Genomic DNA, 57,671 nt, shown 5'->3' on the forward strand with positions numbered 1-57,671 from the left:
CACGCAGGCGATGTCTGCACGGACCATGGCAAGGGCGCCCTTCCGGCGGGGCGGATCGGGCTCCCGTCGGGGGCGCGACCGGTTGGTGGACGTCAACATGACGAACGACATGGCTGTCCCCTTGGTTCAGAGAGATCCGCCTGGATCTGGTCGAATAGGTGTACGAGCTGGGCCACCGGCACCGTCGCCTTGGTTGCGACCGCCAACCTGCGAACCTGTGCAAGCAGGATTTCCAGGATTTCCCGGTCGGCGTACCGCCCGCGCTGTTCAAGCACATGGGCAAGCGCTGCCGTACCGGAGTGTTTGCCGATGGCGATGCTGTGGTCGCGGCCGAATTCTGCCGGGTCCAGGCCCTGGTAGGTGAGGCGATTGCCTAGCAGACCGGCGACGTGAATGCCGGATTCGTGGGTGAACACATTGCAGCCGGTGATCGGTTTGGCTGGCGGCAAGGTTTGCCGCGCGCATTGCGCGACGAAGGCGGCAAGGCCCGGAAGGGCTGCCAGATCCAGCCCGGTGGGGACGCCGTGCATGATCTGCAATACGGCTGAGACTTCTTCCAGAGGTGCGTTGCCGGCCCGTTCACCGAGTCCCGACACCGTGACGGAAAGATGGCGGGCGCCCGCCCGGTAAGCGGCGACCGAATTGGCGGTGGCAAGGCCAAAATCGTTGTGGGCGTGGAATTCGAGCGGTATGGGCGCATGCCTGGCAAGCGGTTCGATCAGCGCCAAGGTTGAAAACGGATCGAGAATGCCGACCGTGTCGGCCAGTCGGACGCGCTCGGCGCCGGCGCTGGCGGCAATCTCGATGACGTCCGACAGATGGGCCGGATCGGCGCGCGAGGCATCCTCGCACCCGACCGCGACGGAAAGCCCGAGCCTTGCCGCCTTGCGTACCATGGTGTCCACGCGCGAAAGCGCCTCTGCCCGGCCGATCCCGAGCTTGGCCTGGAGCTGCAGATCGGAGGATGGCAGGGAGAGGTTGACCGCCGAGACGCCGCTACGAACCGCCGCGTCGAGATCCGGTTCGCTCATGCGGCACCAGGCCATCACGCGCATCGGCAGATTGAGCGACACGACGGCGCGGATTGCGGCAATTTCGTCTTCGCCCATGGCCGGGGTCCCGACCTCGATCTCAGGAACGCCCGCGGCGGCGAGCGCCTCGGCTATTCCGAGTTTCTCGGAAAGCGAGAAGGCGACGCCGGGAGCCTGTTCACCGTCGCGCATCGTCGTGTCGTTCAGGAGGACAGCTGGCCTCGGGGCCATGGGGGTGAACTTGCTCTCAGGCATGGACGGAATCGGATGTTTGATGGTGGGAAGGGCGGGAAGCCGGCTGTCGCAGCCTTTCGACGATCCGCGGCATGACGGCCAGCACCCGATCGATCTCGGCGTCGCCGGTGTCGCGCGACAGGGAAAAGCGCAGGGCGCCATACAGGAACCGGGGCGGCACCTGCATGGCGATCAGCACATGGCTCGGTTCCATCGTGCCCGAGGCGCAGGCCGAACCGGACGAACAGGCAATGCCCTCGCGTCCCAGAAGCGTCAGAAGCGCATCGCTTTCGACGTCCTCGAAGGCGATATTGCAGGTGTTTGCAATCCGCGCCATCGGAGGGCCGTTGATCCGGGTGCCGGCGATTGAGCGTTGCAGGCACTGTTCGAGGCGGTCGCGAAGCGCCGCGATGCGGGGTGTTTCTGACGCCAGAGCGTCCATCGCAAGCTGAGCAGCCTTTCCCAAACCAATAATGCCCGGAACGTTTTCCGTACCGGCGCGGCGGGCCCGCTCCTGGCGGCCGCCCTCAATCAGCGACACGAAGGGCGTGCCGTTTCGGACATAGAGCGCGCCGACACCTTTCGGGCCATGAAGTTTGTGGGCGGAGAGCGATAGCATGTCGATCGCCGTCGTCCTGAGATCGATCGGTAGCCTGCCGGCGGCCTGGACGGCATCCGTGTGGAAGAGCGCCCCGGCCGCCTTTGCCATCAGTGCCAGTTCGGCAACCGGCAGGACGGCGCCGGTCTCGTTGTTGGCCCAAAGGACCGAGACGATGGCCGTGTGCTCCGACAGCGCTGCCCGATAGGCGTCGATGTCCAGCCTGCCGCACCCGTCTACCGGGATGCGGTGGATCCTGGTACCACGGCTCGTCTCGAGGCGGCGACACAGCGTCAGGATCGCCGGGTGTTCGACGGCGGATACAACGACTTCGTCGCGGTGCGGAACCGCCTGCAGCGCCGACAGGATCGCGGTGTTGTCGCTTTCCGTGCCTCCCGAGGTGAAGACGATTTCGTTGTCATGGGCCGCCCCCACCAGGCTCCGCACCTGCTCGCGCGCCGTCCTGATGCCCTTTGCCACGTCGGTGCCGATCCCATGTGCGGAGGATGGATTGCCGAAGCACTCGCTGAAATAGGGCAGCATTGCTTCGACGACCGCCGGATCGGTTCGGGTCGTGGCATTGTTGTCGAGATAGACTGGCCACATCCCACGGCTCCTTCAGTTGACCGGGATGACGCGGAGCGGCATGCCGATGGCCTCGATCAGCTTCTGGCGGACGCCGTGGATGGTGACGGAGGCCAGCTGGCAGCCGACACAGGCGCCGGAGAGCCGTATGTAGACGGCATCGCCCTCCAACTTGACCAACTGGCAGTCGCCGCCGTCCCGCTGCAGGTTGGGACGGATGGCTTCGAGCGCCGCCTCGATCAGCGGCCGGCGGCGCGCCAGGAGCGCGGCCCGCATGCCCTGCGCGCCAGGGTCGGCCACCTCGGCAGCTGCCAGTGGCGACATCGGGTCCTCGCCGCCGATCACTTGTGGCTTCGTCGCCGGCCTGGCGGGGCGGGCCTTCAATCCGTCGAACAGCGTGACGCGGGCCGACTGGCTTTGATCCTGCATGATCGTCTCCCTCTCAGCCGAACGACTTGCCGCAGGCACATTTGTCCGCAGCGTTCGGATTGTCGAAGACGAAGCCCGACGACTCGAGGCCGGTCACGAAATCGACGGTCATGCCGGCCACATGGGGCTGGGAACGGGTGTCGACATAGACCTTGACACCGTCGGCATCGATGACGGCGTCGCCGTCTCGCGCCGTCGATTCGAGGCCCATCAAGTACTTGAAGCCGGCACAGCCGCCGGCCTCCACCATGATGCGCAGGCCCTCGGCCGGCTCGGCTGCCTTCGACAACGCGGATTTGACGGCGGAAACGGCATTCTCAGTCAGGATAATCATGGTGTGGTTCTCCATCCGGGTGGGAATACCCAGACCGCCATGCATCTGCCGTGCCAAGGGAGTTTCCTTTTAAAAAACAGAGAGGTAGTAAGAATCCCCTTTGTCGGTTTTGCGACAACGTCGTCAATCCGACAGTGACGGGAGGCATCCTACAAAAGCAGGCGCACCTGTCGTGTTTGTCATGTCTGCGACAGATCGATGTCGATGGCGGACCTGCTGCTGTTATTTCCTAATATATTGATTTTAAAAGGTTAAATCTTCCGGTTTGCCGAGTTTGGCAAACTGGCACGGCTTTTGAAACGGGATCTGCGGCGGCGGTCAAGCCTGCCGATCCGGTATCAGCTCGCGGCCTCGCCGCGGTTGCCTAAGCGAAGGAAGGAAAAGTCATGGCAGCTCTGCGTCAGATTGCATTTTACGGGAAAGGCGGCATCGGCAAGTCGACCACCTCCCAGAACACGCTGGCCGCGCTTGTCGATCTGGGTCAGAAGATCCTGATCGTCGGTTGCGACCCCAAGGCGGATTCCACCCGCCTCATTCTCAACTCCAAGGCCCAGGACACCGTCCTGTCGCTCGCAGCCCAGGAAGGCTCGGTCGAGGACCTCGAACTCGAGGACGTGCTGAAGATCGGCTACAAGGGCATCAAGTGCGTCGAATCCGGTGGTCCTGAGCCAGGCGTCGGCTGTGCTGGCCGCGGTGTCATCACTTCGATCAACTTTCTGGAAGAAAACGGTGCCTATGACGACGTGGACTATGTGTCCTACGACGTTCTCGGCGACGTCGTCTGCGGCGGCTTCGCCATGCCGATCCGCGAAAACAAGGCCCAGGAAATCTACATCGTCATGTCCGGCGAGATGATGGCGCTCTATGCCGCCAACAACATCGCCAAGGGCATCCTGAAATATGCCAATTCCGGCGGCGTGCGCCTGGGCGGCCTGATCTGCAACGAACGCCAGACCGACCGAGAGCTGGACCTCGCGGAAGCGCTTTCGGCACGGCTCAATTCCAAGCTGATCCACTTCGTGCCGCGCGACAACATCGTGCAGCATGCCGAGCTGCGCAAGCAGACGGTCATCGAATATGCGCCGAACTCCCAGCAGGCTGACGAATACCGTCAGCTGGCCCAGAAGATCCATAACAATTCCGGCAAGGGCACCATCCCGACCCCGATCACCATGGAAGAGCTGGAAGACATGCTGCTCGCCTTCGGCATCATGAAGACTGACGAGCAGATGCTGGCCGAACTGGCAGCCAAGGAGGCCGCCAAGCAGGCCGTCGCCGCAGTCTGACCGGCGCCAAGCGAAACCGGGCGCCGGCCTTGACCCGGCGCTCCATTTCAATCCGGCGGATGTGCCGCCATCCTGTTTAAGAAGGGGTCGAACGCCATGAGCCTCGATTATGAAAACGACAGCCAGCTCCACGAGAAACTGATAGAGGACGTGCTGTCGCACTATCCCGACAAGACGGCCAAGCGCCGCAAGAAACACCTGAACGTCGCCAAGACGGGCGACGAGGTCGATGCCGAAGACGGCAAGCCGCTTTCCGAATGCGACGTGAAGTCGAACATCAAGTCCATTCCGGGTGTCATGACCATCCGCGGCTGTGCCTATGCCGGTTCCAAGGGCGTGGTCTGGGGCCCCGTCAAGGACATGGTCCATATCTCCCACGGACCTGTCGGCTGCGGCCAGTATTCGTGGTCGCAGCGCCGCAACTACTACATCGGCACGACCGGCATCGACACCTTCGTCACCATGCAGTTCACCTCCGACTTCCAGGAGAAGGACATCGTCTTCGGTGGCGACAAGAAGCTCGAAAAGGTCATCGACGAGATCGAGGCGCTGTTTCCGCTCAACAATGGCGTTACGATCCAGTCCGAATGTCCAATCGGCCTGATCGGCGATGACATCGAAGCGGTGTCGCGCAAGAAGAAGAAGGAGATCAACAAGACCATCGTGCCCGTGCGTTGCGAAGGCTTCCGTGGCGTGTCGCAGTCGCTGGGCCACCACATCGCCAATGATGCGATCCGCGACTGGGTGTTCTCCGGCGAGGACAAGCACGCCGAATTCGAAACCGGCCCTTATGACGTCAACATCATCGGCGACTACAATATCGGCGGCGATGCCTGGGCTTCCCGCATCCTGCTCGAGGAAATGGGCCTGCGCGTGGTCGGCAACTGGTCGGGCGATGCGACGCTTGCCGAAATCGAGCGGGCGCCGAAGGCCAGGCTCAACCTCATCCATTGCTACCGTTCGATGAACTACATCTGCCGCCACATGGAAGAGAAATACGGTATCGCCTGGACGGAATACAACTTCTTCGGTCCCTCCCAGATCGAATCCAGCCTGCGCAAGATCGCCAAGCATTTTGGGCCGGAGATCGAGGCCAATGCCGAAGCCGTCATCGCCAAGTACCGGCCGCTGGTCGATGCCGTGATCGACCGCTTCCGCCCGCGCCTGCAAGGCAAGACGGTGATGCTCTATGTCGGCGGCCTGCGCCCGCGCCACGTCATCACGGCCTATGAAGACCTCGGCATGGAAATCGTCGGCACCGGCTACGAGTTCGGCCATAACGACGATTACCAGCGCACCAGCCACTACGTCAAAAGCGGCACGCTGATCTATGACGACGTCACCGGCTACGAGCTGGAAAAGTTCATCGAGGGCATCCGTCCCGATCTGGTCGGTTCCGGCATCAAGGAAAAGTACCCGGTCCAGAAGATGGGCATCCCGTTCCGCCAGATGCATTCGTGGGACTATTCCGGCCCCTATCACGGTTATGACGGCTTCGCGATCTTTGCCCGCGACATGGATCTGGCCATCAACAACCCGGTCTGGGGTCTCTACGACGCACCGTGGAAGAAGAAGGCGCCGGCACCGATGGCGATTGCCGCCGAATGAACTGCCATTCCCGCTTCGCCTGCGAAACGGGGATGCCGACATCCGGTCGGTGAGACCGGCGGAATGAACCAGCGCCGGTGGGCCAGCGCCCGTCCGGTTCCTTTAAATGTCTCATATGTCCCAGTGCCGCCGTATGGCGCGGCCTGCAAGGATGGAGGTGACCCGTCATGCCACAGTCGGCTGAAAAAATACTCGACCACGCCCCGCTCTTCCGCGAGCCCGAATATGTCGAGATGTTGAAGAACAAGAAGGAAAATTTCGAATGCCCGCATCCGGGCAAATGGGTCGATGACCAGCGCGAATTGACCAAGACCTGGGAATATCGTGAGAAGAATCTCGCCCGCGAGGCCCTTGTCGTCAATCCCGCCAAGGCCTGTCAGCCGCTCGGCGCGGTTTTTGCCGCCGCCGGGTTTGAGAAGACCATGTCCTTCGTGCATGGTTCGCAAGGCTGCGTCGCCTATTACCGCTCGCACCTGTCGCGCCACTTCAAGGAGCCGTCGTCCGCCGTCTCCTCGTCGATGACGGAAGATGCCGCCGTCTTCGGCGGCCTGAAGAACATGATCGACGGGCTTGCCAACACCTACACGCTTTACGAGCCGAAGATGATCGCGGTCTCGACCACCTGTATGGCGGAAGTCATCGGCGACGACCTGCGCAGCTTCATCGAGAACGCCAAGAACGAGGGTTCCGTACCGGTCGACTACGACGTGCCGTTCGCCCACACGCCGGCCTTCGTCGGCAGCCATGTCGACGGCTACGACAACATGGTGCGCGGCGTGTTCGAGCATTTCTGGAAGGGCCAGCCGCGCACCGAGATCAAGGGCCGCTTCAACCTGATCCCCGGCTTCGACGGCTTCTGCGTCGGCAATAACCGCGAGATCAAGCGCATGCTGGCGATGATGGATGTCGACTACGCCTTCATCCAGGACGCCTCCGACCAGTACGACACGCCGTCGGATGGCGAGTATCGCATGTATGACGGCGGCACGAAGATCGACGACGTGAAGGCGGCGCTGAATGCTGAATGGACGCTGTCGCTGCAGCACTACAACACCCGCAAGACCGAGGATTATTGCAGGGAGGTCGGCCAGAAGGTCGCGTCGCTCCATTATCCGATGGGCGTTGGCGGCACCGACGACCTGTTGATGAAGGTCTCGGAGATGACGGGGAAGGAAATCCCGGAAGAACTGCGCATGGAGCGCGGTCGCCTGGTCGATGCCATGGCCGACAGCCAAGCCTATCTGCATGGCAAGAAATACGCGATCTACGGCGATCCGGATTTCGTGTACGGCATGGCCCGCTTCATCCTGGAAACGGGCGGCGAGCCGACCCATTGCCTGGCCACCAATGGTTCAGCTGCGTGGGGAGCCGAGATGAAGGAACTCTTCGCCTCCACGCCCTTCGGCAAGGATTGCCAGGTCTGGCCGGGCAAGGATCTGTGGGCCATGCGCTCGCTGCTCTTCACCGAGCCGGTCGATCTCCTGATCGGCAGTTCCTATGGCAAATATCTGGAGCGGGATACCGGCACGCCGCTCTTGCGCCTGACCTTTCCGATCTTCGACCGCCATCACCATCACCGCTTCCCGGTCATGGGCTACCAGGGCGGCCTGCGGGTTCTGACGACGATCCTCGACAAGTTCTTCGACGTCTACGACCAGCAGACGATCGTACCGTCGAAGACCGACTATTCCTTCGACCTGACGCGCTGACCTTATCCGGCCCCCGCGCGCCGGGGGCCGGTTCCCAACGGTTTCAACTTCACGGTGGAGACAGATGCGATGTCCGAATTGAAGGCAAAAATCGAGGACGTGTTCAACGAGCCCGGTTGCGACAAGAACCAGGGCAAGGACGCCAAGTCCCGTAAGAAGGGTTGTTCCAAGCCGCTGACGCCGGGGGCTGCTGCCGGTGGCTGCGCCTTCGACGGCGCCAAGATCGTGCTGCAGCCCGTGACCGACGTGGCCCATCTGATCCATGCGCCGCTCGCCTGCGAGGGCAATAGTTGGGACAACCGAGGTGCCGCCTCTTCGGGTCCGAGCCTCTGGCGCACCAGTTTCACCACCGACCTTACCGAACTCGACATCGTCATGGGGCAGGGCGAGCGCAAGCTGTTCAGGGCGATCCGTGAGATTGCCGAGCGATATGGGCCGCCGGCGATCTTCGTCTATTCCACCTGCGTGACCGCGCTGATCGGCGACGATATCGAAGCCGTCTGCCGTCGCGCGGCGGAAAAGTTCGGGCTTCCCGTGGTCCCGGTCAACGCGCCGGGCTTCGTCGGGTCAAAAAACCTCGGCAACAAGCTCGCCGGCGAGGCGCTGCTCGACCATGTGATCGGCACCGAGGAGCCGGACGACGTCACGCCCTATGACGTCAACATTCTCGGTGAGTTCAACCTGTCCGGCGAATTCTGGATGGTGAAGCCGCTGCTCGAAAAGCTCGGCATGCGCATTCGCGCCTGCATCCCCGGCGACGCGCGATACCATGATGTCGCCACCGCCCACCGCGCCCGGGCGACGATGATGGTCTGTTCCACAGCCCTCATCAATCTGGCCCGCAAGATGGAGGAACGCTTCGGCATCCCCTATTTCGAAGGCTCGTTCTACGGGATCTGGGATACCTCCGAGGCGCTCCGGGAACTTGCCCGCCTGCTCGTACAACAAGGAGCGCCCCCTGAGCTCCTTGAGCGGACGGATTCCCTAATCGAGGAGGAGGAGGCCACCGCCTGGGCCGCGCTCGAGGGATTCCGTCCGCGTCTTGAAGGCAAGCGCGTGTTGCTCAACACCGGCGGCGTGAAGTCGTGGTCGGTGGTCCATGCACTGCAGGAAATCGGCATCGAGATCGTCGGCACCTCGGTCAAGAAATCGACGCCCGAGGACAAGGAGCGCATCAAGCAGATCCTCAAAGACGAGAACCACATGTTCGACTCGATGGCGCCGCGCGACCTCTACGCCATGCTGGCCGAGCACAAGGCCGATATCATGCTGTCGGGTGGCCGCACCCAGTTCATCGCGCTGAAAGCCAAGATGCCCTGGCTCGATATCAACCAGGAACGCCACCATCCCTATGCCGGCTATGACGGCATGGTGGAACTCGTCCGACAGATCGACATCGCCATCCACAATCCGGTCTGGCAGACGGTGCGCCAACCCTGTCCCTGGGACAGAGACGGCAATCCGGCCGCAATCGCCGCGGTTGTGTCTCCGCCTACCGATGAGGTCGCGCTGCCGGCACCAAACCATGCCTTCCGAAAATTCACCTCCACCACCGCCGACGACATGGGAGAATGCTGATGGCCCGCGTATTGCACCAGACCAAATCCGCGGCGGTCAATCCGCTCAAATCCTCGCAGCCGCTGGGCGCCGCCTTCGCCTATCTCGGCGTCGATGGCGCCATGCCGCTGTTTCACGGCAGCCAGGGCTGCACCTCCTTTGCGCTGGTGCTGTTCGTGCGCCATTTCAAGGAAACCATCCCCCTGCAGACCACCGCCATGGACGAGGTGGCGACCATTCTCGGCGGCGCCGACCACCTGGAAGAGGCGATCCTCAACCTGAAGACCCGCACCAAGCCGTCGCTGATCGGCATCTGCACCACCGCGCTGGTGGAAACGCGCGGCGAGGACTTCGCCGGCGATGTCGCCGCGATCAAGATGCGCCGCGCCGAAGACCTGGCCGGCACCGAAGTCGTGCTGTCGACCACGCCGGATTTCGATGGCGCGATCGAGGAGGGCTGGGCCAAGGCCGTCACCTCGATGATCGATGGCGTGACGATCGCGGGCGAACGGGCGCGTGATCCGAAAAAGGTGGCGATCCTGCCCGGCTGGCACCTGACGGTGGCCGATATCGAGCATATTCGCGAAACGGTGGAAAGTTTCGGCCTGACACCGGTCATCCTGCCGGATGTCTCCGGTTCGCTCGACGGCACCGTACCGGAGCGCTGGATCCCGACCACCTATGGCGGGACGAAGGTCGAGGACATCCGCGATCTCGGAACCTGCTTCCAGGCAATCGCCATCGGCGAGCACATGCGCGGACCGGCGGAGGCCTTGCAGGCGAGAACCGGCGTGCCCTATGCGCTGTTCCAGCAGCTCTCGGGCATGAAGGCGATCGATCGCTTCATCACCATGCTGGCGATGATTTCCGGCAATCCGGTGCCGGCCAAGGTCCGCCGCCGACGGGTCCAGTTGCAGGATGCGCTGCTGGACGGCCATTTTCACTTCGGTGGCAAGCGGATCGCTGTTGCCGCCGAGCCGGACCATCTCTATCAGCTCTCGACCTTCTTCACCGGTCTCGGCGCCGAGATCACGGCGGCGGTCACCACCACCGGCACCAGCCGCATCCTGTCGAAGGTCCAGTCCGAGGTGGTTCAGGTCGGCGACCTCGCCGATCTGGAGGCCATGGCAAAAAGCGCCGATCTCATCGTCACCCATTCGCATGGCCGGCAGGCCGCCGAACGCCTCGGCGTGCCGCTGATGCGCGTCGGCTTCCCGATCTTCGACCGGCTCGGCAGCCAGCACAGACTGACCGTTCTCTACGAAGGAGCCCGCGCCCTGATCTTCGAGGCGGCCAATATATTCCAGGCCAACCAGCACCAACCGACGCCTGAAGGGCTCAATCCTTTCCGCAACAGGGAGACCGACAATGACAGCTGTCCGACGTCTTTCACTCGTCACTGACGAGGGTCAGGCACCTGCGCCCGAACGCCCCAAGGGGGCATTGCGCATCGCGATTGCGACGCAGGACATGAAGGGGCTGAATGCCCATTTCGGGTCGGCAAAGCTGTTTGCGGTCTATGACGTGACGCCCGAAAGCTGGAATTTCGTCGAGGCGGTCGGCTTCGGCGATGTGTCCGACGAGAGCGGCAAGCACAAGACCGAGGGCGACGATCGGATCACGCCGAAGGTCGAGGCGCTCAAGGGGTGCCACCTGTTGTTCTGCCTGGCGATCGGCGGCCCGTCCGCCGCCAAGGTCGTCTCGGCGAAGATCCACCCGATCAAGGTGCCCCAGCCCTCTTCGATCGACGAAGTGCTGGGCCGCACCCAGACCATGCTCAAGACGGCGCCGCCGCCCTGGCTGCGCAAGGTGCTGGCCGAGGCCGGCGTTTCCGCCACCAAGCCGTCCTTCGACGACGAAGATTGAAAAAGGAGACTGCCCATGACCCCGACTGCCGTTCTCGAAAAGACCGTCGTCTCCGACGACGACGCCATGGCGACGCCGTTCATGAAATGCCTGGTCAGGCTGATGCGCGCGCAGGATACCTATGACGCCTGGGAGGGGCGCTCGGATGCCTCCATCCTCACCGACTTCATCGTGACGAAGGAGCAGCGCCGGGAGATTCCGATCATCGGCGATCCCGACCCGGATGTGCTGTGGCGGCTGGAGATATTCTATTCAGCGGTCGGCCTCGCGATCGAGCAGGAGACCGGAATCATGGCCTCGCCGATGATGAAGATGAGCCATGAGGGATTTGGCCGCGTGCTGCTGACGACCGGCCGCCTCGTCGTCGTGCTGAAGACCCTGCGCGACGTGCACCGCTTCGGTTTCGAAAACCTCTCCAAGCTTGCCGAGGCCGGCAACAAGTTGGTGCAGGACGCGGTCGAAATGGTCGGGAAATTCCCGGACGTGGCGAAATACTGAAGGCGGGAGGTGGCGATGTCGGAACTCGAAGAGCTGCAGAAGAAGGTCCGCAAGCTCAACTCTCGCGCCGGAAACGCGAAGATGGAACTGCACGATCTGGCCGAGGACCTGCCGATCAACTGGGCGGAAATCATCACGGTCGCCGAAAAGACCTATGTCGTCTTTGCCGAACTCGAGGCGGCGAAGGCCGAGCTCGCGGCGATGGAGGGCGCCTGATGTCCGGCCCCTTTGCCAGCCGTGATGGTTCGAGCTGGATGCCGGACTATCTGACGGCCATTGATGGCAAGACCTGCATCGGCTGCGGCCGGTGCTTCAAGGTCTGCTCGCGCGGCGTCATGCATCTCTATGGCGTCGATGACGAGGGCGAGATCCTCGGCCTTTGCGCCGAGGGTGAAGACGATGATTTCGACGGCGAGCTGAACCGCATGATCATGGTCGTCGACCAGGCCGGCGCCTGTATCGGCTGCGGCGCCTGCGCTCGTGTGTGTCCGAAGAATTGCCAGACCCATGTGGCGGCGAGCCAGCTTGTCGCCGCGTAACGTGGGCCTCGGATCAGCCGCCTGAAAGGAGGTCACGCCATGTTCGCCGAACACTATGCCAGCCTGATCGCCGGCCAATGGCCCGCGATCGACCCGGAAACCGCCTTCGACCAGCATGTGCTGGCCTGCGTCTTGTCTCTCGCGCGCGATGAAGTGCTTGCCGGCCGCTACACATTGACCGAAGCCACCGGCCTTGAACCTCGGAGCCTCCTGCGGTTGACCGCGATCAGCTTTCCCGTCGCATCGTTCGATCATTTCGATCTTGACCCGGCAGGCAAGGAGCCCGAGCGGACGCAGGAGGAAGAGCTACTTTATGCCTTGTTGCTGCAGCATGCAGATCGCGGTCTCGACAAGAGCGCCTATTTCGCCCGTATTCTCGCAAGGCGTGCCATGCGGGACGATCACCTCTGGCAGGATCTCGGGCTCTTCGAAAGGGCCGAGTTGACGCGCCTCTTGAGCCGTCATTTCCCGGCCCTTGCCCAAGGCAATACCGAAAACATGAAGTGGAAGAAGTATTTCTATCGCAAGCTCTGCGAGGCCGAAGGGTTTTCGCTCTGCACTGCGCCAAGCTGTCGAGACTGCACAGACTTCACGTCCTGTTTCGGGGAGGAGACGGGCGAGAGCCGACTGGCACTGCTGAAGAATGGGGTCGTCGCTGCGGGCTAAGCTCCCGCCACCGGTCGCATGGCATTCACCAAGGCAAAACCGACGTTTGACCAACCAGTGCCTCCCTGCAAGTAGTCCTTGCATTGTCTTTCGGCAGGTTGTTCTCACATCAATCCGGAACTGTGGGAGTTGTGGTCCGGATCGTCAAGATTGCAGTAGTTACGGAGTTGATCAACTTTGGAGGCAAGATCTGACCCTACATCGCTCTCGTCACATCACGTTTGATTCATCAATCATCGGATCTGCTCTAGCGGCCGAGCGGAATCGCATCCTCCATGTTCTTGATGAAAGTGCTGCTGCGGTGCAGTTGGATCGCCTCAGTCAAAATATTGCCCGGCTCGACGCCATTGACCTGGATGCCGTAGGACGAGAATTCCAACGCAGCCGACCGGATAAATCCGTTGATACCGGCCTTGCTGGCATCGTAGTGGCCATGGCCACGACGATGCCTGACGATCTTCGGTTCCGCAATAGAACAGCTTAGTAGGGGGACGCGTCTTAACAAGGCAGCGGTTGAGATTCGTAAGTTCCATAATTAAGCCTATCTCTCAATATTGCTTTGGAGAGGTTCGAAAGCTTCGCGTTAGTACAAGTCTCTGTGGGCTCAGGGCCCCGCAACCAGTTCAAACATAAAAGTCTAACCGCTCCCATCCAGGGGGCGGTTTTTGCGTTTCTGGCCTTCGCTTTCCCTGCCTCTGCCCAGGTCGACGTCTCGATCCTCAGGACCTCGCAGGATCGTCGGACGCACAACAAGGGCGCCGGCTGCGCCGGCGCCCTTATGGGCTTTACGACAGGTGGTGAGGTTTGGTCAGTCCGTAGACAGGTGTGTCAATGCCAACCTGGCGGGCTTTCAGCTGAAGCGACAGATACTGCGAATAGTGGCGCGACTGGTGCAGGTTGCCGCCGTGGAACCACAGGGCTTCCTGTTGCGTCGGTTTCCACATGTTGCGCTGTTCGCCCTCCCAGGGGCCCGGGTCCTTGGTCGTGTTGGAGCCGAGACCCCAGCATTTTCCGACCTTGTCGGCCACTTCTCGCGAGATGAGATCGGCCGCCCAGCCGTTCATCGAGCCGTAGCCGGTGGCGTAGACCACGAGATCGGCGGGCAGTTCCGTGCCGTCCTTCAGCACCACGGCGTTTTCCGTCAAATGCGAGACGTCGACGCCGGATTTCAGCTTGATCGAACCGTCGATGACCAGGTCGCAGGCCCCGACATCGATGTAATAACCCGAACCGCGGCGCAGATATTTCATGAAGAGACCGGAATCGTCGTCGCCGAAATCCAGCATGAAGCCGGCCTTTTCGAGCGCTGAATAGAAGTCCGCGTCCTTTTCACGGATCTTGTCGTAAATCGGGATCTGAAACTCGTGCATGATCCGGTAGGGCAGGGAGGCGAAGATCAGATCGGCCTTGCGCGTCGTCATGCCGCCCTGGACTGCCCGCTCGGAATAGAGATCGCCGAGGCCGATCTCCATCAGCGAATCCGACTTGACGATATGGGTGGAGGAGCGCTGCAGCATGGTGACGTCGGCGCCGGCCTCCCAGAGTGCCGCGCAGATATCGTGGGCGGAGTTGTTGGAGCCGATCACCACGACCTTTTTGCCGGCATAGGCATCCGGGCCGGGATGCTGCGAGGAATGCTGCTGCTCGCCCTTGAAGACATCCTGGCCTGCGAATTTCGGCACATTGGCCTTGCCGGACATGCCGGTCGCCAGCACCAGTTGCTTCGGCCGCAGCACCACCTCCTTGCCGGCATGCTCGACGGTGACCGTCCATTCGCCGGTCGTCTCGTCATACTGCGCCGACTTGGCCGTGGTGGAGCCCCAATAGTTCAGCTCCATGACCTTGGTGTACATTTCCAGCCAGTCGCCGACCTTGTCCTTCGGGGTGAAGACGGGCCAGTTTTCCGGGAAGGGAATGTAGGGCAGGTGGTCGTACCAGATGGGGTCGTGCAGGCAGAGCGACTTGTAGCGCTTGCGCCAGCTGTCGCCGGGGCGCTCGTTCTTCTCGATGATGATCGTCGGCACGCCGAGCTGGCGAAGGCGCGCGCCGAGCGCGATGCCGCCCTGGCCGCCGCCGATGATGACGACTTCGGGCTGGACCGAATAGCCCAGTTCTGCGGCCTCGATCTCGCGCTTTTCCTTCCAGGTCTTGCGATCCCGGTCATGGCCGTGTTCGGCCCCCATCGGACGGCGAAATCCCTTGGGCTCCTCGTGGCCCTTCAGCTCCGTCATGGTGGTGAGCAGCGTCCAGATCAGGCCGTCCTTCAGGCGGATATGGCCATAGCCGCGCGCGACCCCCGTCTCGAATTCGAACCAGCCGTCGGTGACGCCGCCGGCCTCCGAGGCGGCCTCCTTCGTGTCCTGCACAAAGTTCGAGGGCCTTGCGGCGGCAAGCTGGCTGGTGAGCATGTCGCGGATCTGCTCATGGCCTTCGAGCGTCTTCAGGTTCCAGGTGAAAGTCACCAGGTCGCGCCAGTGGCAATCGGCCTGAAACAGGTTGACGGCGGCGTCGATGTCGCCGCTCGCAAGCGCTTGGCCGAGCTTTGAAAGCATCGTGTCGATCTTGGTTCCGGGGCTGATATCAAGCATTTCTTCTCCTCCATGGATGCTTGGGGGTGGTCATGGAACGCCCGTATGGGGCGTTCCGCAAAGCGTCAAAGCCTCCGCCGGCCGGGCTCCTCTCCCGGGACAGGCGTTGGCCAGGATGCTTATTTCGAAAGATCGATCAGGATCTTCAGATGGGTGCCGGCCGGATCGAGCAGGGCGTCGAAGCCCTCCTTCACCGCCGTGTCGAGCGTGATGCGCTTGGTGACGATCTTGGTCGCCGGCAGCAGGCCCGAGGCGATCAGACGGATGACGCGCGGCCAGTAATGCGTTGGATAGGCCCAGGAGCCCTTGACCTCGAGGTCGCGGAACGTCACCTGGAACCAATCGATCGGATTTTCGTGCGGGTGCAGCCCGGTCTGGACGACCACGCCCTGTTTGCGCACGGCATCGACGCAGGCCTTCAGCGCATGTTCGTTGCCCACGCATTCGATCGCCACGTCGCAGCCGACCTGTCCCTCCGTCTGCGAGCGGACGACATCGCCGACATTGTCGCGCTTCGGGTTGATCGTGATGACGTCGGGCAGCACGCTTCTGGCAAGCTCGAGCCGGGCATCATTGAGATCGGAGACGAAGAGCTGGGCGGCGCCGGCCGCGCGGGCGGCGAGCAGGGTCAGCATGCCGATCGGCCCGGCGCCCGTCACCAGAACGCTGTTGCCGGCGGTGACGCCGCCGCGATCGCAGGCATAGACGGCAACGGCCGTCGGTTCGACGAGTGCGGCCTCCTCGTCGGTCATCTCGTCCGGGATTTTCTGGACATTGTATTCGTTGACAAGAGCGGCTTCCGCCATGCCGCCGCCATCCCAGCTTAGTCCGACAAGGGCCAGCTGCGTGCTCAGATGGAAAAGGCCGCGATCGGCGAAGTAGTCGCCCGATCGCGGCATGACGAGCGGCTGGATCGAGACGCGATCGCCGACAGCAACAGACGTCACGCCCTCGCCAACGGCCTCGACGACGCCGCCGAATTCATGGCCGAGGACCTGCGGGCCATGCGCGCCGGTGAAGGGATGCGGCTCCTTGGGGATGAAGATCGGGCCGTAGCTGTATTCGTGAAGATCGGTTCCGCAGATGCCGACGAAGCGGTTGCGCACAAGAACCTGCCCCGGCCCCGGCTGCTTCGGCTCGGGGATGTCGTCGAGCCGCAGGTCCTTGGCTGCGTGAAATCTGAGTGCGCGCATGTTTCCTCCATTGGCTGCTGTTGCTGCCAAGAGAGCAGCAACGCGCATGCCAGCGGGGCGCGCCGCCGCGAAAGGTTGAAATCACTCAGCTTTCAGTGATGACGCCGGCGTGATACGCCACAGCTGTGGCGCAACAGGTGTGGCAGATGCCGCAGTGTGGCGCTCAATGAGGACGGTCCAGGCGAAACCGTCTCATGCGGCGATGCAAGGTCGTGCGATCGATGCCGAGCCGGCGAGCAGCCTCAGAGACATTGCCCTTGCAGGCGACAAGCACTGCCCTGAGGTCGGCTTCGGGGCTGTCGTCGCTGAGGATAGACGACATGCCCGACAGTTGGTCCGGCAGGTCCGCCACCTCGACCAGGCCGTCGTCACAGAGCGCTGCGGCAAAGGCGATGGCATTGTCCAGCTCGCGGATATTGCCCGGCCAGGCATAGTTGAGAACCAGCCGTCTTGCGGCGCTTGAAAGCCTGAGCGGTCGGGCCGCCGTTCCATGCTTTTCGAGTAGCCGTTCGAGCAGCCAGGGCAGGTCCTCGCGCTGGCAAAGCGGCGGCAGGGAAAGCACGGCGGCGTTCAGCCGGTAATAGAGGTCTTGGCGGAACGCGCCGGCCGCGACCATGTCGACCAGCGACCGATGCGACGCCGAAATGATACGGAAATCAACCCTGCGCGGGACCGTGCCGCCTACGGGCAGGACCTCGCCTTCGGCCAAAACCCTGAGCAAGCGACTTTGCGCAGAATAGGGCATGTCGCCGATTTCGTCGAGGAACAGCGTTCCGCCCTGCGCTTCCTCGACCAGCCCTTTCCGCCCCTTGGCGAGCGCGCCGGTAAAGGCTCCCGGCGCATGGCCGAACAATTCGCTCTCGATGAGCTGTTCGGGGATGGCCGCGCAATTGACCGCAACGAAGCGGCCGGAAAGCCCACTCACCTCGTGAACGATGCGAGCCAGATATTCCTTGCCGGTTCCGGTCTCACCCTGAAGCAGGATCGGCAGTCCGCTCGGCGCAAGCTTTGTCACCTTGCGCCTGAGGTTGTCGACTGCCGGAACGTTACCGCCCAGCCTGTTCATGGCCGGCGGTTGCCGGGACGGGCGTGCAAGCGGCACGCCGACCGTGCGCTGCTGCGGCTCGATGGCATGGGCAAAGAGCATCGACCCGTCGCGCACGGCAATCCGCCGGTCTTGCGGCAGGCTGGCGCGGGTGAGGGAGGCGAGTTCGTCGAGGCCTGCTTCGAAAAAGTCGGTGACCAGTTGGCCGATCAGAAGTTCGGGCCTGCGCCAGTCGAGCCCGCGCGAGGCGGCAAGAAGCCGCGCGCCGCCATGGGTCATGCCGGTAATGTGGCCCCCGCCGTCGGCGGAAATCGCCGCTTCCGGGTCGACGTCGAGGAACTCCGGGGCGCCGGCAAAGCGCAGCACCAGATCGTGGCGGCTGTTCGCCATGAGGTTGGCGAGCTCGATGCGCCGCACGGTGGAAGAGACGAGATGGCGCGCCATGTTCTGGCTCGCCTTCAGGATCGGCGAGCTCAGGAGCGAGATGTCGAGGACGGCCGCCAAGGCTCCTTGCGTGTCGTAGATCGGCGCGGCGGTGCAGGAGAGCGGCGTATGGGTGATGTCGAAGTGATCGGTTTGATGGATGGTCAGCGCCTCGCCGGTGGCGATGCAGGCGCCAACGGCGCAGGTGCCGGCGCGGGGCTCGGCCCATTCGGAGCCGAGATAGAGGCCTGCCTTGCGCAGGTTGTTGTTGAAGGAGGGATCGCCCAGGAATTCGACGGTGACGCCCTGACGGTCGGAGAGCAGGAGAACGTAGTTCTGCTCGGCAACCTGGCGGTAGAGCCGCTCCAGACCTGAGCGGGCGATGTGCACGAGGTCTTCCGCCTGCTGGCGATGTTCGCGCAGCCGCGTTTGCGAGACGATGACCGCCTCGCGCGCCTTTGCCGGATCGAGCTGATAGGTCTCCAGGCATCGCCGCCAGGATTCCACGACAATGGCGTCGCGTCCCGTATTGCTTCCCCGTCCGACGCGCTCGATTTCCTTAACGTGATCCGCAAAACCCATCAAATCACCGGCTCTTGAGGGCCGCCTCCCGTGATCGTCCAAGCGATCATAGCCGCAATTGCCCGGGGTGCCTAATCCTTCGGCGCATTTCGACCTTCATCCGTCACGCTTGTGAGATGCAGGCCGCCATTCGCGATGAAAAATGGGCCAGCTCGCGCGAGGGCTCTGTTGGACGAGCCCGGACCGGCCAGTATGGGAAGGCGATGGACGCTTTGATCCGCACCTGCGGCCCGCCGTCCTTCGTCATCGGTTCGCGTCCTTATCCCGGCGTACCGGACGAGAAAAGGCTCAAGGAAGCCATCGCGATGGCGCGGGGCTGAACGACCGCGCCGGGCGGACCAGCGGATCGACCTTTGGCGACAGCTAACGCGTCCGCGTGTCGATCAAATGCCGCTTCTGCCGGCTTGACTCTGTGTTTGTAATGATAAAAAACATTCGGGAGTGGAGGACGCCATGACAACCAGCCTGCCGATCACGCCCATCCTGCAATTCGGCACCAGCCGGTTCCTGCAGGCTCATGCCGACCTGTTCCTGTCCGAGGCGCTGGCGCAGGGCAGGGCGCTTGGCCCGGTCACGGTAGTGCAATCCTCGGGCGATGCCGGGCGGCGCGGGCGGTTGGCGGCGCTCGCGGCGCAGGACGGGTTCGCGGTGCGGGTGCAGGGACTGGAGGACGGGCAGACGGTGTCGTTCGAGACCCGCGTCACGTCGATCCGCCGGGCGCTGACAACGGCCGAGGATTGGTCCGAGATCTGCCGGATCGCGGCTGAAGAGGCCGAAATCGTCCTGTCGAACACCAGCGAGTCCGGCTGGACCGTGCAGCCCGCCGACAGCGGTCCGGAGTTTGACCAGGCCATGTCTTATCCTGCCAAGCTGACCCAGCTTCTGCGCGCGCGTTTCCGCGCCGGAGGGCGCCCCGTGCAAGTGATGCCGACCGAACTGATCGCCCGCAATGGCGAGACGCTGCGCGCCCGTGTGCTGGCGCTTGCCGCGCCACTGGACCCCGGCCTTGCCGACTGGATTGGCCGCGAGGTGCGTTTCGTCAATTCCCTGGTGGACCGCATCGTTTCGGCCCCACTGGAGCCGGCGGGTGCAGTGGCCGAACCCTATGCGCTGTGGGCGATCGAGGACTGCCCGGGGTTGGTGCTGCCCTGTCGTCACCCGGCGGTGCAGGTGGTGGCCGACCTTGACCGGATCGAGAAACTCAAACTGCATATCCTCAACCTCGGCCATACCTGGCTGGTGGCCGATTGGCAGGCGCGGGGCGGGGCGGAAACCTTCGTGCGCGAGCTGATGGCCGACCCTGCGATCCGCGCCCGGCTGCTGGCGCTCTACACGCATGAGGTCCTGCCCGGCTTTGCCGCCCGGGGCTTTGCCGAGGCGCCGGCCTATGTCGCGGCTACCCTCGACCGCTTTGCCAATCCCTTTCTCGACCACAGGCTGTCCGACATCGCCCAGAACCACGCCGAAAAGGTCAGCCGCCGGATCGGAGCTTTCCTGCGCTGGTCGGGAAGCGACTGCCCGCAACTGCAGGCACTGGCAGGGCACAGCCCCCAGCCTACCCCAGGTGATTGACCCGCAGCGAGGCGAGCAGGGTTTCCTTCGAGGTCGCCAGATGGGCCTGGACCGCTGCCTGCGCGGCGTCGGCATCGCGTGAGCGCATCGCTGCGATGATGCGGAGATGCTCGTTTACGGCGGCCTTGTTGCGGTCGCGCTCACGCTGTTTATCCCATTGATAGTGATAGTGAAAAATCAGCGAGATAACCTTTTGGAAGTCGGCCACGAAACGGTTTTTCACCACGGCGTTGATGGTGGCGTGGAACTTTTCGTCCAGGCGTGAGAAGTCGCGGAAGTCCGTGTCGATGCGGTCCAGGAGCTGCAGGTGCTCGCTCTCCAGCGCGTCAAGGGCGGCCCAGACGGGGTGGGTTTCGGGTAAGGCGCTGACGGTGCGGGCGGCATTGACCTCAAGCAGGGTGCGGAACTCGGACAGTTCCACCGCATAGTCGCCGGTGAAGCCCAGAAGCCGCCAGCCGCCGCGCGGGCGCCGCTCGACCAGGCCGAAATGATCCAGGCTGGCGAGAAATTCCTGCAACAGATGGGGCGGAACCGAGAACTGCTTGGCCAATTGCGCCACGTTCAGCGGTGTGCCGGCGGGAACGTCAAAGCGCAGCACCCAGTCCAGAAACCGCCCCTCCAGCTCTCGCAACGAGATGTATTCCTCGCGCTCGGGGAGGCGGTCGGCCTCGGTCGTGGCCCGCAACAGCGATTTTTCGCGCCCGTCCAGCCCGATGATTCCTTCTTCGGCCAGCCGTTTCAGCACGCCGCGCACCACGGTTCGGCTGACCTTCAGCGCCTTGGCCAGCTTCAGCTCGGACGGCAGCGGCTCGCCGGGGGACTGACCGGCCAGTTGATCCACCGTCTGATTATAGGCAGCGCGAAATCGGACATCGGTGCGGGCCATGGCGTCCTGTTCTTTTGTTTTAATCTATTAAAAACAATTTACATGTCGCGCATCCGCCGTCTAGTGTTCTTTATGATAAAAGTCCAAAGGCGAGGGGAGGCGCTGGAATGGCCGAGATGATGCTCTGCGGCACCTGCATTACGCCGGGTCGCTTCGAACTGGTGGCGGCACCCGTGCCGCAGACGGCGCCTGACGGCTGGGTGCTGGTCGATATCGCGGCGGCGGGGCTTTGCGGCACCGACTACCATATCTTCACGGGCAAGCAGCCCTATCTGAGCTATCCCCGGGTCATCGGTCACGAGCTTTCGGGCCGCGTGGCCGTCGCGGCCGCCGGTTGGGACCGTGGCGTGCCCGTGGTGATCAACCCCTATATCTCGTGCGGTCATTGCCGGGCCTGCCTGCGCGGCAAACCCAATTGCTGCACCCGGATCGAGGTGCTGGGCGTGCATCGCGACGGCGGCATGTGCGCCCGTATCGCGGTTCCGGCCTCCAATCTCTATCCAGCGGGCGACCTGCCGCTCGAAGCGGCGGCGATGGTCGAGTTTCTGGCCATCGGCGCGCACGCGGTGCGACGCGGCGAGGTCATGGCGGGCGACCGGGTCCTGGTGACCGGGGCGGGGCCGATCGGTCTTGGCGCGGCGCTTTTCGCCCGAATGCGCGGTGCCGAGGTGCATCTGCTGGACACCACGCCCGCCCGTCTGGAGCAGGCCGCGGCATTTGGCTTCGAGCATCTGCATTCGGCCCTTGGCCCCGACCATGCCGAAGGCTTCGACGTCGTCTTCGACGCGACCGGCCATGCCGGCGCGATGGAGGCTGGCTTTGCCCATGTCGCCCACGGCGGCTCCTATGTCCTCATTTCGGTCGTGCAGGATCGCATCACCTTTTCCGACCCCGAGTTTCACAAGCGCGAAGCGCGGCTGATCGGCTCGCGCAATGCCACGGCGGAAGACTTCGAAGTGGTGATGGCGGCGTTGCGCTCCGGCGCGGTGCGGGCCGATGCGCTGCTTTCGGAGCGGATTGCGCTGGCCGACGTGCCGGGACGACTGCCGGAGCTGGCGGCCGATCGGGGCCGCCTGATCAAGGCCATCGTCATCCTGGGCACCGGGCCATGACCGAAGTCATCCGCATGAGCGCCATCGAAAAGCGCTTCCCCGGGGTTCACGCCCTGCGCGCGGCGCGGTTCGATCTGATGGCCGGCGAGGTTCATGCCCTGATGGGGGAGAACGGGGCGGGCAAATCGACGCTGATGAAGATCCTGTCCGGCATCTATGCGCCCGACAGCGGCAGCATCAACGTCAACGGTGCAGAGGTGCGCATCGCCGGACCCCGCGCGGCGCAGGCGCAGGGCATCGGCATCATCCACCAGGAACTGGCGCTGATGCCCGACCTGACGGTTGCGCAGAACATCTTCATCGGCCGCGAACCGCGCAGCCGCTGGGGCGTGCTGGACGAGGCGCAACTGAACCGCGATGCCGAGGCGATCTTTGCCGCAATGAAGGTGCCGCTTGATCCGCGGGCCGAGGTGCGCAGCCTGACGATCGCCAAGCAGCAGATGGTGGAAATCGCCAAGGCGCTGTCGTTCCGCTCGCGCATCCTGATCATGGACGAACCCACCGCCGCCCTGAACGACGCGGAAACCGAGGAACTGTTCGCCATCATCCGGCAGCTGAAATCGGAAGGCGTGGCACTGGTCTACATCAGCCACAAGATGGACGAGATCCGCCGCATCTCGGACCGGGTGACGGTCATGCGTGACGGCGCCTATGTCGGCACCGTGGCGGCCGCTGAAACGCCGATCGAGACCATCATTTCCATGATGGTGGGCCGCGAACTCGATCAGTCCTCCGCCGAGATTCCCGACCTGTCCGCGGCGCCTGTGGCGCTCGCCGTCAACGGGCTGCGGCGCGGGCGGCTGGTGCGCGATGTCAGTTTCGATCTGCGCAAGGGCGAGATCCTCGGCTTTGCCGGGCTGATGGGCGCGGGCCGCACCGAGGTGGCCCGCGTCATCTTCGGCGCCGATCCGCGCGAGGCAGGCGAGATCGTGGTTCACGGTCGGCACTGCCCGATCCGCAGCCCCCGCGATGCGGTGGCGGCGGGCATTGGCTACCTGTCCGAGGACCGCAAGCATTTCGGGCTGGCGCTCGGCATCGACGTGCGCGGCAACATCGCGCTGACCTCGCTCGAGCGGTTCTCGGATAGCTTCCTTCGGGTGGACGAACCGGCGCTCGCCCGGGTGGCCGCCGACTATATCCAAAGCCTTGCCATCCGCACCCCGTCGGACCGGCAGGAGGTTCGGCTTTTGTCGGGCGGCAACCAGCAGAAGGTGGTCATCGCCAAATGGCTGCTGCGCGACTGTGACATCCTGATCTTCGACGAGCCGACGCGCGGCATCGATGTCGGGGCCAAGGCCGAGATCTACCGTCTGCTGCAAAGCCTGGCGGCAGCGGGCAAGGCCATCATCGTCATTTCCTCGGAACTGCCCGAGGTGCTGCGCCTGTCGCATCGCATCGCCGTGATGTGCGAGGGGCGGCTGACCGGCATCCTGCCCGGCGGCCCTGCCACCAGCCAGCAAGAAATCATGCGCCTGGCGACCCAGCGCGACACGATATCCGAAGGAGCATCCGCATGACCGCAACCCTCGCCGCCAAGCCTCGCCTGATGGGTTCGGGAGCGCAACAGAAGGTTCTGGCCTTCGCCAGCCTGATCGCGCTCCTGGTATTCTTCTCGCTGGCTTCGCCCAACTTCCTGCAGACCGCCAACATCCTGGCCATCCTGCAGGCCACCAGCGTCAACGGCGTGCTGGCCATTGCCGCGACGCTGGTCATCATCACCGGCGGTATCGACCTGTCTGTCGGCACGCTGATGACGTTCACCGCCGTGATCGCCGGGGTGGTCCTGACCATGTGGGGGCTCGCGATGCCGCTCGGCATCGTCGCCGCCATCGCTGCCGGGGCGGCCTGCGGCTTCATTTCGGGCTCGCTGATTGCTCGTATGAAGATCCCGCCCTTCATCGCCACGCTGGGCATGATGCTGATCCTCAAGGGCCTGTCGCTCGTAATTTCGGGGACCAAGCCGATCTATTTCAACGACACGCCGAGCTTTCCGCTGCTCTCGACCGGATCGCTGATCGGGGCCGTGGTGCCCGGTCTGCCGGTGCCTAACGGAGTGTTGGTGCTCTTCATCCTGGCGCTGGCGATTTCGTGGGTGCTGAACCGCACGACGCTCGGACGCTATTGCTTTGCGCTGGGGTCGAACGAGGAGGCGGTGCGGCTTTCGGGCGTGAATGCCGATGGCTGGAAGGTGGCGATCTATGCGCTGGCCGGCGGCATCTGCGGCATAGCCGGGCTGCTGATCGCCTCGCGGCTGAATTCGGCGCAGCCGGCTCTGGGGCTTGGCTATGAGCTGGACGCCATCGCCGCCGTGGTGATCGGGGGAACCTCGCTGGCCGGTGGGCGCGGCTCGATCCTCGGCACCATCATCGGCGCGCTGATCATGAGCGTGCTGCTCAACGGACTTCGTATCATGTCGGTGGCGCAGGAATGGCAGACCGTGGTTACGGGCGTCATCATCATCGCCGCCGTCTACGCGGACATGCTTCGCCGGCGGCGTGCCGGCTAACTGAAAGAGAACGGGCAACGTTCCGATATCCAACGTCAAAACCTCAAGGAGAACACTATGTTGAACAGAAGAGCGCTGATGGCTGCGCTTTGTGCAGGCAGCCTGATTGCATCCAGCGGCATGGCCCTGGCGCAGGACAAGCTTTACATTCCGCTGATCTCGAAAGGCTTCCAGCATCAGTTCTGGCAGGCCGTGAAGGCCGGTGCCGACAAGGCGGCGACCGAGTTCGGCGTGGAGGTCACGTTCGAGGGCCCCGATACCGAAGCTCAGGTCGACAAGCAGATGGACATGCTGGCTGCCGCCCTGGCCAAGAAGCCCGCCGCCATCGGCTTTGCCGCACTGGACAGCCAGGCGGCGACGCCGCTTCTGAAGCAGGCACAGGATGCGGGCATCCCGATCATCGCCTTCGACTCGGGCGTCGACAGCGATATTCCGGCCACCACCGTGACCACCAACAACCTCGCCGCTGCGGCGCTGGCCGCCGACAAGATGGCCGAGCTGATCGGCGGATCCGGCAAGGTGGCGCTCGTGGTGCATGACCAGACCTCGCGCACCGGCATCGACCGCCGCGATGGCTTCGTCAACCGCGTCAAGGAAGCCTATCCGAACATCGAAATCGTCGACATCCAGTACGGTGCCGGCGACCAATTGCAGTCGACCGAGATCACCAAGGCGATCCTGACCGCTCATTCCGACATCAAGGGCATTTTCGGTGCCAATGAGGGCTCGGCCATCGGTGTGCTGAACGCGGTGAAAGAGACCGGCAAGACCGGCGTCATCGTGATCGGCTATGACTCGGGCAAGCTGCAGAAGGATGCGATCCGTGCGGGCGAGATGGCCGGCGCGATCACCCAGAACCCTGTCGGCATCGGCTATGAAACCGTCAAGGCTGCAATCGCTGCGGTCAAGGGCGAGAAACTGGCCGGCACCGTCGATTCGGGCTTCGCCTGGTATGACAAGACCAACATCGACGCGCCGGAAATCGCAGCGGTCCTCTACGACTGAGGTCGGTCGAGGCCTGTCTGAAACCTGCCGGCCCCGCATGTCCGGGGCCGGTTCTTTTGACGAGGAAGAATAAGATGGAACTGGGTCTAAAGGGCAAGGTGGTGATTGTGACGGGTGGTGCCGCGGGCATCGGCGGTGCGATCTCCGAACTTCTGGCCGCCGAAGGGGCGGTGCCGGTGATCTTCGCCCGCCGCGCACCCGAGGCAGACTGGCTGGCGGGGCTCGGACCCGACGCCGGTTGGGTGCAGGTCGAGCTTTCCGACGACGACCAGTGTCTCGCTGCGGTCGACGAGGCCCGTGCACGGTTTGGCGCGATCTACGGACTCGTCAACAATGCGGGCGTCAATGACGGCGTGGGGATCGAGGCCGGACCGGCCGCCTTCCGCGCTTCGCTCGACCGCAACCTCATTCACTATTACACGCTGGTCCACCTCCTGGCCGAGGATCTGAAATCGCAGGCCGGGGCGATCGTCAACATCAGCTCGAAAACCGCCGTCACCGGCCAGGGCAACACCTCGGCCTATGTCGCGGCCAAGGCGGCGCAGCTTGGCCTGACGCGGGAATGGGCCGCTGCCTTCGCTCCCCATGGCGTGCGAGTCAACGCGGTGATCCCGGCCGAGGTTATGACACCGCTCTACGCCCGCTGGATCGAGACCTTCGAAGACCCTGCCGCAAAGCTTGCCGAGATCACGGCTCGCATTCCTCTGGGTCAGCGCATGACCGAGGCTGCGGAAATTGCCTCCATGGTGGTCTTTGCCCTGTCCGACCGGGCGCGGCATCTGACGGGCCAATGGCTGTTCGTCGATGGCGGTTATACCCATCTCGACCGGGCTCTCGCGGGAGTGGGCCAATGAAGCCGGATCACATCATCCTGTCCTCAGAAGACGACGTTGCGATTGCACTCGCCGACCTGCCGGCCGGGGCCGTCCTAGCGGGTGTCACGCTCACCTCGGCCGTGCCGCGCGGCCACAAGATCGCGCTTCGCGACCTTGCCGAAGGGACGGCGGTGCGCCGCTATGGCCAGATCATCGGCCAGGCCAGCCGCGCGATCGCCGCGGGCGAGCACGTGCATGTCCAGAACCTCGGCATGTCGCTGCACGCGCTGGATCACGACTTCGGCGCAGACCTGCGCTCCCTTCCGGTGCCGGCTGAAACCCGCACCTTCCAGGGCTATCGCCGTGCCGACGGGCGGGCCGGGACACGGAACTATCTGGGCGTTCTGACCTCGGTCAACTGCTCGGGCTCGGTGGCGCGCTTCATCGCGGAAGAGGCGGAAAAGACCGACTGGTTCCGCGCGCTGAAGAATGTCGACGGTATCGTGCCGATCGCACACAGTTCGGGCTGCGGCATGGCGGGTGACAACGAGGGCTACGAGACCCTGTTCCGCACCCTGCAGGGCTATGCGAAGAACCCCAATTTCGCCGGCATCCTGCTGGTCGGCCTGGGCTGCGAGGTGATGCAGATCCCCGCCCTTGTGGGCAAGGCCCGGCTGCGCGCCGACGGCCAGTTCAAGCACATGATCATCCAGGATCAGGGCGGTACCCGCCGGACGGTGGAACGCGGGGTCGAGGCGCTGCGTGAACTGGCCGAAGTGGCCGAAACCTGCCGTCGCGAACCGATACCCGTGTCCGAGCTGGTGATTGGCATGCAATGCGGCGGCTCGGACGGCTATTCCGGCATCACCGCCAATCCTGCGCTCGGCGTCGCATCGGATCTCCTGGTCGCCCATGGCGGTACGACGATCCTGTCGGAAACCTCGGAGATCTACGGCGCCGAACACCTGCTGACCCGCCGCGCCGTCAGCCGCGAGGTGGGTGAGAAACTGCTGGATCGCATCCGCTGGTGGGAGGATTACACCGCGCGCAACAAGGGCGAGATGAACAACAATCCCAGCCCCGGCAACAAGCGCGGCGGGTTGACGACGATCCTCGAGAAGAGCCTTGGGGCCGTGGCCAAGGGCGGCTCGGCGCCGCTGGCCGGCGTCTACCTGTTTGCCGAGCCGATCGATACCAAGGGCTTTGTGTTCATGGACAGCCCCGGCTACGACCCGTGCTCGGTTACCGGCCAGGTGGCGTCGGGTGCCAATCTGATCGTCTTCACCACCGGCCGCGGTTCGGTTTCGGGCTACAAGCCGGTGCCCTGCATCAAGGTTGCCACCAATTCCGAGATGTTCGTGCGCATGGAAGAGGATATGGACCTGAACACCGGCGACATCCTGGAAGGCGTCACGCTGGAGGAAAAGGGCCGGGAGATGTTCGAGATGTTCCTGCGCGTGGCGTCGGGCGAGATCACCAAATCCGAAAGCCTCGGATTTGGCGGGGCGGAGTTCGTGCCCTGGCAGATCGGCGCGGTGATGTGATCCCGTCCATGTCCAGACCCATGTCATCGCCCATGACATGGGGCTGGACAGACACGTCGAGAGCGAAAGCCGTTTCGTTGCAGATGATCAGTTTCGGCTCGGACGCCTGCCCTTGATGATGCTCTTCGCCTCCTTGAGCGCGTCGAAGATTTCGCCGTCGAGGAGTCCGTCTCCGCGCCTCGAGTTGAAGCTCTCGCAATAGCCGCTCTCCCAAGGCGCGCCCGGTATGATGGGGGCCGTCTTGGCGCCGACCATTGCGGTCCATTCCCTCAGCGGTAACTTTCGTCATGCCTGTCGAGCGGCGGCCTCCGCCATTGAATTGCCCTGCACATTCAGCACCTCAACCTGACGCAACGTCGTCTCTCTTTTCAGGGGGCGGAGCAGTTGGTGAAAGATGAACTGAATAGCCCCTTGGCAAGACCTGGTTAAGGTTTTCTTTCTATTAACAGGACTGGTGTGACAGCTTGTTTGATGGTCTGGCGTAACATGCAATTTCCCCCCTTTCGTATCCCCGTTTCCAATCCCGACAATGTCGCTCCCGATAGCGATCAGGCGCATGCGGCATCGCATCCCGGCAAGGCCGCGACTGATGATCGGCCGCCGAGCCATGCGGTCTCCGATGCCGTGATCCTCGATCCCGAGAAGCTTCCCGTCTGGCAGAGGGCCTTTATTCTGGGGCCGAACGTGCGCTTTGGCCGCACGCCCGGACCGTCCGTTCTCAAGGGCGAGATCGTCGATGCCGCACCCCAGCCAGGCGCAGAAAGTGCCAAAGCGCCGGCCGGTCCGGTCGCGCCTGCATTCGATGCCGGGGTCCAGGCAGCCTTGTCCGCCAACTATGTGATCGGGCGGAGCAATCCGGTCTTTGCGCCGCCGGCCAAGGTCGACGGCTCTCCGGTCGGGGATCTGCAGCGGCAGATCGCCGAGGCGCTCTCGCAAGGGGCTGACCCTATCGATCCGCGTCCTGCCGCATCCGCCGAGAGGCACGGCGCGCCGGGGTTTGTCCTGCCGCCCCGCACGGGCGCGCCGCTCAGGGTGCCGCCGCGTGCGGCCCGCGAGCCGCTGCGCGCCGAGGCGCCCCAACCGATCGCCAGGAACCCGGTCCGGTCGGCGGCCCTCACCCAGACCGCAACCGTCTCGTCGCCTGTTGCCGAGCATCCTGTTGCGGCCATGCGGCCGGCGGTGACTGCGGCTGCGACCCAGGCTCAGGCCGCGGTTGCCCCGGTTCAGGTGTCCGTCCGACCGACGAATTCTCAGACGTCCGCCGCATCGGTACGGCCCTTCACGGTGATCCCCGATCACCTGCTTTGGGAAATGATGAGCCTCGGCGCCTCGGAGGCGGCGGAGCCGCGGGCCGCTGCGCGCGCAGCAAGAACGCCGCCGCTCACCACGCCAGTACCGCAACCGGTGCCGGTCGCACCGACTGTCGCGCCCGTCATTGGGACGGTGGTGCGGATGGCGCCGCCTTCCGGCGTGGCCGCTATCAAGGCTCCCGCTCCTGCGCCGAAGTCTCGTGCATCCTCCGTCAACGCGCCAGCCGAGGACACGCCTTCGGCCGTGCACCTTTACCGGCATGTCGAGCTGCGTCGTCCGGCCCCCGTCTCGGTCTCGATCCCGGTCGCGACCACCGCGGCCGTCGATGTCGCTCCGGCGGAGCAGAGCATCGTGTCGAAAGCCGTCGTCCCGACAGACGCCCAGTTTGTCCGGTCGGCTGCTAGGCGCGCGCCCGGGCCGCTCTCCTTCATCCAGACCGAGGATTATCTTTTCCCCTCCGTCGAACTCCTGCAGGCCGCCGGTCCGCGCCAGGCCGGCATGATGAGCCAGGAGGCGCTCGAGCAGAGCGCGGGCCTACTGGAGAGCATTCTCGAGGATTTCGGGGTCAAGGGCGAGATCATCGACGTGCGCCCGGGTCCGGTCGTCACCCTCTATGAATTCGAGCCCGCGCCGGGGGTCAAGTCTTCGCGCGTCATCAATCTGTCGGACGATATCGCCCGCTCGATGTCGGCGCTTTCGGCGCGCGTCGCGGTCGTTCCCGGCCGCAACGTGATCGGCATCGAACTTCCCAATGCCGAGCGCGAAACGGTCTTCCTGCGCGAACTGATCGAGAGCAACAGCTATGTCGGCACAGACTTCCGGCTGCCACTCTGCCTCGGCAAGACGATCGGCGGCGAGCCGGTGATCGCGGAGCTGGCGAAGATGCCGCATCTGCTCGTCGCCGGCACGACGGGGTCGGGCAAATCGGTGGCCATCAACACCATGATCCTGTCGCTGATCTACAATCTGCGGCCCGAGGAATGCCGGCTGATCATGGTCGATCCGAAAATGCTGGAGCTTTCAGCCTATGACGGCATTCCGCATCTCCTGACCCCGGTCGTCACCGATCCGAAAAAGGCGGTGCTGGCGCTCAAATGGGCGGTCCGCGAGATGGAGGAGCGCTATCGCAAGATGTCGCGGCTCGGCGTGCGCAATATCGACGGCTTCAATGCCCGCATGGCGGAAGCCCGCGCCAAGGGCGAGACGATCATGTTGCCTGTCCCCGTCGGCTTCGACAAGGGCACGGGTGAGCCGGTCTTCGAAGACCAGGAACTCGATCTGTCGGCACTGCCCTATATCGTCGTCATCGTCGATGAGATGGCCGACCTGATGATGGTCGCCGGCAAGGAGATCGAAGGGGCGATCCAGCGGCTTGCCCAGATGGCGCGCGCGGCGGGTATCCACCTGATCATGGCGACGCAGCGCCCCTCGGTCGACGTCATTACCGGCACGATCAAGGCCAACTTCCCGACCCGCATCTCCTTCCAGGTGACCTCCAAGATCGACAGCCGCACCATTCTCGGCGAGCAGGGTGCCGAACATCTGCTCGGCCAGGGCGACATGCTGCACATGGTCGGCGGCGGACGCATTTCCCGCGTGCACGGGCCTTTCGTGTCCGATCATGAGGTGGAGAAGGTCGTCGCGCATCTGAAGACGCAGGGGCAGCCGGCCTATCTCGGCAGCGTCACCGAAGACACCGAAGAGGGCGTGTCCGAGGACGAGGATGACGCGGCGGTCTTCGACAGCACGGCTATGGGCGGCGAAGCCGATGCCGACGAACTCTACGAGCGGGCGGTGAAGGTGGTGCAGCGCGACAAGAAGTGCTCGACCTCCTACATCCAACGACGCCTGTCGATCGGCTACAACCGCGCCGCCTCGCTGGTCGAGCGCATGGAGCAGGAAGGGCTGGTCGGCGCGCCGAACCATGTCGGCAAGCGCGAGATTCTCGGCCAGCGGCCGCCGGCGGCCAAGGACAGCGAAGAGCAGGTGGGTTGACGGTTTCGCCGTGCGTCGGCGTCATCCGGGACGGAGCGCCGGGGACTGGTCGAGTGGAGGCCGGTCAGTCGGCCTTCCGTAGCCGTGCCGCCTGCTCCACCGCTTCGAGATCGCCGAGTGCTGCGGCCTGTTCGAACAGGGCAAGCGCTGCGGCCTTGTCGGCTGTCACGCCGTCGCCCTTCTCCAGGGTGATGGCGAGATTGACCATTGCATCGACATTGCCTCCCTTGACGGCCACCTCGTAGAGCTTGATCGCCTGCACCATATCGCGGTCGACGAGTGTGCCCTCATCATAGAGCACGGCGAGATTGTAAGCTGCGAAGCTGTCGCCCTGGTCTAGGGCCTTGCGGTAGAATTCGATGGCTTTGTCGGCATCGACCGGGCCGCCCATCCCGTTCTGATAGGCAACGCCCAGATTGTACTGGCCAAGGGCGCTGCCGAGCTCGGCCGACTTCCTGTACCAGTCGAGCGCCTGTTCCGGTTCGCTGTCCTCGATCATCGCGGCGAGATTGACCATGGCGACAGCGTGTCCCGCCTTCGAGGCCTCGAGATAGAGCGCCTTTGCTTTGGCCACGTCGCCCGCCTTGCGGAAAACCCGTGCAAGTTGGAAGACGATGCGTGGCGAAGGCGCGCCGCGTTCATAGGCTTCGGTGCAGGCGGGTATGGCCACGGCGGCGTCGATCTGTGCCTGTTCGACGCCCGCGAGCCCGGCGGGGCGGGAGGTGTCGAGGGGGCTGGATGCCAGCCTGTCGCACACGGAAGAAGCATCCTCCGCGCGGACAGGGTAAATGCCCAGAGAAAAGGTCGCGATCAGAAGTGTGACGACACATGTCTGGAAGCTTCCGCCGGTTATGCTCATGGTTCTCCCCGATGCCTGTTCTTGCGCGGTCGATATCTCTATCCCGAGCTGACGATATCGCGGCCAACTGTGTTCGGAGTTGCTCGGCGTCAGGCTGAAATCGAAGCTTGCACGGCGTCTTGTCAAACGCAATCCCCGCTAGGTGTGTCCGAAGAACTCACAGCAATTGCCCGAGAGGATATGTTTCGATGCCTGCCGATCCGATCAAGCGTTCACCATGGATAATTGCCTTACAGGAATATTTTATTCTTTTTGATTGATTTGCGCCGCGCTGGCTGCTACCCATGACTCCATCGAGAAATGGAGATGGCAGCCATGTGCGGCATTGTTGGTTTGTTCCTGAAGGACAAGGGTCTGGAGCCCCAGCTTGGGGCTCTGCTTTCGGACATGTTGATTACCATGACCGACCGGGGGCCGGATTCGGCGGGCATTGCCATCTATGGCGGCCCGGCCGCTGGCAAGGCGAAGGTGACCGTTCAGTCGGCCGACCCCCAGAGCGATTTTGACGGTCTCGAAACGGCGCTCCACAAGGCCGGCATTTCGGCCTCCGTGCTGGTCAAGAACACCCATGCGGTGATCGAGATCGATGCGGCGCAGCTTGCGGAAATCCGTGCCGTGCTCGCGGAGGTCCGCCCGAATGTGCGGGTGATGGGATCCGGCGAAAGCGTCGAGATCTTCAAGGAGATCGGTCTGCCCAAGGACGTCGTCGCGCGCTTCGATGTGCGCGCCATGGGCGGCACGCACGGCATCGGCCACACCCGCATGGCGACCGAAAGTGCGGTCACCACGCTCGGCGCCCACCCGTTCTCCACTGGCGCCGACCAGTGCCTCGTCCACAACGGTTCGCTGTCCAACCACAACAACCTGCGCCGCGAACTGATCCGCGAGGGCATGACCTTCGAGACGCAGAACGACAGTGAAGTCGCGGCCGCGTACCTCACCGCCGAAATGGCCAAGGGCAAGGATCTTGGCCAGGCGCTGACCGGTGCGCTGGACGATCTCGACGGCTTCTTCACCTTCGTCGTCGGCACCAAGTCCGGCTTCGGCGTGGTGCGCGACCCGATCGCCTGCAAGCCGGCGGTGATGGCCGAGACGGACCAGTATGTCGCCTTCGGCTCGGAATATCGCGCGCTGGTCAACCTGCCGGGCATCGAGAACGCCCGGGTCTGGGAGCCCGAACCCGCCACCGTCTATTTCTGGGATCACGAGAAGGCCGCCTGAGGCGTCCGTCCTTCACGAAGAAAGTCCGAACTCCATGCCTGTATTCGATCTCTCCCAAAACCCGCTCCGGGAACTCAACAGCGCCCTCCACAATCTCGGCTCCGGTGCCAACGACACCGCCTTCGAGGTCATCAATCCGCGCGGCAGCCATGCGGTCGCCGTCGGTATCGACAGCCCCGTCACCGTCGAGGTGCGCGGCTCCGTCGGTTATTACTGCGCCGGCATGAACGACGGCGGCACGATCACCGTGCACGGTTCGGCCGGGCCGGGGGTTGCCGAAAACATGATGTCCGGCACCGTCGTGATCGAAGGGGATGCCAGCCAGTATGCCGGCGCCACCGGACAGGGCGGTCTGCTGGTCATCAAGGGCAATGCGGCGTCGCGCTGCGGCATCTCGATGAAGGGCATCGACATCGTCGTGCACGGATCGATCGGCCACATGTCCGCCTTCATGGGCCAGTCCGGCCATCTCGTCGTGCTCGGCGATGCCGGCGAGGCGCTCGGCGACAGCCTCTACGAGGCCAAGCTCTTCGTGCGCGGCACGGTGAAGAGCCTCGGCGCCGACTGCATCGAAAAGGCGATGAAACCCAAGCATCTCGAAAAGCTCGCCGAGCTCCTGGAAAAGGCCGGTGTCACGGACGTCAGACCCGAGGAGTTCAAGCGCTACGGTTCGGCCCGCAAGCTCTACAATTTCAACATCGACAATGCAGAAGCCTATTGAGGCGAGGGGCCAGAAGATGAGCTACCACAATCCGAATACCCCGCCGCGCAAGTCCGCCACCTTCGACGACTATACGCTCGCCGAAATCCGCCGTGCTGCCGCCACCGGCATCTATGACATTCGCGGTGGCGGCACCAAGCGCAAGGTTCCGCATTTCGACGACCTGCTGTTCCTCGGCGCGTCGATCTCGCGCTATCCGCTCGAAGGCTATCGCGAGAAGTGCGACACCTCGGTCGTGCTCGGCACGCGCTTTGCCAAGAAGCCGATCGAGCTGAAGATCCCGATCACCATTGCCGGCATGAGCTTCGGCGCGCTTTCGGGCAATGCCAAGGAAGCGCTCGGCCGCGGCGCCACGCTTGCCGGCACGTCCACCACCACCGGCGACGGCGGCATGACCAACGAAGAGCGTGGCTATTCGGAGAAGCTGGTCTATCAGTATCTGCCGTCGCGATACGGCATGAACCCGAAGGACCTTCGGCGCGCCGATGCCATCGAAGTCGTGGTCGGCCAGGGCGCCAAGCCCGGCGGCGGCGGCATGTTGCTCGGCCAGAAGATCTCCGACCGCGTGGCGCAGATGCGCAATCTGCCGAAGGGCATCGACCAGCGTTCGGCCTGCCGCCATCCCGACTGGACCGGCCCGGACGACCTGGAAATCAAGATCCTCGAACTGCGCGAAATCACCGACTGGGAAAAGCCGATCTATGTGAAGGTCGGCGGTGCGCGCCCCTATTACGACACGGCGCTGGCCGTGAAGGCTGGCGCCGACGTCGTCGTGCTCGACGGCATGCAGGGCGGGACGGCCGCGACCCAGGACGTTTTCATCGAGAATGTCGGCATGCCGACGCTCGCCTGCATTCGCCCCGCCGTCCAGGCACTCCAGGACCTCGGCATGCACCGCAAGGTGCAGCTCATCGTCTCCGGCGGCATCCGCTCCGGCGCCGATGTCGCCAAGGCGCTGGCGCTTGGTGCCGATGTGGTTTCGATCGGCACGGCGGCGCTGGTCGCCATCGGCGACAATGACCCGCACTGGGAAGAGGAATACCAGAAGCTCGGCTCCACCGCCGGTGCCTATGACGACTGGCATGAGGGCAAGGACCCGGCCGGCATCACGACGCAGGACCCGGAGCTTGCCAAGCGGCTGGATCCGGTGCTCGCCGGTCGCCGTCTCGCCAACTACCTCAAGGTCATGACGCTGGAAGCCCAGACGATCGCGCGCGCCTGCGGCAAGAACAAGCTCCACAACCTGGAGCCGGAAGATCTCTGCGCGCTTACCATGGAAGCCGCGGCCATGGCCCAGGTGCCGCTCGCCGGCACCAGCTGGTATCCCGGCAAGGGAGGTTTCTAACGGCATGGCCGCCCCAGCTCCCAGGGGGCGGCCATTTTCCTTCAACATGTGTCTCTATCCAAAAAACTATAGGGGAACGACGTGACACAGGACCTATCGCAATTCGCCGCCGCGCGCGGCATCAAGTATTTCATGATCAGCTATACGGATCTGTTCGGTGCCCAGCGCGCCAAGCTGGTGCCCGCCGAAGCGATCGCCGACATGCAGAAGGACGGGGCGGGCTTTGCCGGTTTCGCCACCTGGCTGGATCTGACGCCGGCTCATCCCGACCTGTTCGCCGTGCCGGATCCGTCGTCCGTGATCCAGCTTCCGTGGAAGAAGGACGTCGCCTGGGTTGCGGCCGACTGCGTCATGGAGGACAAGCCGGTCGAACAGGCGCCGCGCGTGGTGCTGAAGAAGCTCGTCGCGGAAGCCGCAGAGATGGGACTTCGGGTGAAGACCGGCGTCGAGCCGGAGTTCTTTTTGATCTCCGCCGATGGCGAGAAGATTTCCGACGAGTTCGATAATGCCGAAAAGCCCTGCTACGACCAGCAGGCGCTGATGCGCCGCTATGACGTGATCGCCGAGATCTGCGACTACATGCTGGAACTCGGCTGGAAGCCCTACCAGAATGACCACGAGGACGCGAACGGCCAGTTCGAGATGAACTGGGAGTATGACGATGCGCTGAAGACCGCGGACAAGCATTCCTTCTTCAAGTTCATGGTGAAGTCGGTCGCCGAGAAGCACGGACTTCGCGCCACCTTCATGCCGAAGCCCTTCAAGGGGCTGACCGGCAATGGCTGCCATGCGCATATCTCGGTCTGGGACATCGACGGCAAGACCAATGCCTTTGCCGACAAGGCCATGCCGTTTGGCCTCTCGGCCAAGGGCAAGACCTTCCTCGGCGGCATCATGAAGCATGCCTCGGCGCTGGCCGCCGTCACCAACCCGACGGTCAATTCCTACAAGCGCATCAACGCGCCGCGCACGATCTCCGGCGCCACCTGGGCGCCGAACACGGTCACCTGGACCGGCAACAACCGCACGCACATGGTCCGCGTGCCGGGGCCCGGCCGTTTCGAGCTTCGCCTGCCCGACGGCGCGGTCAACCCCTACCTGCTGCAGGCGATCATCATCGCGGCGGGGCTGAGCGGGTTGAAGAGCGACGCCGATCCGGGGCCGCATCACGATATCGACATGTACCGCGATGGCCACATGGTGAAGGATGCACCGAAGCTGCCGCTCAACCTTCTCGACGCGCTGCGCGCCTATGAGGAGGACAAGGATCTGCAAGCCGCGCTCGGCACCGATTTCTCGGCGGCCTATCTGAAGCTCAAGCACGGCGAATGGAACACCTACTGCTCCCAGTTCACCGCCTGGGAACACCAGACCACGCTCGACATCTGAGCCGCTGTTTCTTTTTTTGACCGTTCGAACGGGCGGCAGGGCGCGCAAGCGTCTTGCCGCCGCGAGCGTGTGTTCCTGAATGCCCCCATACTCTCAAGGAGGATCTGTCGTGAAGAATTTCGTGCTCACCGTGAGCTGCAAGTCGACACGCGGCATCGTCGCCGCGCTGTCCGGCTATCTGGCGGAACAAGGTTGCAACATTGTCGACAGTTCCCAGTTCGACGACCTCGATACCGGCAGGTTCTTCATGCGCATCAGCTTCCTCTCCGAGGAAGGAATCGGTCTAGCCGCGCTGGAAGAAGGCCTGAAGCCGATTGTCGACACCTTCGAGATGACGACCGAAATCCACGACGGCAGCGAGCGCATGAAGGTGTTGCTGATGGTCTCGCGCTTCGGTCACTGCCTCAACGACCTGCTCTACCGCTGGAAGATCGGCGCCCTGCCGATCGAGATCGTCGGCGTGGTTTCGAACCACTTCGACTACCAGAAGGTGGTCGTCAACCACGACATTCCCTTCCACCATATTCCGGTGACCAAGGAGAACAAGGCACGGGCTGAGGCCCGCATCATGGACGTCGTGGAGCAGACGGGCACCGAACTGATCGTTCTTGCCCGCTACATGCAGGTTCTGTCCGACGTGATGTGCAGCAGGATGTCGGGCAGGATCATCAACATCCACCATTCGTTCCTGCCGAGCTTCAAGGGCGCCAATCCCTACAAGCAGGCCTACCAGCGCGGCGTGAAACTGATCGGCGCGACGGCCCACTATGTTACCGCCGATCTCGACGAAGGTCCGATCATCGAACAGGACATTGCGCGCGTCACCCATGCGCAGAGCGCCGAGGACTATGTTTCGATCGGCCGTGACGTCGAAAGCCAGGTCCTGGCGCGGGCGATCCATGCGCATATCCACCGCCGCGTCTTCCTCAACGGCAACCGCACGGTCGTCTTCCCGGCAAGCCCCGGCTCCTACGCTTCGGAACGCATGGGATAAGCGACGATGACCAGGATCGTGGATGGCAGGCAGGTTGCGGCTTCGGTCATCGAAGCGGTGAAGTCCGCAGCGGCCTCGCTTGAACGTTTGGCCGGCGTGAAGGCCGGCCTTGCCGTCATCATCGTCGGCGACGACCCGGCCAGCCATGCCTATGTCGGGGCCAAGAGCCGGATGGCCAGGGAATGCGGGTTCGCCTCGGTGCAGCACACTCTGCCCGCCGACACGACCCAGGAGCAGCTTGCGGCACTTGTCACCACGCTGAACGAGGATTCAGCCGTCCACGGCATTCTCGTGCAGCTGCCCTTGCCGAAACATTTCGACAGCGACGCCATCATCCAGTCTATCCGGCCGGAGAAAGATGTCGACGGATTGCATGTGGTCAATGCCGGAAAGCTCGCCACCGGCGATCTGCAGACGGGGCTGGTGTCCTGTACGCCCGCCGGGGCAATGGTGTTCGTGCGCGAAGCGCACGGCAGGGACCTGTCGGGTCTGAACGCGGTGGTGGTCGGCCGCTCGAACCTGTTCGGCAAGCCGATGGCGCAGCTTCTTCTTTCAGCCCATGCGACGGTTACCGTCGCTCATTCGCGCAGCCGCGACCTGCCGGCGATCTGCCGCAATGCCGATATTCTGGTCGCCGCGGTGGGACGCCCCGAAATCGTCAAGGCGGATTGGGTCAAGCCGGGAGCCACGGTCATCGACGTCGGCATCAATCGCATCGCCGCGCCTGAACGGGGAGAAGGGCGCACGCGGCTCGTGGGGGATGTGGCCTTCGAGGAGTGTTCAAGGGTCGCTGCCGTCATCACCCCGGTTCCGGGTGGCGTCGGCCCGATGACGATCGCCATGCTGATGGCCAACACCGCGATTGCGGCACATCGGCAAGCAGGCCTTCGGTCTCCGCCTTTCTGATCAAACGGGCGGGACAAGCCGTCGGATCGATAGCACCGAACCGACCGCAACGGATCGGCCGGGGGCGCCGCGAGGTGTTGCAGGGCTGCTTGTGGCGTATCTGCACCCTGGGGACGGGCGAAGAGCGATGACATTTTCCGTTCTTTTGCTGCGATTCTGCATCGCCTGAGCGCCCGCCGTTGCCGAACTCAATCTATCTTATTGTAAACCAATCGATAATTGACCTCATCTCCGGATGGCATGATGATTGCTTCGCTATTGCAAGCCGATCAAACGGGTCGGTGCCGTCAGAACCGTCGCTAGAAGCGGTCGAACGGACAGCGGAAACCGCTAAAACCAGAAAGGGAACACAATGACGAAATCTCACGGACGGGGCCGCGCCTGGCTTTCCCTGGTGTCGGCGGCAGTCGTCGCGGCACCGTCCTTTGCCAGTGCTGCCGAACTGAACATTCTGACCTGGGAGGGCTATGCCGATCAGTCCTTCATTCCGAAATTCGAAGAGGCCTCGGGCTGCAAGACCACTTCGACCTATGTCGGCTCGAACGACGACTTCGCCCCCAAGCTCGCTGCCGGCGGCGGCGTCTACGACATCATCGTCCCGTCCATCGACACCATTGGCCTGATGCGTCAGGCAGGCTTCGTCGAGCCGATCGACACCTCGAAGATCGAAGGCTGGGCCGATGTCTATCCCGAGTTCTCCGGCGCCAACGACGTGACCGCCGAGGGCGCGGTCTGGTCCGTTCCGCTCGTATGGGGTTCGATCTCGCTGATGTACCGTGCCGACAAGATCGATCCGAAGCCGGATTCGATCGGCGTTCTGTTCGACGAGAAGTACAAGGGCAAGGTCGCCATGTGGGATGACAAGTCGTCGCTCTACTGGACGGCGCGTCTTCTCGGCTTTGAAAACGTCTACGATCTGAGCGACGAGCAGCTCGAAGCCGTCAAGCAGAAGCTGATCGCGCAGAAGCCGTTGGTCCGCAAGTACTGGGCCACCGCCGGCGAACTGACGGAACTCTACGCCAACCAGGAAGTCTGGGTCTCCAATACCTGGACGGGCCTGCAGAGCAAGGATGTCAACGCGCTGAAGAAGGGCTTCGAAGTCGTCGAATTCACCCCGAAGGAAAAGGCCGAGGGCTGGATGGACTCCATGCAGCTGGTGAAGGATAGCCCGAACAGCGATTGCGCCTACAAGTTCTTCTCCTTCATGCTTTCGGCTGAGGGCCAGTGCGGCATCGTCGGCTCGACCGGCTACTTTCCGGTCAACCCGAAGGCCGTTTCCGGCTGCCTGACCGGCGCCGACGCGGAAGCCAAGAAGGTCAACAACATCGAGTTCGTCAAGAGCCTGGTGATGTGGCAGATGCCGACGCGCCTCGACAAGTATCTCGAAGTCTGGAACGCCGTGAAAGCGGCTCCCTGAGGACCGATCAGAGCGACCCCGATCACCGCCGGCCATGCCGGCGGTGATTTCCGCTGTTCATTTTCGACCCGACCAAGGACTTGCCTATGGCGCTGCAACCGATCGTAACCTTGGAAAACGTGATGAAATCCTATGGGACCTTCACCGCTCTCCACAATATCAACCTCGAAATCGGGACCGGCGAATTCGTCACCCTGCTCGGCCCCTCGGGCTGCGGCAAGACGACGACGCTCAGGCTGATCGGCGGCTTCGAGACCGCTGACAAGGGCCGGATCACGCTGGCCGGATCCGACGTCACCCAGGAGCCGCCTTATCGTCGGGACATCAATACGGTGTTTCAGGACTACGCCCTGTTTCCCCATATGACGGTCGCAGAAAACGTCGGTTACGGCCTGACCGTGCGCGCCAATCGCAAGCCCAAGGACGAGCGCGTCCGGCGCGTCGGCGAAGCACTGGCCCTGGTCGGCCTTTCCGACAAGGCGGAACGTATGCCGCAGCAGCTTTCCGGCGGCCAGCGCCAGCGCGTCGCGATGGCCCGGGCCCTGGTGCGCCAGCCGAAAGTCCTTCTGCTCGACGAACCGCTGTCTGCGCTGGACGTGAAGCTGCGCGAAGCCATGCAGGTCGAGCTGAAACATCTCCACCAGAAGCTCGGCATCACCTTCCTGATGGTCACCCACGACCAGGAGGAAGCGCTGGTGCTCTCCGACCGCATCGCCGTGATGCAGGGCGGCCGCATCGCCCAGATCGGTTCGCCGTCGGAACTCTACGACCGTCCGGCAAGCCCCTATGTCGCGGATTTCATCGGTGCCGCGAACCTGATCGCCTGCACCTTCGCCGGCCGCGAAGGCGGCCTCGCCAAGGTCAAGCTGCCCGACGGCACGCTGATGTCGGGCGTCGAGGTGCAGCCGGGGCAGGGCCTCAAGGACGGCGGCAAGGCCCTGATCGCCATCCGGCCGGAACGCATGCAGGCGGGTCCGACGCCCGCCGGCAATTCGGCGCTCTCGGCCACGGTGGTCAACCAGCTCTTCCATGGCGGGCGTTTCCAGATCGAGTTGCGGCTCGACGGCATCGAAGCGCCGATCTTCGTCGACATCGCCCGCAATACGGTCGCGGCCGACGGCAATGTGCCGCAGCCCGGGAACCGCATGAATTTCCACGTCGCGCCGCTGGACGTTCTGGTCTACCGAGCGGAGGACGGCGCATGAAAGCGAGCACCCGCAAGGCCGCCAGTTTCTGGCTGCTCTTTTCCCTGCCGCTGCTCTGGACCTTCGTCTTCCTGATCCTGCCCTATGGGGCGATGGGCATGATGAGTTTCTGGACACGCCAGTTTCCGCTGTTCGTCCCGGATTTCCAGTGGGGCAACTACGTCCTTCTGTTTTCCGACCCGCAATATCTGACCGTGATCCTCCGGACGCTGAAGATCGCCGCGCTCGTCACCTTCTATTCGGTCGTCCTTGGTTATCCGCTGGCCTATTTCCTCGTCTTCACGATCCGTTCCGAGAAGCTGCGCACGCTGCTCTACATGTGCGTCGTCGTGCCGCTCTGGGTGTCCTATCTCCTGCGTGCCTACACCTGGAAGATCATTCTCGGCACCGACGGGGCGCTGAACTCGGCGCTGCTCTGGCTCGGCCTGGTCAATGAACCGCTCGACATCTTCCTCTACAACCAGGCGGCCATGGTGATCACGCTCACCTATATCTTCATCCCCTTCATGGTGATGCCGATCTTCACGGCGCTCGAACGCATTCCGCCCGCCCTGATCGAGGCCTCCCAGGATCTGGGCGCCGGGCCGTTCGAGACCTTTGTGCGGGTCATCATGCCGCTGTCGACCGCCGGCGTCATCGCCGGCGCGACCATGACATTCTGCCTGTCCTTCGGCGATTTCGTCGCCCCGGTTCTCGTCGGCGGACCGAGCGGCACCATGGTCGCAACCGTGCTGCAGAGCCAGTTCGGCGCGGCCCTCAACTGGCCGCTCGGCTCGGCGCTTGCCGTGATCATTTTCACCCTGGTGCTCGTCGTGCTGCAGATTTCCAGCAGGCTCGATCGCGCCGGCCGCGTTTCCATGGGCTGAGGGAGAACATCATGCACAAACTCATCTGGTGGCAGAAGAGCCTGGTCGGCGTCGCGGTCGGAACCCTGCTCTTCCTCTATGTCCCCGTCGCGATCCTGATCCTGTTCTCCTTCAACGACAGCCCGGTCACCTCCTTCCCGCTCTCCGGTTTCACCTGGGGCTGGTATCAGAAGGTTTTTGCCAATCAGGACCTTCTCAAGGCCCTGAAGAACAGCCTGATCGTCGCCGTTTCGGCAACGGCGCTCACCATCGTGATCGGAGTACCGGCAGCGCTCGCGCTCGACCGTTATCCCTTCGTCGGCAAGCAGCTGTTCAAGAACACGATCCTGCTTCCGCTATCACTGCCGGGTATCGTCACCGGTATCGCCATGCTGAACTTCTACAAGCAGATCGGTCTTCCGCAGAGCCTCGGCGCGGTGGTGATCGGCCACGCCACTGCACTGGTCGGCATCGTCGTCGGGCAGGTCCTGGCGCGGCTGGAAAAGGTCAACCGCAACCTCTCAGAGGCAAGCTCCGATCTCGGTGCGACCGGCATCGAGACCTTCTTCTATGTGACCCTGCCGAACATCCGCTCTGCAATCATCGGCTCGGCCCTGCTGTGCTTCACGCTGTCCTTCGACGAAATCCCGGTCACCTACTTCCTGACCGGGCGCGACGTGACGCTGCCGATGTACATCTACTCGACGCTCAGGCGCGGCATTACGCCCGAGATCAATGCGATCGGCGCACTGATCGTCGTCGCATCGCTGGCGTTGATCCTGAGTTCGGTCAGCATGCTGCGGCAAAAACAGTAGGAAGGATCAGGGGCCCGGCGTCCGCGCCGGGCTTCTTCAATCGCTGGCGCGGTTTGTCTTGCGCACGATGGTGGCGATATCGACGCCAAGCTCCTTGGCCGCCGCCCGCTTCGATCCCAACCGGTCGAGGGCTTCGTTGATGATCCGCTCCTCGAAGGCGCGGGCCATGTCCTTCAGCGTCCGCCCACCCAGCTCGATCTCGGGCATCGTGCTTTCCGGCGTGGCGGCTGTCTGGGGCTGCTCGGTGATGGTATTCTGGACGCGCGAGAACGATGGCGGCAGATGCTCGGGCATCGCGACATCGGCCGCGACGATATCGACATAGTCGACCACGCTCTTCATTTCGCGCAGATTGCCGGGGAAGGGATGGCGCATCAGGATGGCCCGGCAGGCTGCCGACAGCTTGAGCGGCGCACCCCGCTCCTGGCTTGCCCGCTCGAGCATCATGTCTAGGATTTCCGCCTTGTCCGGGCGATTGCGCAGAAGCGGGATCTCCACCGGGAAGGTCGAAAGGCGATAGAGCAGGTCCCTGCGGAAGCCGCCCTGTCGCGTCATTTCGGTCAGGTCGCGGTTGGTGGCGGTGATCACCCGGGTCTCGATCTTCTTCGAAACCGACGAGCCGACCGGCTGGATGGTGCCATCTTCGAGGAATTTCAGCAGCTTCGGCTGCGAGGACAGCGGGATCTCGCCGATCTCGTCGAGAAACAGCGTGCCGCCGGCGGCACTTTCGATATAGCCGCGCTTGCCGGCCTGGAGCGCGCCGGTGAACGCGCCGCGCTCGTAACCGAACATTTCGGACTCGAACAGTGTCTCGGGGATCGATCCGCAATTGACGTGGACGAAGGGTCGTCCGCGTTCTCCGCCGGTCAGGTGGATATGCCGTGCGATGGCTGTCTTGCCGACGCCGGATTCGCCGAGCAGCAGGATGCGAAAATTGCGCGCATAGGCCCGGACGGCCTGATCGATCTGGGTCTTCAGGCCATCGGGGAAGAGCAGGCGCGCACTTTCCTTCTGGTCGCCAGCCGAAATGGAACGGCCGGCCACGCCCCGTTTGGCCCGGTCCTGGTTTTCCGGATCGCGCAGGAAATAAACGGTGAAGCCGCTGGCCGAGCCGGCCACCACCAGCACGCGGCGGCTGGCCTGGTAGACCTTGCCGGAGATCTTCGCCCGGACCAGGCCCTGCGCATGGCCCCGCTCGGCGGAAGCGAGGAAGTCATCCATGTCGAAGTCGGAAAAGCGCAGGAAGGTCGACAGCGCCTGGCTTTCGAAGGGCGACGCGAGCCGGGCGGAGCGCTCGGCCGCAGTGTTGAGAAAGACGACGACATCGTCGGGATCGACGATCATCAGTCCGTCGGGCAGCAGATTGGCAAAGGCCCGGAACTGCGCGCTTCGGAAGTTCTGCTCCCAGGCCTCGCGGCTCAGCGCCTCCGCCCCCCGGACGCCTAGATAGAACTGCGGTATGTCGCCCGGTGTCATCATCTCTTACGGCCGCTTTGGCTGTCGGGACGCCCTCTTGGGCGCGTGCGCTTCCCGCTCTCGAACAGTTATAACCGTCCAGGCCTTGTCGTCCATGCCGCGGATCTGGCGGATGTGAACGTCGAGCAGGACGGAAGGCCCGGGACCGCCGGGATTGGTGAAGAGCGACCAGCCGGAGGCCCGCTTTCGGGTGCGGACATAGGCCAGGAGCTGGCTCTCGACGGTCCGGCTGCCGGAAAAGGCGGCGGCAAAGGCCTTGTTGCGGTTGATCACCTTGCCTTCCGCGTCGAGCACGATCACCGGGTCGGGCATGCCGTCGAGCGCGCGGATCGCGAGCTTCAGCGCATTGGCCTTTTCGTCATCGGCATTGCGCTGTTCGGTGATGTCGCGGCAATTGCCCCAGAGGCGGAGCAGGAAGCCGTCGACGATATCGGCCCGGACCTCGTTGAGGATGTATTGCAGCGTGCCGTCATGGCGGCGGTCGACGCTCAGCGCATCGTTGATGGCGTAGTTGGACTTGATGATCTCGTCGACGAACTTTTCGTTGGCGGCGCTGCGCGGCCAGTAGAGGCGCACGTCCTGTTCGTTGAAGTCGACGGATTCAGGCAGCTGGTAGATCCGCGACATGGCCGGATTGCACATGCGCCAGACCGACTGGTTTTCGAACACCTGCCGGATGACCTCGCTCTTCGGCAGGGTGGTGTCGACCGGTTCGAGAAAGACGATCCCCCAATGCGCCTCGTTCGAGGTCTCCACCATCGACTGCAGGGTGCGGAAATCATCCTCCATCTGCCGATAGCGGTTACCGACCGGGCCGTAGTCCATCTTGGCGAGCCTCAACGCGATTTCGCCGTTGATACGAACGAAACGCGTCCGCGCCAGCGTGCGGATCGGCCGGCCGCCGCGTGCCAGCAGCGTCAGCTCCATGGTGGAACCGTGCTCCGAACGGCTGCGGTTGCGCAGGATCTGCTGGATCTGGACGAAGGACTCAGGGGTGTAGAACGCGGCGGCGTCATAGCCGGCAATTTCGCGGTCATAGGTTCCGAGCAGCTCGGCCTGGGCCTCGTTGAACCAGAGCACCCGTCCTTCATGCGAAATCACATCGACCAAGAGATCGGCTTCGAGCGACAGGCCTGCTTCCGCATGGGCCTGGTCCGGCAGCGTTCCCTCCATCATCGCCATGGTTCTGCGACCTCTCTAACTTCAGAGCCGGACCGTCATCGCTTGGCCGGCTGCCTTGAAAACACTCTCGGGCAATCCGGCGCGAACCGGAACCCCTTCTTCACTCAAAGGAGACCCGTTCCCACAATGAAATTGCCGATCATGCGTTCGCAACCGGGAATGAAACTGTAGCGGGCGGCCTGGGCCGGATCGATCTCGCTCCAGCAGGTCGCCATGCGGTCGCAGGTGGTTTCCGGATGAAACTGCACCGAAACCCAGTTGCCACCGTGATCGAGGGCGGCGGCCGGAAGCGTCGGGCGGGTCGCGAGCACCGTCGTGCCTTGCGGAATTTCGATCACACGGTCGAAATTGCCGAAGAAGAAGGGGGACGTCTCGTCGAAGCCGTCCAGCAGGTAGTGGTCGCGACCTTCCTTGGTAAAGGCCAGCGGCAGGCTGCCGACTTCGGGGCCGGCGGGGTTCTTCTCCACCTGCCCACCGAGTACCGTCGACATCAGCTGGTGGCCGCCGCAAATGCCCATCAAAGGCTTGCCGGTGGCGCGCCAGCGCGCCAGCCAGTCGGCAATCTCCAGCTGCCAGCGAAAATTGTCGGAGACGGAGGCAAAGCTGCCGCCGAGGATCACACCATCAATCGCATCGAGATCCGGCAGCGGCTCGCCCTCATGCGCCTTGATGCCGAGGTAGTCGATCTTTTCCAACATGCCGATCTGGTCGAGCAGTGCCTCGATGGCGACGGTCTCGTCATCGCCGCCGTGAATCCTTCGCCAGGTGGATTTGCTGTAGCTGCCGGGTTCGGCGAACTGCGAGATATAGGCAAGTGTCTTCCTGGGCATGATGAATTCCGTCGACTGAATGGCAACCATGGACCGGACCGCAAGGCCGGCGACGCAATACGGATTCAGCAAGATCCGTGCCATAAGAATAGATTAATATTTTCAATTGCTTGGCTTTTTCTTTCTCGTGAACTGATGCGCCAGTGCATAGGCATTCGTCATTTCTGCATCAGCAGGCTTGGTCTTCTGCTGGCGACGCCCGGCGGCCTCGCCCCGGCACCAGGAGATGACTGTGTTACCGCGACAATGGCGGACTTCGACACGGCCATATCGCATGTGCGAGGGCCGGAGGGGTAATGCTGCGGGTTTGCAGGAAAATTCTCCGGCAAAAACGCATCACGACGCTCCGAGCGTGGCGATCATTGCGTGTTCCGATTTTTTTATCGTTCAAAAACATATGCTTAGAAAACAGAAAACAGCTGGCACGGCTTTTGCTGCTGTCATGGGAAAGCGCAAAAGAGCGAGGGGAACCATGATCGCAGACGATTTGACCGATATCGGCACCTTACCTTTCCTCGATATGAGCGATCCGGATTTCTCGATCCGGTCGCAACAGGTTAACGATGCACGGGAGCGGAGCTGGTGCGCGCGGACCAATTACGGTCTTGCCGTGTTGCGTTACGACGAGGTGCACAAGCTGATGCGCGACGCCCGTCTTCGGCAGGGCAGCTACGCCTGGCCGAAGCTCAACGGCGTATCCGGCCACTTCGCCGGCTGGTGGGAGCGCATGCTGCTGAGCCAGGAAGGCCCCAACCACGCCCGCCTCCGGCGCCTTGCCAATCCGGCCTTTTCGCCCAAGCTGGTGATCGGCCTGCGGCCCGAATTCGCCAAGCTCGCCAATGAACTGATCGACAGGTTCATCGAGAAGGGTGACTGCGAGTTCATGGCCGATTTCGCCGAGCCCTATGCGACGCGCGTCATCTGCATGCTGCTCGGGCTGCCGCACGACAAGTGGCGTGAGCTTGCGGATCTCGCGGCGGACATGGGGCTGGCGCTTGGCGTAACCTTCAAGCAGGACCTTGAGACGGTGGACGCCGCGACGGTCAAATTGTTCGACTATGTGATGACACTGGTCGATGAGATGCGCCAGCAGGAACTCGGCGAGGATTTCCTCTCCATGCTGGTCAAGACCAACATGCAGAGCGACGAGGCCCTGTCCGAGCGGGAGCTTTACGACCTGATCATGCTCGCCATCTTCGGCGGCATCGACACCACCCGCAACCAGATCGGGCTGGCCATGGACGTGTTCATGCGCAATCCCGAACAGTGGCGGCTGCTGGGCGACAATCCGGAACTGGGAAAATCGGCCGTCGAGGAAGTGATGCGCGTCCGCCCGACAATCACCTGGGTGACGCGCGAAGCGGTCGAGGATTTCGTCTATCAGGGGCTCGAGATCAAGTGCGGCACGACGATCCACCTGTTCGGCCAATCGGCGGCATCCGATCCGCGGGCCTTTGCCGATCCGTCCTTCGACATAACGGCTGAACGCAAGCCGCATTTCGGCTTCGGCGGCGGCGCGCATTTCTGCCTTGGCCACTTTATCGCCCGCGGCGACATGACCGAGGCACTGGCAATACTGGCGCATCGGGTCCGTAATCCGCGCATCGAGGGCAATGCCCGCTTTCTGCCCGACAGCGGCAATACCGGGCCGATCACGCTGCCGATCGCCTTCGACAAGGGGGAGCGCAAGGCGTTCATCCCGCCGAGCGCCGAGGAACCGGCAAAGCCGGAGGTCGCCGCCGGTGCCGAGACGGGGCCCGCCGTGTCGCTGACCGTCCTTTACGGTACGCAGACCGGCAATGCGGAGCAGATGGCAAGCGATATTGCCGGCATTGCCCGCAGCCGCGGCTTTGCCCCCCGCGTCGCCCCCCTCGACAGCATCGAGATGGACGAGCTGGCCGGGCTGAAACGCCTGTTGATCGTCAGCTCGACCTATGGGCAGGGTGAAATGCCGGACACCGCGCGCGGCTTCTGGGAAGCACTCAGCGCCGCAGACGCGCCGGACCTCAACGGTCTTTCCTATTCGCTGATGGCGATGGGGGACTCCGGCTACGAGACCTTCTGCGCTGCCGGTCGCGACATGGACGAGCGGCTTCAAGCCCTCGGGGCGCAGGCGATCGAGCCGCGGGTCGATTGCGATACCAATTATGCGGCCACCGCCTTTGCCTGGGTCGATCGCGCGCTGGCTGCGGCCCGCGCCGTGGAAGGCGAGGATGCCGAAATGGAGCTTGGCGATCTGCCTGCTGCGGCGTCGACCCGCTCCCAATGGAACCGCCGCAATCCCTACCCGGCGTGCATGGCGGTCAATCGCCGGCTCTCCGGCGCGGGTTCGGCCAAGGACACGCGGCACATCGAGTTCGAACTCGGCGACAGCGGTCTCGCTTACGAGGCCGGCGACTGCATCGGCGTCATCCCGCAGAACGACAAGGGACTCGTCGATGCGCTGATGAACCAATTCGGCGCCTGTGCCCATGTCCCGGTCGCAGGCCACGACAAGCCACTCGGCGCGCTGCTGACCGAGGCCTTCGAGATCAGCACGCCTTCGCGTGAACTGATCGCCGAGGTCGCCCGCCTTTCGGGCGATGCCGAACTGAACCACGTGTTGGAGAACGGTGACCGCCAGTCGCTCGACTCCTGGCTGTGGGGCCGCGACATTCTCGATCTTCTCGGCATGATGCCGAAGGATGCGATGTCGCTCCCGGACTTCATCAGTCTGCTGAAGCCGCTCCAGCACCGCGCCTATTCGATCGCCTCGAGCCCGAAAGAGCATCCGGGCAGCATCCACCTGACGGTTGCCACCATCCGCTATCAGAGCCATGGCCGGGCGCGGCAGGGCGTCGCCTCCACCTTCCTGGCCGACCGCGTCGGGGAAGGCAATGCGGCGCCGATCTTCCTGTCGCCGAACCGGGCCTTCCGTGTCCCGGAAAATGACGCTGCGCCGATGATCATGATCGGTCCCGGCACCGGTGTGGCCCCCTTCCGCGCCTTCCTGCAGGAGCGCCGCGCTCGCGGCGCAAAGGGCCGCAACTGGCTGTTCTTCGGAGACCAGCATCGCGACCGCGACTTCCTCTACCAGGATGACTTCGCCGCCATGCAGGCCTCCGGCCTGCTGACGAGGCTCGATCTCGCCTTCTCCCGCGACCAGGCGGAGAAGGTCTATGTCCAGCACCGGATGCGCGAGAACGCGCGCGAGCTCTTCGCCTGGCTCGAGGACGGCGGTTACCTCTACGTCTGCGGCGACACCCATATGGCGACCGACGTCGAGCAGGCGCTGGTCGATATCATCGCCTCCGAGGGGGCGATGTCGGCGGACGATGCCGAGGCCTATCTCGACCGATTGCGCAAGGAAAAGCGCTACGCCCGCGACGTCTACTGACCGCTGTCCCGACCTTCATCCACCCTATCAGGGGCGGCTCCGGCCGCCTGTATCGGAGAGAGATTGCATGACAAAGCTCAATCAACTGGCAGCCCGGCTCGAACGGGATGGGATCGACATCCTGCATGTCGGCCTGTTCGACTATGCGAGCGTCTTTCGCGAACGTCGCCTGAAGCGCGAGCAGTTCCTTGCCTGGGCGCGGGACCCGCGCTTTTCCAACACGCTGCCGCACTGGGATTCGGCCGACAGCCTGTTCGGCGGCGGTCCTTATCTGACCGAAGCGCTGAGCCTCGATGTGGACTCGCTTCGCCCGTATGCGTTCGAGCCGAACGCTGCGGCCATCGTTGCAGACTATGCCGGAGAAAACCGCGAACTCATGCCGCGCGCCGTGCTGGCGCGCCAGATCGAGCGTGCGGCAAGCATGGGCTACGAGGTGCGCGCCGCCTTCGAATTCGAGGTGATCTTCCTCAAGGAAAATGCGGCAAGCCTGCGCGACAGCGGCTTTTCCGCCATGCACACCTTCATGCCGGAGAACAAATGCTGGTCGGGCCAGACGGCGGCCGATCAGGCCGAATTCGTTTCCGGCCTGGAGAAAGCCATCGTCGATCACGGTGTTTCGCTGTTTGCGGTCGCCGGTGAGCTGGGGCCAGGCTGCTTCGAAGCGACGCTTGCCGCCGAGATGCCGATGAAGGCCGCCGACGATGCCGCCTTTTTCCGCCAGGCGGCCCGCGCCTATGCCCGCCGGCAGGACATGACGGCGAGCTTCATGGCCTCCATGGGCGGCTCCTTTCCCGGCATCGGCGGACACGTCACCCTGTCGCTCCGGGACAAGGCGACCGGGCGCAACGTCTTTTCCGATCCGGCTGCCACGACCAATCAGGCGGCAAGGCACTTCATCGGCGGCATGGCCAGGCTCGTGCCTGAGGCTTTCGCGCTCTGCGCCCACACGGTCAATGCCTATCGCCGCTTCGCTCCCGGTTCCTGGGCGCCGAAATCGGTCAGCTGGGCGGAATACACGTTCACCACGGCGGTGCGATCCGTTCCGTCGGCGGAGGATAGCGCCCGCCTCGAATTCCGCCTGCCCGGCGCCGACTGCAACCCGCATTTGACGCTGGCGCTGGCGCTGGCCGGCGGTCTGGACGGTCTGGAAGAACAGATCGATCCGCCCGCCGCCACGCCCTTCGGAGGGCCGGACGACATTCCGCCGGGCGCCACCCGCCTGCCGCGCGATCTGAAGGACGCAGCCGACCGGCTGAGAGCGAGCGAACTCGCCGCCCGCCATTTCGGCGAGGCCTTCACCGCGCATTTCGCCAAGGCCTGCGAGATCGAGCATGCCGCCCTTGCCCGCGCCGTCAGTGCCTTCGAACTCGCCCGCTATCTCGAAGGCTGAACCCCCAACCCCGTCCCAACCCAAAAACAAAAGAGGAGAACGCCCTATGGCAAAGCACGAAAACTGCGACATGTTCCGCGAACTGAACGATCCGATGCGCAAGGAACGCGTCGCGCGGGTAAGCGAGAAGATCAAGGCTCTCGGCATCGAATACATCTACTACCAGTACATCTCGATCACCGGCCGCGTTCTCGGCAAGGCGGTTCCGGCCCGCCATTGGGAATACAATGCCCGCAAGGGCGTGCAGACATGGATGGGCGGCGTTACCAACGTCTCGACCGACATGAACGGAACTTTGTTCGGCTTTTCGGCCAATGATGGTGAGACGGTCGCGCTGCCCGATCCGGAAACCTTCTGCCAGCTGCCGTGGGACAAGCGCGTCGCCCGTGTCTTCTGCACGCTGTTCTACGGCCTCGAGGACGCGAAAAATCCGGGCGGGTACTTCGAATGCGATACCCGTGGCAACCTCAAGCGTTTCGACCGGGAATTCCGCGAGAAGCACAACGGGCTTCACCTGCGCGTCGGCATGGAGCCGGAAATGCTGTGGCTGAAGAAGAACCCGGACGGTTCGGCTACGCCCTATTCCGGCATTACCGAGCCCTATGCCTACCACATCGGCCAGTTCGAAAGCGCCCGTCACATCTGGACGCAGGTCTATGAATATTCCCACGCCATGGGTCTCGACATGATCCAGGGCGACGTCGAGGACGCGCCGGGCCTGCTCGAACTCAACTTCGCCTTCGACGATGCGCTGAAGACCTGCGATCGGCTCACCACCTATCGCCAGATCTGCAACGAGGTGGCCCGCCAGCACGGCCTGATTGCCTGCTTCATGGCAAAGCCGATGATGGGCGTGCCGGCCAATGGCTGCCACCACAATTGCTCGATCTGGACCGGCGGCTCGGCTGAGCTGCAGCAGCTGGTGCCGGGCGAACTGCCGGGCATGGAAGAACTCTTCACCTACACCAAGGGTGGCGTGAACGAGTTCGAGAACAAGGAGGAAGGCTGGTTGCCGACCGAGATCGGCCACCACGCCCTTGGCGGTGCGCTGAAGCATATCGGCGCGCTCACCGCGATCGGAGCCTCGACGGTCAACTCCTATCGCCGCTTCGCCGATGTCGGTCTCTGGGCACCGATCGGCGCCAACTGGGGTCTGCAGAACCGCTCCTGCACCATCCGCATCTCGGCACCCGACCGCTTCGAGTTCCGCGCCGTCGATGCCATGGTCAACCAGCACCTGTTCTGCGCGGCGCTGATCAAGGCGCTTGATGACGGCATTTCGAACAAGATTGACCCCGGCGCACCGGAAGATCGCAATGTCGTGGAAGTGATGAAGGCGGGCGGCCATGTCGACCTCATCCCGCTCAACCTCAACGAAGCGCTGGATGCCTTGCAGAAGGATGATCTGGTACTGGAAGCGATGCCCGGCAGGCTCTATGAATTGTACGACCTGATGAAGCGCGACGACTGGAAGCGCTTCCTCAAGGAAGTCACCAACTGGGATCTCGACCGCTACATGGACTACCTGCCCTGAGCGATACGAGCAGAATTTTACGGACGGCGCCCGGCGCCGTCCGCCTTGCCATTTCCGACCTCTGATTGGAGTTATCCATGTCTCACCATCTGCAATTCTTCATCGACGGCGCCTGGGTCGATCCGGCCGTGCCGGCAACCCTCGACGTCATCAATCCCGCGACCGAGGAGGCCTATACCCAGATTTCCGTCGGCTCGAAGGCCGATGTCGACAAGGCCGTCGCCGCGGCCAAGAAGGCTTTCGTCAGCTTTTCCAAGACTTCGGTCGCCGAGCGACTGGCGCTGTTGAAGAAGATCCTTGAAGTCTACAATGCCCGCTTCGAGGACGTCGCGGTTGCCGTGTCCAACGAAATGGGCGCACCGCTGTCCTTTGCCCGCGACGCCCAGGCCTGGGCCGGCCGCGCGCATATGGAATCCACCATCGAGGCGCTGGAGAACTACAAGTTCTCCGAGAAGCGCGGTTCGACCACCGTGGTCAAGGAACCGATCGGCGTCTGCGCGCTCATCACGCCGTGGAACTGGCCGCTCAACCAGATCGTCTGCAAGGTCGCGCCGGCGATTGCCGCCGGCTGCACCGTGGTGCTGAAGCCCTCGGAAATCGCCCCGATCTCCGGCATCGTCTGGGCCGAAATCATGGAAGAGGCCGGCGTGCCGAAGGGTGTGTTCAACCTCGTCAACGGCAACGGTCCCGATGTGGGTCAGGTCATGGCCGGCCATCCGGATGTCGACATGGTGTCCTTCACCGGCTCGACCCGCGCCGGCATCATCGTCGCCAAGACCGCAGCCGATACCGTCAAGCGCGTCGCCCAGGAACTCGGCGGGAAGTCGGCCAATATCGTCCTGCCCGACGCCGATCTCGAAACCGCCGTCACCAAGGGCGTCCAGGGCTGCTTCGGCAATTCGGGCCAGTCCTGCGATGCGCCGACCCGCATGCTGGTTCCGGCCGATCGCCATGACGAAGCATTGACCTTCGCCAAGGCAGCCGCCGAGGCTCACAAGGTCGGCAGCCCGACCGCCGAAGACACCGATCTCGGCCCGGTCGTTTCCCAGCTGCAGTTCGACAAGATCCAGCGCCTCATCGAGGCCGGCATCAAGGAAGGCGCGACCCTCGTCACCGGTGGCCTTGGCCGCCCCGAGGGACTGAACCGCGGCTACTATGTCCGCCCGACGATCTTCGGCAATGTCACCAACGACATGACCATTGCGCGCGAGGAGATCTTCGGACCCGTGCTGTCGATCCTGCCCTACAAGACCGAGGAAGAAGCGATCACGATCGCCAACGACACGGTTTATGGCCTGGCCGCCTATGTCCAGTCGGAGAACCTCGAGCACGCCCGTGCGGTCGCCCGCGAGATGCGCGCCGGCTCGGTCTATCTCAACTATCCCGACTGGGACACGCATGCCCCGTTCGGTGGCTACAAGCAGTCGGGTAACGGCCGCGAATATGCCGACTTCGGCATCCACGACTTCCTTGAGATCAAGGGCATCGTCGGCTACGGCGACTGAGTGTCCAACCGGCCGCGACCTGGTGCCTTCGGGCTGGTGGCGGCTGGAGGTGACACCGGCAGACAAACATCGCCCGCGGCAGTCTTCTGCCGCGGGCGATTGTCGGATGCGCTTCGGTTTGGCGGACCGAGCGAAGGGCTTAGTCTTCTTCTTGGAAGACTTCTTCGCGTTTCGCCTTCACCGAGGGCAGGAAGACGATGACGAGGACGGCCACGGCAAGCAGCAGGAGTACGGCGCTGATCGGCCGGGTGACGAAGGTCATCGGGTCGCCGCGCGACAGGATCATGGCGCGGCGCAGGTTTTCCTCGAGCAGGGGCCCAAGCACGAAGCCCAGCAGCAGCGGCGCCGGCTCGCAGCGCAGCTTGACCAGGACATAGCCGAGCAGGCCGAAGCCGGCGACGGCATAGAGGTCGTAGACGTTGGAATTGACGCTGTAGACCCCGATCGAGCAGAAGGCCATGATGATCGGGAAGAGCACATAATAGGGAATGGTGAGCAGTTTCACCCATAGCCCGATCAGCGGTAGGTTCAGCACCACCAGCATCAGGTTGCCGATCCACATGGAGGCGATGATGCCCCAGAACAGTGCCGGCTGTTCGGTGGCGACGTTCGGTCCGGGCACGATGCCCTGGATGATCATCGCGCCGACCATCAGCGCCATCACCGGATTGGCCGGGATGCCGAGGGTGAGCAGCGGGATGAAGGAGGTCTGGGCGCCGGCATTATTGGCCGATTCCGGACCCGCCACGCCTTCGATCGCCCCGTGGCCGAATTCCTCGGGATGGTCGGAAATGCGCTTCTCGACCGTGTAGGAGGCAAAGGCCGCGAGGATGGCGCCGCCGCCCGGCAGGATGCCAAGCGCCGAACCGATCGCCGTGCCGCGCAGCACGGGCGCCACCATGCGGCGGAAGTCGTCGCGCGTCGGCCAGAGGTTGGTTACCTTCGACATCAGCACGGTGCGGGTCTTTTCGCCCTCCAGGTTGCGCAGGATCTCGGCGATCCCGAAGACGCCGACGGCGACCGCGACGAAATTCAACCCATCGGCGTATTCGCGGATGCCGAGGGTGAAACGCGGCGTGCCGGAATAGATGTCGGTGCCGACGAGGCCGAGCAGCAGGCCGAGCGAGACCATGGCCAGCGCCTTGACGATCGAACCATGGGCAAGAGCGATCGACGAGACGAGACCGACCACCATCAGCGAGAAATACTCGGCGGCGCCGAACTTGAGCGCCACGGCGGTAAGCGGAATGGCAAGAACGGCAACCAGGAAGGTCGATACCGTGCCGGCGAAGAAGGAGCCGAGCGCGGCGATCGATAGCGCCGCCCCGGCGCGGCCCTTGCGTGCCATCTGGTAGCCGTCGATGGCAGTCACCGCGGACGAGGATTCGCCCGGCATGTTGATCAGGATCGCGGTGGTCGATCCGCCATACTGGGCGCCGTAGTAGATGCCGGCGAGCATGATCAGCGAAGAGACGGGCTCAAGCTGAAAGGTGATCGGCAGCAGCATGGCGATGGTCGCGGTGGCACCGATGCCGGGCAGCACGCCGATCAGCGTGCCGAGCAGAACGCCGATCAGGCAGAAGAGCAGGTTTTCCGGCGATGCCGCGGTGGAAAAGCCGAGGGCGAGATTGCTGAAGAAATCCATGGGTTCTTCCTAAAACCGGGTCCAGGGGCCGAACCGTTCGAAGGGCAGGCCGAGGGCGTAGCTGAAGACGATCACGGAGAAGACCGTGATGGCGGCGGCCAGAAGCAGCGCCATGACCGGACCCATGCGGTGCGAGGCAAAGGCAGCGATCAGCGCGGCGAAGAAGATCGACGGCACGAAGCCGAGGCCGCGCACGGTGAAGCCGAAGAAGATCGGCGCCGGCAGGATGAGCAGGATGCCCCTCAGGGCGATCGGGCCGAGCGGTTCGCCCTCGACCTTGCCGGACTGGAGAAGAATGACGGTGCCGAGCAGCATCAGGATGGCCGCGAGCATGAGCGGGAAGAGGCCCGGTCCCATGCGGAAGGCCGTGCCGAGCTCTAGCCCCAGGCTCTGAAGGGCGAAGAAGCCGCCAAGCGCGATGAACAGGGCGCCGCAAAGGGCGTCGGTCCGGTCGAATTTCATGGATTTCATGGTGTCCCCCTTGATGCGGCAACAGGGGCCGCGGCGTCGCGCTGAGCGCGGGAATGCCGCCCGCCACGAGGGCGGACGGCATTGTGCAGGGTCTATGCTCAGTCGGCGAACTGGCCGGCGGCTTCGATCACCGGCTTCCAGCGGGCGATCTCGCTTTCGAGCTTGGCCTTGAGGGCTGCCGGCGTGGCATCGGCTTCCGGCGAGGGCGCGGTGCCCAGTTCGGCGAAGCGGGCGACGATGTTCTCGTCCTTGAGGGCGACCTGAAGCGACTTCGACAGGCGCTCGACGGCTTCCGAAGGGGTGCCCTTCGGTGCGTAGATGCCGTGCCAGATGCCGACCTGGAAATCGGCGAGACCGCCTTCGGCTGCTGTCGGCACATCCGGCAGGACGTCGAGACGGGCGGGCGAGGTCACGGCATAGGCCTTGATGGTGCCGCCCTGGATCTGCTTCGTCGTGTTGGTGGTCTGGTCACACATGATGTCGACCTGGCCGCCGAGCAGGTCGGTCATGGCCGGGCCGGTGCCCTTGTAGGGCACTGTGACGAGGGGCGTGTCGATCGCGCTCATCAACAGCATGCCGCAGAGATGCGAGGCAGCACCGATGCCGGCATTGGCGACGGTGACGGTGTCCTTGTTGGCCTTCATGTAGTCGATCAGGCCCTTGAGGTCGGTCGGCTCGAGGTCCTTGCGGGCGACGATGGTCATCGGCACGTCGGTGACGAGGCCGACATATTCGAAGGCGTTCAGCGTGTCATAGGCAAGCTTGCGGTACAGCGTGGCGCTGGTCGACATGCCGATATGATGCAGCAGCACGGTATAGCCGTCTGCCGGCGCTGAGGCGACCCGACCGGCGCCAAGCGTGCCGCCCGCGCCGCCGACATTCTCGACGACGATCTGCTGGCCGAGATCCTTCGACATGGATTCGGCGACGAGGCGGGCCACCGTGTCGGTCGGGCCGCCGGCGGCGAAAGGCACGACCATGGTGATGGTGCGCTCCGGATAACCCGCGGCGAAGGCAGCGGCGGACGA

General features: G+C 63.6%; 48 protein-coding genes and 2 pseudogenes (2 of these 50 running past the window's edge). 32 read left to right on the top strand and 18 right to left on the bottom strand.

What is annotated here, in order from left to right:
- The 5 genes in view from cysE to L867_RS0118160 are tightly spaced (at most 13 nt apart) and all read right to left on the bottom strand, a layout consistent with a single transcriptional unit that may run on beyond the window.
- Nucleotides 1-111, bottom strand: partial view of a serine O-acetyltransferase gene (gene cysE / locus L867_RS25675; protein ID WP_104367959.1) — the 5' portion only. 696 nt of this gene lie to the left of the window's left edge; only the first 111 of its 807 coding nucleotides appear in the window; the start codon lies at nt 109-111; its stop codon lies beyond the left edge, outside the window.
- Entirely contained in the window at nt 93-1,286 is a 1,194-nt protein-coding gene (gene nifV / locus L867_RS0118145; protein ID WP_332308410.1) for a homocitrate synthase, read from the bottom strand. Before nifV ends, cysE begins: the two co-directional genes overlap by 19 nt.
- Entirely contained in the window at nt 1,279-2,469 is a 1,191-nt protein-coding gene (nifS, locus tag L867_RS0118150) for a cysteine desulfurase NifS (RefSeq protein WP_028738194.1), read from the bottom strand. Before nifS ends, nifV begins: the two co-directional genes overlap by 8 nt.
- Before the next feature lie 12 nt (nt 2,470-2,481).
- Nucleotides 2,482-2,877 carry a NifU family protein gene (locus L867_RS27055; RefSeq protein ID WP_084638619.1) on the bottom strand — a complete coding sequence of 132 codons (396 nt, stop codon included), beginning with the start codon at nt 2,875-2,877 and terminating at the stop codon, nt 2,482-2,484.
- A gap of 13 nt (nt 2,878-2,890) precedes the next feature.
- Nucleotides 2,891-3,211 carry an iron-sulfur cluster assembly accessory protein gene (locus L867_RS0118160; RefSeq protein WP_028738196.1) on the bottom strand — a complete coding sequence of 107 codons (321 nt, stop codon included), beginning with the start codon at nt 3,209-3,211 and terminating at the stop codon, nt 2,891-2,893.
- Between the two features lie 386 nt (nt 3,212-3,597).
- Between L867_RS0118160 and nifH the strand changes: the two genes are divergently transcribed.
- The 10 genes from nifH to L867_RS0118210 all read left to right on the top strand — a co-directional run bounded on the left by nifH (nt 3,598) and on the right by L867_RS0118210 (nt 12,940).
- Nucleotides 3,598-4,497, top strand: a complete 900-nt coding sequence (nifH, locus tag L867_RS0118165) for a nitrogenase iron protein (protein WP_028738197.1) — start codon at nt 3,598-3,600, stop codon at nt 4,495-4,497.
- 96 nt (nt 4,498-4,593) lie between these two features.
- Entirely contained in the window at nt 4,594-6,105 is a 1,512-nt protein-coding gene (gene nifD / locus L867_RS0118170; RefSeq protein ID WP_028738198.1) for a nitrogenase molybdenum-iron protein alpha chain, read from the top strand.
- Nucleotides 6,106-6,272: 167 nt separating this feature from the next.
- Complete coding sequence (nifK, locus tag L867_RS0118175; protein WP_028738199.1) at nt 6,273-7,814, top strand: nitrogenase molybdenum-iron protein subunit beta; 1,542 nt, start codon at nt 6,273-6,275, stop codon at nt 7,812-7,814.
- Between the two features lie 69 nt (nt 7,815-7,883).
- Entirely contained in the window at nt 7,884-9,392 is a 1,509-nt protein-coding gene (gene nifE / locus L867_RS25680; RefSeq protein WP_084638620.1) for a nitrogenase iron-molybdenum cofactor biosynthesis protein NifE, read from the top strand.
- Complete coding sequence (gene nifN, locus L867_RS0118185; protein WP_028738200.1) at nt 9,392-10,774, top strand: nitrogenase iron-molybdenum cofactor biosynthesis protein NifN; 1,383 nt, start codon at nt 9,392-9,394, stop codon at nt 10,772-10,774. The genes nifE and nifN overlap by 1 nt, the downstream gene beginning before the upstream one ends.
- The gene (gene nifX / locus L867_RS0118190) at nt 10,740-11,237 is read left to right on the top strand and encodes a nitrogen fixation protein NifX (protein ID WP_028738201.1); all 498 of its coding nucleotides are present in this window, start codon (nt 10,740-10,742) and stop codon (nt 11,235-11,237) included. Before nifN ends, nifX begins: the two co-directional genes overlap by 35 nt.
- Before the next feature lie 15 nt (nt 11,238-11,252).
- On the top strand, nt 11,253-11,735 hold the full coding sequence (locus L867_RS0118195) for a NifX-associated nitrogen fixation protein (protein ID WP_028738202.1): 483 nt from the start codon (nt 11,253-11,255) through the stop codon (nt 11,733-11,735).
- Nucleotides 11,736-11,750: 15 nt separating this feature from the next.
- The gene (locus L867_RS0118200; RefSeq protein ID WP_028738203.1) at nt 11,751-11,951 is read left to right on the top strand and encodes a CCE_0567 family metalloprotein; all 201 of its coding nucleotides are present in this window, start codon (nt 11,751-11,753) and stop codon (nt 11,949-11,951) included.
- Complete coding sequence (gene fdxB, locus L867_RS0118205) at nt 11,951-12,274, top strand: ferredoxin III, nif-specific (RefSeq protein WP_028738204.1); 324 nt, start codon at nt 11,951-11,953, stop codon at nt 12,272-12,274. Before L867_RS0118200 ends, fdxB begins: the two co-directional genes overlap by 1 nt.
- Before the next feature lie 39 nt (nt 12,275-12,313).
- Nucleotides 12,314-12,940, top strand: a complete 627-nt coding sequence (locus L867_RS0118210) for a nitrogen fixation protein NifQ (RefSeq protein ID WP_028738205.1) — start codon at nt 12,314-12,316, stop codon at nt 12,938-12,940.
- Nucleotides 12,941-13,190: 250 nt separating this feature from the next.
- On the opposite strand, the pseudogene L867_RS27060 reads toward L867_RS0118210, so the two are convergent.
- The 4 genes and pseudogenes from L867_RS27060 to L867_RS0118230 form a co-directional block, all read right to left on the bottom strand.
- Nucleotides 13,191-13,382, bottom strand: a pseudogene (locus L867_RS27060) (SDR family oxidoreductase); the annotation flags it as partial.
- 343 nt (nt 13,383-13,725) lie between these two features.
- Nucleotides 13,726-15,528, bottom strand: coding sequence for an NAD(P)/FAD-dependent oxidoreductase (locus L867_RS0118220; protein WP_028738206.1), 1,803 nt, complete (start codon nt 15,526-15,528; stop codon nt 13,726-13,728).
- 119 nt (nt 15,529-15,647) lie between these two features.
- On the bottom strand, nt 15,648-16,721 hold the full coding sequence (locus L867_RS0118225; protein ID WP_028738207.1) for a 2,3-butanediol dehydrogenase: 1,074 nt from the start codon (nt 16,719-16,721) through the stop codon (nt 15,648-15,650).
- Between the two features lie 163 nt (nt 16,722-16,884).
- Nucleotides 16,885-18,771, bottom strand: a complete 1,887-nt coding sequence (locus L867_RS0118230; protein ID WP_037173793.1) for a sigma-54-dependent Fis family transcriptional regulator — start codon at nt 18,769-18,771, stop codon at nt 16,885-16,887.
- Between the two features lie 453 nt (nt 18,772-19,224).
- On the opposite strand from L867_RS0118230, the gene L867_RS0118240 reads away from it, so the two are divergent.
- Complete coding sequence (locus L867_RS0118240; RefSeq protein ID WP_037173799.1) at nt 19,225-20,343, top strand: mannitol dehydrogenase family protein; 1,119 nt, start codon at nt 19,225-19,227, stop codon at nt 20,341-20,343.
- Here the strand turns inward: L867_RS0118240 and L867_RS0118245 are convergent.
- Nucleotides 20,327-21,229: a GntR family transcriptional regulator gene (locus L867_RS0118245; protein WP_028738210.1), complete on the bottom strand. Its 903-nt coding sequence runs from the start codon at nt 21,227-21,229 to the stop codon at nt 20,327-20,329. The genes L867_RS0118240 and L867_RS0118245 overlap by 17 nt on opposite strands.
- A gap of 107 nt (nt 21,230-21,336) precedes the next feature.
- Between L867_RS0118245 and L867_RS0118250 the strand changes: the two genes are divergently transcribed.
- The 6 genes from L867_RS0118250 (at nt 21,337) to L867_RS0118275 (ending at nt 28,211) form a co-directional block, all read left to right on the top strand.
- A complete protein-coding gene (locus L867_RS0118250; protein WP_104367960.1) occupies nt 21,337-22,341 on the top strand; it encodes a zinc-binding alcohol dehydrogenase family protein in 1,005 nt (334 codons plus the stop codon).
- Nucleotides 22,338-23,858 (top strand): sugar ABC transporter ATP-binding protein, encoded by a 1,521-nt coding sequence (locus L867_RS0118255; RefSeq protein WP_028738212.1) that lies wholly within the window; start codon nt 22,338-22,340, stop codon nt 23,856-23,858. Before L867_RS0118250 ends, L867_RS0118255 begins: the two co-directional genes overlap by 4 nt.
- Nucleotides 23,855-24,847 (top strand): ABC transporter permease, encoded by a 993-nt coding sequence (locus tag L867_RS0118260; protein WP_028738213.1) that lies wholly within the window; start codon nt 23,855-23,857, stop codon nt 24,845-24,847. The genes L867_RS0118255 and L867_RS0118260 overlap by 4 nt, the downstream gene beginning before the upstream one ends.
- Nucleotides 24,848-24,904: 57 nt before the next feature.
- The gene (locus tag L867_RS0118265) at nt 24,905-25,852 is read left to right on the top strand and encodes an ABC transporter substrate-binding protein (protein ID WP_028738214.1); all 948 of its coding nucleotides are present in this window, start codon (nt 24,905-24,907) and stop codon (nt 25,850-25,852) included.
- Nucleotides 25,853-25,926: 74 nt separating this feature from the next.
- Complete coding sequence (locus L867_RS0118270) at nt 25,927-26,706, top strand: L-fucose dehydrogenase (RefSeq protein ID WP_028738215.1); 780 nt, start codon at nt 25,927-25,929, stop codon at nt 26,704-26,706.
- Nucleotides 26,703-28,211, top strand: a complete 1,509-nt coding sequence (locus tag L867_RS0118275) for a UxaA family hydrolase (RefSeq protein WP_028738216.1) — start codon at nt 26,703-26,705, stop codon at nt 28,209-28,211. The genes L867_RS0118270 and L867_RS0118275 overlap by 4 nt, the downstream gene beginning before the upstream one ends.
- Before the next feature lie 102 nt (nt 28,212-28,313).
- On the opposite strand, the pseudogene L867_RS27510 reads toward L867_RS0118275, so the two are convergent.
- Nucleotides 28,314-28,484: pseudogene (locus tag L867_RS27510) on the bottom strand (integrase core domain-containing protein); the annotation flags it as partial.
- Between the two features lie 213 nt (nt 28,485-28,697).
- On the opposite strand from L867_RS27510, the gene L867_RS0118285 reads away from it, so the two are divergent.
- Complete coding sequence (locus tag L867_RS0118285; RefSeq protein WP_084638621.1) at nt 28,698-31,517, top strand: DNA translocase FtsK; 2,820 nt, start codon at nt 28,698-28,700, stop codon at nt 31,515-31,517.
- A 64-nt stretch (nt 31,518-31,581) separates the two neighbouring features.
- Here L867_RS0118285 and L867_RS25685 read toward each other — a convergent pair whose 3' ends face one another.
- Nucleotides 31,582-32,274 (bottom strand): tetratricopeptide repeat protein, encoded by a 693-nt coding sequence (locus L867_RS25685; RefSeq protein ID WP_169734097.1) that lies wholly within the window; start codon nt 32,272-32,274, stop codon nt 31,582-31,584.
- 417 nt (nt 32,275-32,691) lie between these two features.
- On the opposite strand from L867_RS25685, the gene L867_RS0118295 reads away from it, so the two are divergent.
- From L867_RS0118295 to L867_RS0118340, 10 genes are all read left to right on the top strand, one after another.
- Entirely contained in the window at nt 32,692-33,597 is a 906-nt protein-coding gene (locus L867_RS0118295) for a class II glutamine amidotransferase (protein WP_028738218.1), read from the top strand.
- Nucleotides 33,598-33,631: 34 nt separating this feature from the next.
- A complete protein-coding gene (locus L867_RS0118300; RefSeq protein ID WP_028738219.1) occupies nt 33,632-34,318 on the top strand; it encodes a GltB/FmdC/FwdC-like GXGXG domain-containing protein in 687 nt (228 codons plus the stop codon).
- Between the two features lie 16 nt (nt 34,319-34,334).
- Entirely contained in the window at nt 34,335-35,663 is a 1,329-nt protein-coding gene (locus tag L867_RS0118305; RefSeq protein WP_028738220.1) for an FMN-binding glutamate synthase family protein, read from the top strand.
- 81 nt (nt 35,664-35,744) lie between these two features.
- Nucleotides 35,745-37,052 (top strand): type III glutamate--ammonia ligase, encoded by a 1,308-nt coding sequence (glnT, locus tag L867_RS0118310; RefSeq protein ID WP_028738221.1) that lies wholly within the window; start codon nt 35,745-35,747, stop codon nt 37,050-37,052.
- A 109-nt stretch (nt 37,053-37,161) separates the two neighbouring features.
- Nucleotides 37,162-38,046 (top strand): formyltetrahydrofolate deformylase, encoded by an 885-nt coding sequence (purU, locus tag L867_RS0118315; protein WP_028738222.1) that lies wholly within the window; start codon nt 37,162-37,164, stop codon nt 38,044-38,046.
- A 6-nt stretch (nt 38,047-38,052) separates the two neighbouring features.
- Nucleotides 38,053-38,952, top strand: a complete 900-nt coding sequence (folD, locus tag L867_RS0118320; RefSeq protein WP_028738223.1) for a bifunctional methylenetetrahydrofolate dehydrogenase/methenyltetrahydrofolate cyclohydrolase FolD — start codon at nt 38,053-38,055, stop codon at nt 38,950-38,952.
- 352 nt (nt 38,953-39,304) lie between these two features.
- Complete coding sequence (locus L867_RS0118325; protein WP_051439079.1) at nt 39,305-40,369, top strand: ABC transporter substrate-binding protein; 1,065 nt, start codon at nt 39,305-39,307, stop codon at nt 40,367-40,369.
- A gap of 122 nt (nt 40,370-40,491) precedes the next feature.
- Nucleotides 40,492-41,574 carry an ABC transporter ATP-binding protein gene (locus L867_RS0118330; protein ID WP_232363967.1) on the top strand — a complete coding sequence of 361 codons (1,083 nt, stop codon included), beginning with the start codon at nt 40,492-40,494 and terminating at the stop codon, nt 41,572-41,574.
- Nucleotides 41,571-42,440: an ABC transporter permease gene (locus tag L867_RS0118335; RefSeq protein ID WP_037173803.1), complete on the top strand. Its 870-nt coding sequence runs from the start codon at nt 41,571-41,573 to the stop codon at nt 42,438-42,440. Before L867_RS0118330 ends, L867_RS0118335 begins: the two co-directional genes overlap by 4 nt.
- 11 nt (nt 42,441-42,451) lie before the next feature.
- A complete protein-coding gene (locus L867_RS0118340; RefSeq protein ID WP_028738227.1) occupies nt 42,452-43,234 on the top strand; it encodes an ABC transporter permease in 783 nt (260 codons plus the stop codon).
- A 36-nt stretch (nt 43,235-43,270) separates the two neighbouring features.
- Here L867_RS0118340 and L867_RS25690 read toward each other — a convergent pair whose 3' ends face one another.
- The 3 genes from L867_RS25690 to L867_RS26550 form a co-directional block, all read right to left on the bottom strand.
- Complete coding sequence (locus tag L867_RS25690; RefSeq protein ID WP_051439080.1) at nt 43,271-44,713, bottom strand: sigma 54-interacting transcriptional regulator; 1,443 nt, start codon at nt 44,711-44,713, stop codon at nt 43,271-43,273.
- Between the two features lie 3 nt (nt 44,714-44,716).
- Entirely contained in the window at nt 44,717-45,892 is a 1,176-nt protein-coding gene (locus L867_RS26545; protein ID WP_051439081.1) for a PAS domain-containing protein, read from the bottom strand.
- Between the two features lie 104 nt (nt 45,893-45,996).
- Complete coding sequence (locus tag L867_RS26550; RefSeq protein WP_146086548.1) at nt 45,997-46,722, bottom strand: type 1 glutamine amidotransferase; 726 nt, start codon at nt 46,720-46,722, stop codon at nt 45,997-45,999.
- Between the two features lie 472 nt (nt 46,723-47,194).
- On the opposite strand from L867_RS26550, the gene L867_RS26555 reads away from it, so the two are divergent.
- From L867_RS26555 to L867_RS0118375, 4 genes are all read left to right on the top strand, one after another.
- Nucleotides 47,195-50,098: a sulfite reductase subunit alpha gene (locus L867_RS26555; RefSeq protein ID WP_051439083.1), complete on the top strand. Its 2,904-nt coding sequence runs from the start codon at nt 47,195-47,197 to the stop codon at nt 50,096-50,098.
- A 67-nt stretch (nt 50,099-50,165) separates the two neighbouring features.
- Nucleotides 50,166-51,488 (top strand): type I glutamate--ammonia ligase, encoded by a 1,323-nt coding sequence (locus tag L867_RS0118365; protein ID WP_051439084.1) that lies wholly within the window; start codon nt 50,166-50,168, stop codon nt 51,486-51,488.
- Between the two features lie 46 nt (nt 51,489-51,534).
- Nucleotides 51,535-53,022, top strand: coding sequence for a glutamine synthetase family protein (locus L867_RS0118370; protein WP_028738229.1), 1,488 nt, complete (start codon nt 51,535-51,537; stop codon nt 53,020-53,022).
- A 77-nt stretch (nt 53,023-53,099) separates the two neighbouring features.
- Nucleotides 53,100-54,527: an aldehyde dehydrogenase family protein gene (locus L867_RS0118375; protein WP_028738230.1), complete on the top strand. Its 1,428-nt coding sequence runs from the start codon at nt 53,100-53,102 to the stop codon at nt 54,525-54,527.
- A 139-nt stretch (nt 54,528-54,666) separates the two neighbouring features.
- Here the strand turns inward: L867_RS0118375 and L867_RS0118380 are convergent, their stop codons facing one another.
- The 3 genes from L867_RS0118380 to L867_RS0118390 all read right to left on the bottom strand — a co-directional run.
- Nucleotides 54,667-56,172 (bottom strand): tripartite tricarboxylate transporter permease, encoded by a 1,506-nt coding sequence (locus L867_RS0118380; RefSeq protein WP_028738231.1) that lies wholly within the window; start codon nt 56,170-56,172, stop codon nt 54,667-54,669.
- A 9-nt stretch (nt 56,173-56,181) separates the two neighbouring features.
- Nucleotides 56,182-56,643: a tripartite tricarboxylate transporter TctB family protein gene (locus L867_RS0118385; protein WP_028738232.1), complete on the bottom strand. Its 462-nt coding sequence runs from the start codon at nt 56,641-56,643 to the stop codon at nt 56,182-56,184.
- A gap of 98 nt (nt 56,644-56,741) precedes the next feature.
- On the bottom strand, nt 56,742-57,671 hold the 3' portion of the coding sequence (locus L867_RS0118390; RefSeq protein ID WP_028738233.1) for a tripartite tricarboxylate transporter substrate-binding protein. 54 nt of this gene lie beyond the right edge of the window; only the last 930 of its 984 coding nucleotides appear in the window; its start codon lies off the right edge, out of view; the stop codon is at nt 56,742-56,744.

This window comes from Paenirhizobium selenitireducens ATCC BAA-1503, assembly GCF_000518785.1.
Lineage (GTDB): Bacteria > Pseudomonadota > Alphaproteobacteria > Rhizobiales > Rhizobiaceae > Allorhizobium > Allorhizobium selenitireducens.

Excerpts from the sequence above, each read along its gene's own strand:
- nifV (WP_332308410.1), bottom strand. The coding sequence starts at position 1,286 with ATGCCTGAGAGCAAGTTCACCCCCATGGCCCCGAGGCCAGCTGTCCTC.
- nifS (WP_028738194.1), bottom strand. The coding sequence starts at position 2,469 with ATGTGGCCAGTCTATCTCGACAACAATGCCACGACCCGAACCGATCCG.
- L867_RS27055 (WP_084638619.1), bottom strand. The coding sequence starts at position 2,877 with ATGCAGGATCAAAGCCAGTCGGCCCGCGTCACGCTGTTCGACGGATTG.
- L867_RS0118160 (WP_028738196.1), bottom strand. The coding sequence starts at position 3,211 with ATGATTATCCTGACTGAGAATGCCGTTTCCGCCGTCAAATCCGCGTTG.
- nifH (WP_028738197.1), top strand. The coding sequence starts at position 3,598 with ATGGCAGCTCTGCGTCAGATTGCATTTTACGGGAAAGGCGGCATCGGC.
- nifD (WP_028738198.1), top strand. The coding sequence starts at position 4,594 with ATGAGCCTCGATTATGAAAACGACAGCCAGCTCCACGAGAAACTGATA.
- nifK (WP_028738199.1), top strand. The coding sequence starts at position 6,273 with ATGCCACAGTCGGCTGAAAAAATACTCGACCACGCCCCGCTCTTCCGC.
- nifE (WP_084638620.1), top strand. The coding sequence starts at position 7,884 with ATGTCCGAATTGAAGGCAAAAATCGAGGACGTGTTCAACGAGCCCGGT.
- nifN (WP_028738200.1), top strand. The coding sequence starts at position 9,392 with ATGGCCCGCGTATTGCACCAGACCAAATCCGCGGCGGTCAATCCGCTC.
- nifX (WP_028738201.1), top strand. The coding sequence starts at position 10,740 with ATGACAGCTGTCCGACGTCTTTCACTCGTCACTGACGAGGGTCAGGCA.
- L867_RS0118195 (WP_028738202.1), top strand. The coding sequence starts at position 11,253 with ATGACCCCGACTGCCGTTCTCGAAAAGACCGTCGTCTCCGACGACGAC.
- L867_RS0118200 (WP_028738203.1), top strand. The coding sequence starts at position 11,751 with ATGTCGGAACTCGAAGAGCTGCAGAAGAAGGTCCGCAAGCTCAACTCT.
- fdxB (WP_028738204.1), top strand. The coding sequence starts at position 11,951 with ATGTCCGGCCCCTTTGCCAGCCGTGATGGTTCGAGCTGGATGCCGGAC.
- L867_RS0118210 (WP_028738205.1), top strand. The coding sequence starts at position 12,314 with ATGTTCGCCGAACACTATGCCAGCCTGATCGCCGGCCAATGGCCCGCG.
- L867_RS0118220 (WP_028738206.1), bottom strand. The coding sequence starts at position 15,528 with ATGCTTGATATCAGCCCCGGAACCAAGATCGACACGATGCTTTCAAAG.
- L867_RS0118225 (WP_028738207.1), bottom strand. The coding sequence starts at position 16,721 with ATGCGCGCACTCAGATTTCACGCAGCCAAGGACCTGCGGCTCGACGAC.
- L867_RS0118230 (WP_037173793.1), bottom strand. The coding sequence starts at position 18,771 with ATGGGTTTTGCGGATCACGTTAAGGAAATCGAGCGCGTCGGACGGGGA.
- L867_RS0118240 (WP_037173799.1), top strand. The coding sequence starts at position 19,225 with ATGACAACCAGCCTGCCGATCACGCCCATCCTGCAATTCGGCACCAGC.
- L867_RS0118245 (WP_028738210.1), bottom strand. The coding sequence starts at position 21,229 with ATGGCCCGCACCGATGTCCGATTTCGCGCTGCCTATAATCAGACGGTG.
- L867_RS0118250 (WP_104367960.1), top strand. The coding sequence starts at position 21,337 with ATGGCCGAGATGATGCTCTGCGGCACCTGCATTACGCCGGGTCGCTTC.
- L867_RS0118255 (WP_028738212.1), top strand. The coding sequence starts at position 22,338 with ATGACCGAAGTCATCCGCATGAGCGCCATCGAAAAGCGCTTCCCCGGG.
- L867_RS0118260 (WP_028738213.1), top strand. The coding sequence starts at position 23,855 with ATGACCGCAACCCTCGCCGCCAAGCCTCGCCTGATGGGTTCGGGAGCG.
- L867_RS0118265 (WP_028738214.1), top strand. The coding sequence starts at position 24,905 with ATGTTGAACAGAAGAGCGCTGATGGCTGCGCTTTGTGCAGGCAGCCTG.
- L867_RS0118270 (WP_028738215.1), top strand. The coding sequence starts at position 25,927 with ATGGAACTGGGTCTAAAGGGCAAGGTGGTGATTGTGACGGGTGGTGCC.
- L867_RS0118275 (WP_028738216.1), top strand. The coding sequence starts at position 26,703 with ATGAAGCCGGATCACATCATCCTGTCCTCAGAAGACGACGTTGCGATT.
- L867_RS0118285 (WP_084638621.1), top strand. The coding sequence starts at position 28,698 with ATGCAATTTCCCCCCTTTCGTATCCCCGTTTCCAATCCCGACAATGTC.
- L867_RS0118295 (WP_028738218.1), top strand. The coding sequence starts at position 32,692 with ATGTGCGGCATTGTTGGTTTGTTCCTGAAGGACAAGGGTCTGGAGCCC.
- L867_RS0118300 (WP_028738219.1), top strand. The coding sequence starts at position 33,632 with ATGCCTGTATTCGATCTCTCCCAAAACCCGCTCCGGGAACTCAACAGC.
- L867_RS0118305 (WP_028738220.1), top strand. The coding sequence starts at position 34,335 with ATGAGCTACCACAATCCGAATACCCCGCCGCGCAAGTCCGCCACCTTC.
- folD (WP_028738223.1), top strand. The coding sequence starts at position 38,053 with ATGACCAGGATCGTGGATGGCAGGCAGGTTGCGGCTTCGGTCATCGAA.
- L867_RS0118325 (WP_051439079.1), top strand. The coding sequence starts at position 39,305 with ATGACGAAATCTCACGGACGGGGCCGCGCCTGGCTTTCCCTGGTGTCG.
- L867_RS0118330 (WP_232363967.1), top strand. The coding sequence starts at position 40,492 with ATGAAATCCTATGGGACCTTCACCGCTCTCCACAATATCAACCTCGAA.
- L867_RS0118335 (WP_037173803.1), top strand. The coding sequence starts at position 41,571 with ATGAAAGCGAGCACCCGCAAGGCCGCCAGTTTCTGGCTGCTCTTTTCC.
- L867_RS0118340 (WP_028738227.1), top strand. The coding sequence starts at position 42,452 with ATGCACAAACTCATCTGGTGGCAGAAGAGCCTGGTCGGCGTCGCGGTC.
- L867_RS25690 (WP_051439080.1), bottom strand. The coding sequence starts at position 44,713 with ATGATGACACCGGGCGACATACCGCAGTTCTATCTAGGCGTCCGGGGG.
- L867_RS26545 (WP_051439081.1), bottom strand. The coding sequence starts at position 45,892 with ATGGCGATGATGGAGGGAACGCTGCCGGACCAGGCCCATGCGGAAGCA.
- L867_RS26550 (WP_146086548.1), bottom strand. The coding sequence starts at position 46,722 with ATGCCCAGGAAGACACTTGCCTATATCTCGCAGTTCGCCGAACCCGGC.
- L867_RS26555 (WP_051439083.1), top strand. The coding sequence starts at position 47,195 with ATGATCGCAGACGATTTGACCGATATCGGCACCTTACCTTTCCTCGAT.
- L867_RS0118365 (WP_051439084.1), top strand. The coding sequence starts at position 50,166 with ATGACAAAGCTCAATCAACTGGCAGCCCGGCTCGAACGGGATGGGATC.
- L867_RS0118370 (WP_028738229.1), top strand. The coding sequence starts at position 51,535 with ATGGCAAAGCACGAAAACTGCGACATGTTCCGCGAACTGAACGATCCG.
- L867_RS0118375 (WP_028738230.1), top strand. The coding sequence starts at position 53,100 with ATGTCTCACCATCTGCAATTCTTCATCGACGGCGCCTGGGTCGATCCG.
- L867_RS0118380 (WP_028738231.1), bottom strand. The coding sequence starts at position 56,172 with ATGGATTTCTTCAGCAATCTCGCCCTCGGCTTTTCCACCGCGGCATCG.
- L867_RS0118385 (WP_028738232.1), bottom strand. The coding sequence starts at position 56,643 with ATGAAATCCATGAAATTCGACCGGACCGACGCCCTTTGCGGCGCCCTG.